Annotated in this window: 43 protein-coding genes (1 of these 43 running past the window's edge); 27 read left to right on the top strand and 16 right to left on the bottom strand. The window is 37.5% G+C overall.

Features of this window, described 5'->3' with window-relative positions:
- Both G7Y56_RS06300 and G7Y56_RS06295 read left to right on the top strand, forming a co-directional pair.
- Positions 1-604, top strand: partial view of a S41 family peptidase gene (locus tag G7Y56_RS06300; protein ID WP_255498658.1) — the 3' portion only. Its footprint begins 395 nt before the window's first position; the window shows 604 of its 999 coding nt (coding positions 396-999); its start codon lies off the left edge, out of view; its stop codon occupies positions 602-604.
- Positions 605-681: 77 nt separating this feature from the next.
- Positions 682-2,964: an NADP-dependent malic enzyme gene (locus G7Y56_RS06295; protein WP_165041995.1), complete on the top strand. Its 2,283-nt coding sequence runs from the start codon at positions 682-684 to the stop codon at positions 2,962-2,964.
- Between the two features lie 199 nt (positions 2,965-3,163).
- On the opposite strand, the gene G7Y56_RS06290 is transcribed toward G7Y56_RS06295, so the two are convergent.
- From G7Y56_RS06290 to G7Y56_RS06265, 6 genes are all read right to left on the bottom strand, one after another.
- Positions 3,164-4,387: a DUF58 domain-containing protein gene (locus G7Y56_RS06290; RefSeq protein WP_255498656.1), complete on the bottom strand. Its 1,224-nt coding sequence runs from the start codon at positions 4,385-4,387 to the stop codon at positions 3,164-3,166.
- 107 nt (positions 4,388-4,494) lie between these two features.
- Positions 4,495-5,469, bottom strand: coding sequence for a MoxR family ATPase (locus G7Y56_RS06285; protein WP_165021388.1), 975 nt, complete (start codon positions 5,467-5,469; stop codon positions 4,495-4,497).
- A gap of 13 nt (positions 5,470-5,482) precedes the next feature.
- Positions 5,483-6,877 carry a DUF4350 domain-containing protein gene (locus G7Y56_RS06280; RefSeq protein WP_165041990.1) on the bottom strand — a complete coding sequence of 465 codons (1,395 nt, stop codon included), beginning with the start codon at positions 6,875-6,877 and terminating at the stop codon, positions 5,483-5,485.
- Complete coding sequence (locus G7Y56_RS06275; RefSeq protein ID WP_165041988.1) at positions 6,867-7,565, bottom strand: hypothetical protein; 699 nt, start codon at positions 7,563-7,565, stop codon at positions 6,867-6,869. Before G7Y56_RS06275 ends, G7Y56_RS06280 begins: the two co-directional genes overlap by 11 nt.
- 66 nt (positions 7,566-7,631) lie before the next feature.
- Positions 7,632-8,486, bottom strand: coding sequence for a hypothetical protein (locus tag G7Y56_RS06270; protein ID WP_165041986.1), 855 nt, complete (start codon positions 8,484-8,486; stop codon positions 7,632-7,634).
- Positions 8,464-9,435 carry a stage II sporulation protein M gene (locus G7Y56_RS06265; protein WP_165021384.1) on the bottom strand — a complete coding sequence of 324 codons (972 nt, stop codon included), beginning with the start codon at positions 9,433-9,435 and terminating at the stop codon, positions 8,464-8,466. The genes G7Y56_RS06270 and G7Y56_RS06265 overlap by 23 nt, the downstream gene beginning before the upstream one ends.
- Before the next feature lie 143 nt (positions 9,436-9,578).
- Here G7Y56_RS06265 and G7Y56_RS06260 point away from each other — a divergent pair, with 143 nt between their 5' ends.
- On the top strand, positions 9,579-10,322 hold the full coding sequence (locus G7Y56_RS06260) for an RDD family protein (RefSeq protein ID WP_165041984.1): 744 nt from the start codon (positions 9,579-9,581) through the stop codon (positions 10,320-10,322).
- A 71-nt stretch (positions 10,323-10,393) separates the two neighbouring features.
- Here G7Y56_RS06260 and G7Y56_RS06255 read toward each other — a convergent pair whose 3' ends face one another.
- The 3 genes from G7Y56_RS06255 to G7Y56_RS06245 all read right to left on the bottom strand — a co-directional run bounded on the left by G7Y56_RS06255 (position 10,394) and on the right by G7Y56_RS06245 (position 15,139).
- On the bottom strand, positions 10,394-11,839 hold the full coding sequence (locus tag G7Y56_RS06255; protein WP_165041982.1) for a glycoside hydrolase family 57 protein: 1,446 nt from the start codon (positions 11,837-11,839) through the stop codon (positions 10,394-10,396).
- Positions 11,840-11,855: 16 nt separating this feature from the next.
- Positions 11,856-13,115 (bottom strand): glycosyltransferase, encoded by a 1,260-nt coding sequence (locus G7Y56_RS06250; RefSeq protein WP_165021381.1) that lies wholly within the window; start codon positions 13,113-13,115, stop codon positions 11,856-11,858.
- Between the two features lie 62 nt (positions 13,116-13,177).
- Positions 13,178-15,139: a glycogen debranching enzyme N-terminal domain-containing protein gene (locus G7Y56_RS06245; RefSeq protein ID WP_165041980.1), complete on the bottom strand. Its 1,962-nt coding sequence runs from the start codon at positions 15,137-15,139 to the stop codon at positions 13,178-13,180.
- Between the two features lie 366 nt (positions 15,140-15,505).
- Here G7Y56_RS06245 and lgt point away from each other — a divergent pair, with 366 nt between their 5' ends.
- The 4 genes from lgt to G7Y56_RS06225 all read left to right on the top strand — a co-directional run bounded on the left by lgt (position 15,506) and on the right by G7Y56_RS06225 (position 19,484).
- Positions 15,506-16,363 carry a prolipoprotein diacylglyceryl transferase gene (lgt, locus tag G7Y56_RS06240; protein WP_165021379.1) on the top strand — a complete coding sequence of 286 codons (858 nt, stop codon included), beginning with the start codon at positions 15,506-15,508 and terminating at the stop codon, positions 16,361-16,363.
- Position 16,364: 1 nt separating this feature from the next.
- On the top strand, positions 16,365-17,570 hold the full coding sequence (locus tag G7Y56_RS06235; RefSeq protein ID WP_165021378.1) for an FprA family A-type flavoprotein: 1,206 nt from the start codon (positions 16,365-16,367) through the stop codon (positions 17,568-17,570).
- 133 nt (positions 17,571-17,703) lie between these two features.
- The gene (locus G7Y56_RS06230) at positions 17,704-18,906 is read left to right on the top strand and encodes a pyridoxal phosphate-dependent aminotransferase (protein WP_165021377.1); all 1,203 of its coding nucleotides are present in this window, start codon (positions 17,704-17,706) and stop codon (positions 18,904-18,906) included.
- A complete protein-coding gene (locus G7Y56_RS06225) occupies positions 18,903-19,484 on the top strand; it encodes a non-canonical purine NTP diphosphatase (protein WP_165041978.1) in 582 nt (193 codons plus the stop codon). Before G7Y56_RS06230 ends, G7Y56_RS06225 begins: the two co-directional genes overlap by 4 nt.
- A 72-nt stretch (positions 19,485-19,556) precedes the next feature.
- Here G7Y56_RS06225 and G7Y56_RS06220 read toward each other — a convergent pair whose 3' ends face one another.
- Positions 19,557-19,958 (bottom strand): VOC family protein, encoded by a 402-nt coding sequence (locus G7Y56_RS06220; protein ID WP_165021375.1) that lies wholly within the window; start codon positions 19,956-19,958, stop codon positions 19,557-19,559.
- Between the two features lie 30 nt (positions 19,959-19,988).
- Entirely contained in the window at positions 19,989-20,759 is a 771-nt protein-coding gene (locus tag G7Y56_RS06215) for a DUF6597 domain-containing transcriptional factor (RefSeq protein WP_165041976.1), read from the bottom strand.
- 303 nt (positions 20,760-21,062) lie between these two features.
- On the opposite strand from G7Y56_RS06215, the gene G7Y56_RS06210 reads away from it, so the two are divergent.
- From G7Y56_RS06210 to G7Y56_RS06200, 3 genes are all read left to right on the top strand, one after another.
- On the top strand, positions 21,063-22,559 hold the full coding sequence (locus G7Y56_RS06210; RefSeq protein ID WP_165041974.1) for an acetyl-CoA hydrolase/transferase family protein: 1,497 nt from the start codon (positions 21,063-21,065) through the stop codon (positions 22,557-22,559).
- Positions 22,560-22,638: 79 nt separating this feature from the next.
- Positions 22,639-23,316, top strand: coding sequence for an RluA family pseudouridine synthase (locus tag G7Y56_RS06205; protein ID WP_165041972.1), 678 nt, complete (start codon positions 22,639-22,641; stop codon positions 23,314-23,316).
- Between the two features lie 40 nt (positions 23,317-23,356).
- Positions 23,357-24,163, top strand: a complete 807-nt coding sequence (locus G7Y56_RS06200; RefSeq protein WP_165021371.1) for a GNAT family N-acetyltransferase — start codon at positions 23,357-23,359, stop codon at positions 24,161-24,163.
- On the opposite strand, the gene G7Y56_RS06195 is transcribed toward G7Y56_RS06200, so the two are convergent.
- Both G7Y56_RS06195 and corA read right to left on the bottom strand, forming a co-directional pair.
- On the bottom strand, positions 24,147-25,274 hold the full coding sequence (locus tag G7Y56_RS06195; RefSeq protein ID WP_165041970.1) for a tetratricopeptide repeat protein: 1,128 nt from the start codon (positions 25,272-25,274) through the stop codon (positions 24,147-24,149). The two genes, G7Y56_RS06200 and G7Y56_RS06195, sit on opposite strands and share 17 nt — an antisense overlap.
- A 9-nt stretch (positions 25,275-25,283) precedes the next feature.
- Positions 25,284-26,357: a magnesium/cobalt transporter CorA gene (gene corA / locus G7Y56_RS06190; protein ID WP_165041968.1), complete on the bottom strand. Its 1,074-nt coding sequence runs from the start codon at positions 26,355-26,357 to the stop codon at positions 25,284-25,286.
- 139 nt (positions 26,358-26,496) lie between these two features.
- Here corA and G7Y56_RS06185 point away from each other — a divergent pair, with 139 nt between their 5' ends.
- Positions 26,497-28,134 carry a sulfatase-like hydrolase/transferase gene (locus G7Y56_RS06185; protein ID WP_165041966.1) on the top strand — a complete coding sequence of 546 codons (1,638 nt, stop codon included), beginning with the start codon at positions 26,497-26,499 and terminating at the stop codon, positions 28,132-28,134.
- Between the two features lie 6 nt (positions 28,135-28,140).
- Here the strand turns inward: G7Y56_RS06185 and G7Y56_RS06180 are convergent, their stop codons facing one another.
- A complete protein-coding gene (locus tag G7Y56_RS06180; protein WP_165041965.1) occupies positions 28,141-29,133 on the bottom strand; it encodes a DUF4421 family protein in 993 nt (330 codons plus the stop codon).
- A gap of 49 nt (positions 29,134-29,182) precedes the next feature.
- Positions 29,183-30,445 carry a threonine ammonia-lyase gene (ilvA, locus tag G7Y56_RS06175; protein WP_165041963.1) on the bottom strand — a complete coding sequence of 421 codons (1,263 nt, stop codon included), beginning with the start codon at positions 30,443-30,445 and terminating at the stop codon, positions 29,183-29,185.
- A 212-nt stretch (positions 30,446-30,657) separates the two neighbouring features.
- Between ilvA and G7Y56_RS06170 the strand changes: the two genes are divergently transcribed.
- From G7Y56_RS06170 to G7Y56_RS06095, 16 genes are all read left to right on the top strand, one after another.
- A complete protein-coding gene (locus tag G7Y56_RS06170; protein WP_165041961.1) occupies positions 30,658-31,542 on the top strand; it encodes an alkaline phosphatase in 885 nt (294 codons plus the stop codon).
- Positions 31,543-31,632: 90 nt separating this feature from the next.
- On the top strand, positions 31,633-34,518 hold the full coding sequence (locus G7Y56_RS06165) for a PD-(D/E)XK nuclease family protein (protein WP_165041960.1): 2,886 nt from the start codon (positions 31,633-31,635) through the stop codon (positions 34,516-34,518).
- A gap of 436 nt (positions 34,519-34,954) precedes the next feature.
- Entirely contained in the window at positions 34,955-36,001 is a 1,047-nt protein-coding gene (pstS, locus tag G7Y56_RS06160; protein ID WP_165041959.1) for a phosphate ABC transporter substrate-binding protein PstS, read from the top strand.
- Positions 36,002-36,064: 63 nt separating this feature from the next.
- Positions 36,065-36,913 carry a phosphate ABC transporter permease subunit PstC gene (pstC, locus tag G7Y56_RS06155; protein ID WP_165021362.1) on the top strand — a complete coding sequence of 283 codons (849 nt, stop codon included), beginning with the start codon at positions 36,065-36,067 and terminating at the stop codon, positions 36,911-36,913.
- A complete protein-coding gene (gene pstA / locus G7Y56_RS06150; RefSeq protein ID WP_165041958.1) occupies positions 36,910-37,788 on the top strand; it encodes a phosphate ABC transporter permease PstA in 879 nt (292 codons plus the stop codon). The genes pstC and pstA overlap by 4 nt, the downstream gene beginning before the upstream one ends.
- Positions 37,773-38,555: a phosphate ABC transporter ATP-binding protein PstB gene (gene pstB / locus G7Y56_RS06145; protein ID WP_165041957.1), complete on the top strand. Its 783-nt coding sequence runs from the start codon at positions 37,773-37,775 to the stop codon at positions 38,553-38,555. Before pstA ends, pstB begins: the two co-directional genes overlap by 16 nt.
- 76 nt (positions 38,556-38,631) lie before the next feature.
- Positions 38,632-39,312, top strand: coding sequence for a PhoU domain-containing protein (locus G7Y56_RS06140; RefSeq protein ID WP_165021359.1), 681 nt, complete (start codon positions 38,632-38,634; stop codon positions 39,310-39,312).
- On the top strand, positions 39,296-39,997 hold the full coding sequence (locus tag G7Y56_RS06135) for a response regulator transcription factor (protein ID WP_165041956.1): 702 nt from the start codon (positions 39,296-39,298) through the stop codon (positions 39,995-39,997). The genes G7Y56_RS06140 and G7Y56_RS06135 overlap by 17 nt, the downstream gene beginning before the upstream one ends.
- A gap of 71 nt (positions 39,998-40,068) precedes the next feature.
- Positions 40,069-41,796: a cell wall metabolism sensor histidine kinase WalK gene (locus G7Y56_RS06130; protein ID WP_165041955.1), complete on the top strand. Its 1,728-nt coding sequence runs from the start codon at positions 40,069-40,071 to the stop codon at positions 41,794-41,796.
- Positions 41,797-42,268: 472 nt separating this feature from the next.
- Positions 42,269-43,900 (top strand): DUF6377 domain-containing protein, encoded by a 1,632-nt coding sequence (locus tag G7Y56_RS06125; protein WP_185153925.1) that lies wholly within the window; start codon positions 42,269-42,271, stop codon positions 43,898-43,900.
- A gap of 273 nt (positions 43,901-44,173) precedes the next feature.
- The gene (locus tag G7Y56_RS06120) at positions 44,174-47,116 is read left to right on the top strand and encodes a SusC/RagA family TonB-linked outer membrane protein (RefSeq protein ID WP_370457674.1); all 2,943 of its coding nucleotides are present in this window, start codon (positions 44,174-44,176) and stop codon (positions 47,114-47,116) included.
- Between the two features lie 11 nt (positions 47,117-47,127).
- Complete coding sequence (locus G7Y56_RS06115; protein ID WP_165041951.1) at positions 47,128-48,654, top strand: RagB/SusD family nutrient uptake outer membrane protein; 1,527 nt, start codon at positions 47,128-47,130, stop codon at positions 48,652-48,654.
- Between the two features lie 30 nt (positions 48,655-48,684).
- Positions 48,685-50,175: a glycoside hydrolase family 30 beta sandwich domain-containing protein gene (locus G7Y56_RS06110; RefSeq protein ID WP_221412542.1), complete on the top strand. Its 1,491-nt coding sequence runs from the start codon at positions 48,685-48,687 to the stop codon at positions 50,173-50,175.
- Positions 50,176-50,190: 15 nt separating this feature from the next.
- Positions 50,191-51,519 carry a DUF5125 domain-containing protein gene (locus G7Y56_RS06105; RefSeq protein ID WP_165041949.1) on the top strand — a complete coding sequence of 443 codons (1,329 nt, stop codon included), beginning with the start codon at positions 50,191-50,193 and terminating at the stop codon, positions 51,517-51,519.
- A 171-nt stretch (positions 51,520-51,690) separates the two neighbouring features.
- On the top strand, positions 51,691-53,910 hold the full coding sequence (locus G7Y56_RS06100) for a glycoside hydrolase family 3 C-terminal domain-containing protein (protein ID WP_165041947.1): 2,220 nt from the start codon (positions 51,691-51,693) through the stop codon (positions 53,908-53,910).
- A 205-nt stretch (positions 53,911-54,115) separates the two neighbouring features.
- Positions 54,116-56,308: an alpha-galactosidase gene (locus G7Y56_RS06095; RefSeq protein WP_185153984.1), complete on the top strand. Its 2,193-nt coding sequence runs from the start codon at positions 54,116-54,118 to the stop codon at positions 56,306-56,308.
- A gap of 4 nt (positions 56,309-56,312) precedes the next feature.
- Here the strand turns inward: G7Y56_RS06095 and G7Y56_RS06090 are convergent, their stop codons facing one another.
- Positions 56,313-57,446 (bottom strand): ABC transporter substrate-binding protein, encoded by a 1,134-nt coding sequence (locus G7Y56_RS06090; protein WP_165041946.1) that lies wholly within the window; start codon positions 57,444-57,446, stop codon positions 56,313-56,315.
- Positions 57,447-57,671 lie beyond the last annotated feature (225 nt).

Below are 57,671 nucleotides of genomic sequence, written 5' to 3'. Positions count from 1 at the left end.
TAAAATATTTGAGGATAATATCGGCTACATCTATTACGAAAGTTTTTCCAGTGGCATAGGTGAAGGTAATCTCGATCAGGTGATAGGCCGTATGGCTTCGTGTGACGGAATTATCCTTGACATTAGAAATAACAAAGGTGGTTTCCTTACCAATAGTGACAAATTAGCATCACGTTTCTTCAACAAAAAAACATTGGTAGGTCATATACAGCACAAAACAGGTAAAGGGCATAACGATTTCTCAAAACCATATGAAACATACATAGAACCTTCGGACGGAATTCGCTATCAGAAGAAGGTAATAGTCCTTACAAATCGTAGCTGTTACAGTTCTGCAAATGATTTCGTCAATGCAATGACCTATGCCCCTAACGCAATCATTGTGGGCGATAAAACAGGAGGAGGTAGCGGAATGCCTTTCTCTTCCGAAATTCCTAATGGATGGTCTGTGCGTTTCTCTGCTTCGCCGATGCTTAATGCCGAAATGGAACAGATAGAATTCGGGATCGATCCTGATGTCAAAATAGATATGTCAGAGGCTGATATTGCTGAAGGTATCGATACTATTATTGAAGAAGCCCGGAAGATAATCAAGAATAATTAAGAATTTAAACAAGGCTCCTTAGCTTCTTTTTTCGTAACTTTAGATACTCTAATAATCTAAAATTACCGATCAACATTATGCCTAAAATTACTAAAGAAGCAGCCTTGCTTTACCACTCATCCGACAAACCGGGTAAAATCGAAGTTATACCTACTAAACCCCATACAACCCAAACCGACTTATCTCTAGCTTACTCTCCGGGAGTAGCCGAACCATGTCTGGAAATAGAAAAAGATCCTCAAAAAGCATACGATTATACAATAAAAGGCAATCTCGTTGCTGTAATATCTAATGGTACTGCCGTATTAGGATTGGGAGATATCGGTGCTTTAGCCGGTAAACCTGTTATGGAAGGCAAAGGATTACTTTTTAAGATATTTGCCGGAATCGATGTGTTCGATATTGAAGTGGATGAAAAAGACCCTGAAAAATTTATACAAACAGTAAAAGCCATATCCCCTACTTTCGGTGGGATCAATCTTGAAGATATAAAAGCTCCCGAGTGTTTCGAAATCGAGAGACGATTGAAAGAAGAGCTTAATATCCCTGTTATGCACGACGACCAGCATGGTACAGCCATTATATCGTCAGCGGCATTATTAGGAGCACTCGACATATCGAAAAAGAATATAGGCAAAGTCAAACTCGTAGTGAATGGAGCAGGTGCATCAGCCATTGCGTGTACAAAACTATATATGAGGCTCGGAGTCAAGAAAGAAAACATAGTAATGTGTGACAGTAAGGGTGTCATTTCCTTAAAACGAGATAACCTGAATGAGACAAAGAAAATATTTGCTACCAAGCGTGATATAACAACATTGGAGGAAGCTATGGTGGGTGCTGACGTATTTTTAGGGTTATCTGCTGCCGATGTACTCACAAAAGATATGATACGCTCTATGGCAAGCTATCCGATTGTATTTGCGCTTGCGAATCCTAATCCGGAGATAGCATACGATGATGCAATAGCTTCGCGCGAAGATCTTATATTTGCGACAGGGCGCTCCGATTACCCTAATCAGGTAAATAACGTATTAGGGTTCCCTTATATATTCAGAGGGGCGTTGGATGTACAAGCAACAGGTATTAACGAAGATATGGAATTGGCTGCAGTACATGCCTTAGCTGCTTTAGCAAAAGAGCCTGTCCTCGACGTTGTCAATTCGGCTTATGGTCTTAATAAATTATCATTTGGCAATGGATATATTATACCAAAACCTCTCGATCCGCGATTAATGACTAAAGTATCTATGGCTGTAGCAAAAGCTGCTATGGATAGCGGTATTGCACGAAAACCGATCAAAGACTGGGTAGCTTATGAAAATAAGCTGTCTGAAATGATGGGATATAGCAATAAACTTATCCGAGAACTGAATGCTCTAGCTAAAAGTAGCGAAAACAGACGCGTTGTTTATTGCGAAGGTAACCATATCAATATGATTAAGGCCGCAATAGTATCTTCCAGAGAAGGATTCTGCGACCCTATCTTACTAGGTAGCGAAGAACGCATACGAAAAATAGCGAATGAGAACGGATTAGATTTGAACGGTATAGAAATTATCAATCACAGACATATATCAGAAGATACTCGCCGTAGTAAATATGCAACAATACTAAGTGACAGAAATTATAGAAAAGGTATCCGCTTTCAAGAAGCTTTCGAAAAGTTGAACGATCGTAATTACTTTGGAATGATGATGGTCGAAACAGGGGATGCCGATGCCCTCATTACGGGTGTTTACAGCCATTATCAGGAATTTGCAGAAACGGCTATTGAAGTTATCGGCTTGAAACCGGGCTGTAATCATTTTGCTGCTATGCATATTGTACAAACTAAAAAAGGTCCGTATTTCCTTGCCGACACGTTAATCAATCGCTGGCCATCAGAAGAAGTATTAAAGGAGATCACCAAACTGACCTACGACGCTGTTAAATATTTTTCAGTCGAACCTGTTATGGCAATGCTATCATTCTCAAACTTCGGTGCAGATGATAATGGTAGTCCTAAAAGTATATCGAATGCTGTTGAGTATTTCCATGAGAATCATCCTGAAATGATAATAGACGGCGAAATGCAGTTGAATTTTGCCATGAATAAAGAACTAAGAGATAAGACATTCCCATTCAATACATTGAAAGGAAAAGATGTGAATACACTTATTTTTCCGAATCTGAGTTCAGCTAATATCTCAAGCAAACTCTTAATGGAATTGGGCATTGCAGGCGAAAGCATAGGCCCAATCCAAATAGGATTGCGCAAACCTGTACATTTTACAGATATAGAAAGTTCGGTTCGCGATATTGTAACTCTGACGGCTGTAGCTGTTGTAGATGCAATTGCGAATAGAAAAAACGAATAACTTAAATTTGAATAATGAAAAAGTAGATGTGTCATAAGTAAAATACCCTGCAAAAGTATTACTCTCTTTTGTCATTCTGAACGAAGTGAAGAATCCCGGCTCTCCATAAGAGATCCTTCTCTTCGTTCAAAATGACAGAATGATACGGAAAACTACTTATGACACATCCGTTTTTTTACTACGATAATCGCTGATTAAATCAGATTAATCCTCTCGATTTAAATTCAAGATATTTATTTATTGAATCAATTGTCAGATTTTCAGGCTTAGACAAAATAGTGTGTATACCATGCCTATTAAGTTCTTTCACTATCAACAATTTATCATTCGACAACTTCTCTGCCATTCCTCGGCGAAAAGTCTCTTCCATATTAGTTGGAGAAGTTTCCAGAATATCATTGAACTCCGAATTGAGAAAGAATGCCACCAATACTAAATGGTCTTTAGCCAAATGGCTCAGATATTTCAGTTGACGGCGCATACCATTCACTGTTTCAAAATTAGTATAGAGAATTACGAGGCTGCGTTGTGTCAACTTACGACGCACTGTAACAAATAGACGTTCATAGTCTGATTCTTTAAAATCAGTCTGTTGAGCGTATAACATTTCTAAAATACTATTTCGTTGACGACGACGCTTGTCGGCCGGAAGTATTTCATCGATATTCTTCGAAAATGTTATAACACCTGCTTTATCACCTTTATTCAAGGCTGTACTACAAACCATCAGTGTCGAATTGATTGCATAATCGAGAAGCGTCATTTCATTAAATGGCATCTTCATTGTACGTCCTTTATCAATAAGACAATATACCGGTTGCGATTTCTCTTCCTGATACGTATTTACCATAAGCTGGCTGATTCGTGCCGTAGCCTTATAGTTAATAGTGCGAGGATCATCACCTAATACATAATGCTTAATGTGATCAAATTCCGTCGCATGACCAATCCGTCGTATCTTTTTAACCCCATAGTCTGTCAATCGATTCGACGCAGCAAGCAGTTCATATTTATGCATTTCTAAAAAAGATGGGTATACGGCTACATATTTTTGTTGATCGAAAACATAACGACGGGTTACCAACCCAAAGACGCCTGTCACAAAAATATTTATTGCACCGAATAAATACACACCTCTTTCGGTAGGGCGCAGATTATAGTGAAATACCTCACTCCTATCTACTCCTAATGATGTTTTAAATATAAGATCACGTTTCTGAAACTGAAAAGGAACTTCTTCGACAATTTTGATACCTATCTTAAACGGATAATCATTTCTAATCGATATCGATATAGGATTCTGATCTCCATTAGATAACCGGTCGGGGCAATCTCTCGATGCTTTCACCCCATCCTTCTGACGATAGACTGCTACAGCATCTACAATGAACAAGATACCCAACACACCTATAAATACCAACATGAAAAGGAAAAAGGCTTGAAAAATAAAGCACAAAATAAGCCCTAACACTATTAAAGCAAGTGTCAGAAAGAATCGATTGGAAAGATACAAGCTCTTAAAGAATCGAATTATCGGGGAACCTCCGTTTTGTCTATTAGTTGACATATTATTGTGTCGGTAGAAGTACCGTCCATTTCTTTTTCGGGTGTTAATAATATCCTGTGGCGAAGTACAGGTACTGCCATTTCTTTAATATCGTCGGGAGTAATAAAATCACGGCCTCTTATCGCAGCCAAAGCCTTAGATGCGTTCAATATCGCTAACGATGCACGCGGTGATGCTCCTAATGTTATCCATGGACTCTGACGCGTAGAACTAACTATTTGTGCTATATACTCGAGTAGATGGCGCTCTACCAATACTTTCTCGATAGACTGACGTAGAGATTGTAATTTAGAAGCTGTTAATACCGGATTGATGCCAACCTCTGCCGATAACTCTCCCTTATTTTGTCTATCTAGTATTGTTATTTCATCAACAATATTGGGGTAATCAACTGATATCTTAAATAGGAAACGATCTAGCTGAGCTTCCGGCAAACGGTATGTGCCTTCTTGTTCTATAGGGTTCTGAGTAGCAATAACAAGAAATGGGTAATCCATTTTGTAAGTTGTACCATCATTTGTTATCTGGCGTTCTTCCATCACTTCAAAAAGTGCAGCCTGCGTTTTAGCCGGTGAACGGTTTATCTCATCAATAAGAACTATATTAGAAAAAATAGGCCCTTGTTTAAATTCAAATTTCGAGGCTCCCGGCATAAATATACTAGTGCCTAATACATCCGAAGGCATTAGATCGGGAGTAAACTGAATACGGCTAAAACCGACATCAATCGTTTTTGCCAACAATTTTGCAGACAGTGTTTTTGCTACTCCCGGAACACCTTCTACCAACACATGTCCGTTTGCCAAAATAGCAACTATCATCTGTTCTATTAGCTGATGCTGCCCTACAACTACACGCCCTATCTCACTCTTTATTCCTTGAACACTCTGGCTCAATTCGGAGAAATCTATTCTCGACTGAAAATCTAAATCTGACATATATTATTCTATTTTATTTATTCTTTACTGTTCTATAAAAATCTTCCAAGAGGCTATTATATTTCAAAAACATATCGTTAGGAACATCGTATAAAGTCGATATATCTTTGTAATAAGCAAATATATCATTAAGCGTGTCTTTTTCTGCTCCCGATTTAGTACTTAGCAATTGAATAAATTCACTATCGATATATTCAGTTGACATATAATAGTTCTTACGTATATAGTCCAAGAAATAAGCCTGTCGTTTCTCGGCTATAGCATGGAAATCTTTTTTTCGATAATACAGATTACTTATAGTATCCAAAAACTCGATAGAAGAATTAACCGGAGGATTTATTATAGGAATTATTCGTTGTGTACGCTTCGCTCTGAATATCATAAAAAGCAAAAAGCCGAGTAACGAAATACAGAGTGCAATAGTTAGCGGAATACTAGAGAATATTACTCTAAACATACTCTGTTCTCCCAATGCTCCCTGCTTTTGATATTCGTCCCAAATAACTTTGCTGCTGCGCGGCATGTAGGATAAACTGCGGAATGCAAAATCGTATTTATCTAGATTAAGTATATTCAGATTTGTAAATGCCATAGGAACCGAATGCAGGTAAAAGTATCCATTGCCATATTTCACTTGAAGAAATACAGATTGTCCCTTTTTATTTTGCCCCAACGCACGCACCGCCAGTTTACAGCTATCGGTATTAAAATAAGTATCTGAATAAGCATTTGTGAATGCATATTCCTCATTGGGATAATCGATTAAAGTATAAATACTGTCGCTATCAAAATATGTTTTCTCTTCTTTAATCGTCAACGTATCCATCAATAAACGAGAGAAGCCTTCGGACGATATAAATACATTATTACCCATACCTACAAAATCGAGTAAGTACTCCAAATCCACTTTATCAAGGGTGAAATCTTTATTTACAAATATATAAGCAGTTGTATCCGGAATTTCGATACCGTCATACATACTCATGGGATCATAAGTAGTATTATCCGTTATATTAGAAGTAGTTGTTACTATAACATCATCTATAGCGATATTTCCCGAATCCGAATAGCTTGTTTCGTTATTATCGTCGTATATATACTCATTATTGTTATATGAGGAATCATTTTCTTCAAACTCATAGTCAGAATAATCATCATAGAAGAAGTACGAATTGAGCGTATCTTTTAAGTTATTATATATAGGCTTCCTTGTAGACCGGATCTTATTATCAGGAAAAACAGTTTTCAATAATTCATAACTAATGTATGTTCCATAGGGATTTGTATCAGTATTGTAAAATGTAGGCACCCAGCTAATTTCCTTCTTTTTAGACGAGTTTAAATAAATCAGTCCGACCAACATGATAACAATCACAGCAATTAATGCTATCCATTTCTTATCTTTCATCGGCTAGCATTTTATTAAAATCGTTCATCTGAGAATTTACTGTAAAGAAAGCAGACTCATCCAACGAAAATTCGCCATACCATACATAATCGAATATAAAGGTTATTTCCAAAAACTTAGAACGTAATGTGTTATTCGATATTTCGTATTGATAATTATAATTCGTCTTATTCACATTCCACTTTATAATCGATTTATCTGATAGTGACTTCAAATTCCTAAGGTATAAAAAGCGAACTGCTAAACGATAATCGTTATTTCGCAAGGCATTAGCTATAAGAGTTTCAAACTCCATCTCATGAACATTCTCCGTATATATCTCGATTTCGGGTGTATCCATTTTCTTTTTACCTAATATGGCTTTAAAGTTGACACCCATCAATTTCAAAATAATAACAATGATAAGAATAACGAGAGCTACAATACCAATCCAGCCAATCAATCCCGATGATATCAAATCGCCTGCACCACCAAAAAGTTTATTGACCAGCCAAGAGAATAGTTTAGTATACCACGGTATATCAACCTCACTTTTCTCATCCAGATATTGAAAACGTTCGTCTTTCTGATACTCCTCTATAGTTGCCTTAGAAGGTATCCGAAAATCTACAGCTTCAACTTTCGACGACACTGACAATGTATCTACTTGAGATAGCAGAGGTAAGCTAAAACAGATTAAGAGTATCATTACAATACCCTTAAACAACGTCTTATTTATTTTTATTTGAATCACTTATATTATATCAGCTAGACTTTAATAATTCGTATTATTATCTTGATTAATACCAATATCATCTATTTTTGTATCCATATTAATACCTTCTTTTTCATCGCGAAGGCTATAGTAAAGCATGCCCAACGTTATAGTAACAAGGGGAGCTACAAAGAAATCTCCAACATACGCTATTAGTGTTGTAATAAAAATATAGGTATCACTGGCAAAGGCATCCAAACCAAAAACAGCACCTATACTCGCAAATAGCAATGGAATAGAGAATATCCCACTAATAATGGCAACGACTATTACCACTAGAAGCACATACAAGAATACAGACCACCAATTACCCTGCACAAGATAATAGCTACGCTTAAGGCTACCAATAACAGTTTCGCCTTCGTTGATATACACATATGCATAAAACATACACGATACAGCAATAAAAACACCCGGTATAAGACAAAGCATTGTTCCTACTGAAACACATATCATATATACAAGCTGGCATACGAATACAGGAAAAATAACTTTTGAGAATCTCGACCAAACAGCAGCCGAATCTACTTTTCCATCCACAGCATCGATATATTCCGTCATATAACTGATTACATAGGTCATCGAGAATAGAGAACTCAAACCAACAGCCAAATAGGCAAGCAGCGTATCCGATCCATAGGCACCCAACATCTCTAATGGAGAAACTCCACTTAGCCGCCTCTGCAACTCAAACGTATCAGGCATTATATAAGCGGCAATTAATAACAGAGGTATAAAGAAACTGATTCCTTTACATATTGCACCATAATTCTGCTTCGCAAAGGCTAGAGCAGCTTCAATATTACGACCAAGATCTCTTGTTTCGAAAAGATTAATTTTCTGTGATTGTTTCATTCAATTTTCTATTTAGATAATAAGGGTAATAAAAAAAATACCATATAATAAATAATGCTGATAATATTATTATAGTAAGATTAAAATATACAGGCATGTGAGTCAAACGAGTAAGAAAACTCTCGATAAATCCGGCAACAAGAAATACGGGTATTAACCCAACTACTATTTTAAGAGCGTCTTTAGCTGCCCGACGTAGTGAATCTACACGCTTATAACTTCCGGGGAATAGTAAGCTGTTACCTAATGCAATACCAGCACCTCCTGCTATTACAATTGCAGATATTTCGAGTGTTCCATGCAACCAAACGGACAAAAGTGATGTTCCTAGCAGACCGTGTTCGAAAAAGAAATATTGAAATGTACCAAGCATTACTCCGTTAGAAAAAAGAACAAAAACTGTTCCGACTGAGAATAATATTCCATATATAAAGGCATAGAATGATACCATTATATTATTCGTCGAAATCATAAAAAACATTGGTGTCTCCTCCTGGCTTTTATATATAGCCATCGGATCGCCACTCTCTATATTTTCTATAGTCTGATTTACATAAGCTTCGCCAAGAATAAGGTTTGCAAAATCTGAATCTTGCTGCTGCGAAAAAATTCCGAGCAGAACACCAGCAAACATGAACAGAAATGAATAAAGCATATATTTTCTGTATCGATACATAATAAGAGGCAGTTCGATTTTCCAAAAACGGGCAAAGCGACCTTTCTCTCTCTTACGATGTTTATAGATATCAATGAAATAGCGAGCGGCAAGCTGATTCAAATATTTGACAGTTTGCGACTTCGGATAGAAAGTACGTGCATAAGACAAATCGTCTGTAAGCTCTATAAAGTTATCTGCTAAAGTTTCGGCCGGAATATCTTTATCCTCATTCTGGCTATCTATTTGCTGCCACTTCTCTCTATTTTCTTTAATGAATGCGGCTTCTCTCATCTAATATAAGTGTCGTTTTTTTTAAATGATTGCTCCACAAATATAACCCTTTGTCCAAAAAGAATAAAGAAATACTCGAATAATCGTATAAAAAATATAAATTTGCCCTATGATTAAGTTTTTGGGCTTTTTAATTTATCTGTATGCCAATTGAAGTACAAACGACACAAAATGTAACGATAGACTACGAACCCGCAGGTATTGGATACCGGTTATTAGCATATATGGTCGACTGGCTTGTGATCATTACCTGGTTTGGAGTTTGGTTTGGAATACTTTACAATATATTCGATTTTAATTCTGGAAATCTATTCGGTTCCGAACTCTTCTGGTTATTCCTTTCTATAATAGTTATTGGCCCTGCATTCTTTTACGATCTATTATTCGAAACAATGAATAATGGACAAAGTCCCGGTAAAATGTTGTTTAAAATCAGAGTAGTCAATATCGATGGCACGCCCCCTTCACTCGGAGCATACCTGATAAGATGGTTGTTCAGACCTATAGACTTTTCGATGACAGAAGGTATTCTCGGACTAATAATGATTGTTGCCACAAAACGTTCACAACGCTTGGGAGACTATTTAGCCGGTACAACAGTTATAGACCTGAAAGTAAACTCAAAAAACAGAGAATTGAAAATATCCGATCTCGATTTCCACGAAGACTATAAAGTTAGTTACACGAATATTCTGGATAGATTGTCAGACAAAGATGTGCAAACTATAATTGCGATAACGGAAGATGATAAGATGAAAGATAACGATTACTTCAATAAACGTCTTGCTGATAGAATAAAAGCCATAACAGGCTATACTTACGATGGACCTGATAAAGTTTTCTTGAAAAAAGTAGTTAGTGACTATAACTACCTTTCTTTACAATAGCCAATCTCTTTTCTGATATACAATAACAAAGCCTGCGATTTCTTCGCAGGCTTTGTTATTATTTAAGAAGTTTATTTTGCTTTCTTTTTGCTCGTAGTAGTTTTTTTATCTGGAACAACTTCTGTTTTAGTATTGGCAGCTTTTGCCTCCACCGGAGCAGGCTTTGCATTCTTAGACTTTGCAGGAGCAGTTGTTTTTTCAGACGAAGCCGCTTTCTTTGCAGGAGTAACTTTCTCTTTTTCTACCGACGGTTTCAGTTTAGTTAACTGACTTTGAAGTTTCTCTATTTCATCTGCCTGATTGTGAATAGTAGTCAATAAAGCATTCAATTCTTCATTATCGATCGTGCTAGGAAATTCGGCTTCCATACGTTCAATCAGATCACTCAATACATTCATATAGTTATTGAATGCCTCGTAAGGCGATGTGTATGGACTGAAAGGCAGGGCTTCTTTAGTTCCCATGTAATAAAAATGGTCACTCGATTGGAGGTAAGTCCAGTCTTGTATCAATCGCTTCGATTCAGATAAATGAATACGATCTGCTATCTCATACAATTTGTTGAATGCCTCTTGCTGCAATGTATTGCCTAACCAAGGAGAAATATCCCTCTCCTCTCCCACCCATGAAATAGGGTTTAATGAAGATATGCGATCCACCGGCTTTAGCTTCTCTAATACATCGGATGGTGTAGAAAATGTTATGTTTTTATCAGCTGCAAATCTTGGCAAAGCCTTCATAAAATCGAATATACCAGAACTCCTCTTTTGGAAGTTTCCAAGAACTTCATAATTCATAAACAGATTAACTACCTGCTCTTCTTTTGGCGTATCTGCGATCCAATTGATGAACTTATCGGCAGTCAAAGGATATTCGTTCCAGCTATAATTAGAAAATCGCACGGCAATATCATCGCTAAAACGTGAATTACGAAGCAATAATTTCAATTTAGGTTGCTCAGCCGACTGATAAAGATAGTTAGGACTTTTCCATCCTAGCGTGCGTTTCGCACCTTCGGTTATCATACCAGCAAAACCCATTTCATGAACCATTCTAGCTATTTCGTCTGAAAAGATAAGTTCAGAGTTCCGAAACACTTTAGGTCGTTGTCCGAACAGCATTTCTATCTTATCATCATGAAGTTTTACTTGCTGCTGGAAGCCAAGTGGATCGATCAGAGAGACTAACGAATGTCCATAGGTTTCAGATAAAAACTCTACACACCCTGTCTCAGCCAATTCTTTAAAACCATCTATTACCTCGGGAGCATATATCTCTAATTGATCTAATGCCACACCCGATATAGAAAATGCCACCTTAAATTTACCCTTATACTCCTTTATCATATCCAGCATCAATCTGTTGGCCGGCACGAAAGATGTTTCCGCTACACGCTGCATAAAATCCTCATTAGCAAAGTCATCGTAGTAATAATGATCTCCACCTATATTGAAGAATCTATAACGTTTCAATCTATGAGGCTGGTGTATCTGAAAATAAAAACAAATCGTCTTCATATCTATTATAATTGAATTATTGACATAAGTTATTATATATATCCCGCACTTTCTGTCCGGCATATTCCCATTTTATTTCATCCACTTCGGCTTTCCCTTCTTTACTCAGAAAATCAGCCATGGCTGGATATGTACAAATTGAATAGATTGCATCCGCCATTGCTTCTATATCCCAATAATCTGTCTTTATAGCCATATTGAGGATTTCAGCACATCCCGATTGTTTCGAAATTATAGTCGGTATGCCACACTGCATAGCTTCTAGCGGAGAAATACCAAATGGTTCCGAGACCGAAGGCATTACATACACATCGCTTCGCTTCAACATCTCATAAACCTGTTTTCCTTTGAGGAAACCCGTAAAGTGAAAACGATCCGATATTCCCTTCTGAGCGGCTAGATAGATCATTTTTTCCATCATATCACCGCTACCAGCCATTACAAAGCGCACATTATTTGCCCTTTCTAAAACACTGGCGGCAGCTTCGACAAAATATTCAGGTCCTTTTTGCATCGTAATACGTCCAAGGAAGGTGACTATTTTATCATTAGAACCTCTGGTCGGATTTATCAACTGAATCTCAGTACTTAAAGGTTCTACCGCATTATGTACAGTAGTTACTTTAGCCGGATCCTGATGATATTTATCTATCACTGTGCGACGTGTTAGTTCGCTTACACAAAGAATATGATCGGCATTGTCCATACCGTCTTTCTCTATCTGATAAACCTGTGGGTTCACATTTCCCCTACTTCGGTCGAAATCGGTAGCATGCACATGAATAACAAGAGGTTTACCCAAAACATTCTTAGCATGCAATCCTGCCGGATAAGTCAACCAATCATGAGAATGAATAATATCGAAATCATAAGTACGGGCTATCACACCTGCTACTATAGAGTAATTATTTATTTCCTGTAAAAGATTATCGGGATATTTACCCGAAAATTCGATACATCCTAAATCATTCGTTCCTATATAGTTGAAATCAGCATAGATATTATCACGCAAATTATAATACTCCTGGGGATCCATGTATTTTGATAAGTGTTCGTTTACAAAATCCCATTGTACATCGCGCCAAGCAACAGGAGTATTGCATGCGCCTATAATCTTAAGAAAACTCTGATCTTCATCACCCCAAGGTTTTGGTATAACGAATGTAATATCCATATCCGGTTGCATAGCCATCCCTCTGGTCAACCCAAAGCTGGCAGTACCCAAGCCTCCTAGAATATGTGGTGGAAACTCCCAACCAAACATTAATGCCTTCATATATTTTTAGTTTTTAAGCAATCACAAATTGAGGAATAATAAGCTCTTATCATAACTGTTTTTCAATATTCGTCTTCAAATGCTTTCTGCAAGGTGAGTGCGCGCAGCACCCCCGCTACATTGGTGGCATACGATATAGCCCCATGACCCGAGTAAGGTACACTACCATCATACAAAGCCGACAAAGAACCGATACAATCATTAGACATTTCATCCTCTACACCTATCAATAACCTATCCAGAAATGATAATCCGCTACGTTGGAATATCCTCAGATACCCTTCCATATAAGCACCTAACAACCAAGGCCATGCAGCCCCATTATAGGCACTATACACCTTATCCATTGCAGAGCCTTCGCAACGCGGGCGGAACCCAACACTTTTAGGGCTCAAGGTCCGAACACCTTTTGAGGTTAATAACTCTTTCGTAACAATGTCCAGAATAGATTTACTCTGTCGCTTATCGAGCAGCTGATAGTCACCGGATATTGCCAGAAGCATATTAGGACGAACACTCCAATCTACATAATTACCATCTACATAATCGTATAGATAACCTCCCTCATTAAGGAATGTATCGACAAATGCAGATTTAACTTTCCCTGCCAAAAGACTCATATCTTTCTCCAGCTTTGTATTACTCAATGCGTTGGCAATCTCCTGATTAAATGCTATTGCATTATACCAAGCCGAATTAACTTCGACTAAAAGCCCTGTACGGGAAGTCGGTTGCCCTCCTGATTGGTTATTCATCCAACTGGGAAAACCAATATTAGCATCTGTATATAACAACTTGTTATCCGACAACTTCAAATTCGGATGTTTTCCTTTTTGTATAAAATGAACGATCTTATTTACAAGTAGTGCATACTTGGCATAAAATCGTTCATTATCAACATCTGCAAATTTTTTCAATGCCCGTACTACCCATAGTAATACATCGGCATTATCTATATCTTTCAAGAATCCGGATAGTGGCTTACCTTCCAAAAAGTTATTTATTGTAGGAATCGCCGTATCCATTACCTCTTCAAAGGCTTCATTCTTATCAATTGATAAAGTTAAACCCGGCAAAGCCATAAATTGTTCACGGGCTCTGACCTCTCCCCATGGGTAACTATTTCTGATATATAGCTCGTCTTTTGACGGACGAAAATAGAATTGATGTCCTGAATTCTTCAGGCAGTTAAAAAATGAGGAACGTGGTGTACGAGCCTTAATACCATCCTCGAACACCGAAAGAAGATTATCTGTCTTTGCAGGCTCATCGCTTGCCGAGAAGATAATAGATTCCCCTTTAGCGATAGGCAGCTCGAAGTAGCCCGGCACATAAAGGTCTTCTTTATGTGGCAAACCATCTTGCATGTCTTTTTGATATTCGATCCCTTTATACCAACTTGGGTCAAAAATAAAATTCGCCGCTTTGTTGAATTGCATAAACAAATCCGGATATCCGCTATACATACACATACTAATACCTTTTTCGACCTCTTTGTAGCCATGGTTTGCTGCTGAATTCTCGACTGCAAGGTTATTTATTTCTCGGAATGCCAGAAATGGCTTGAAGCGGATTGTTGTAGGTGAGTGTGCATCTAATAATGTATACCGTATATAAATAGTATTATTCTTGAGCGAAAACATCTTTTCTTTAGACAAGATAACACCTCCCACGCGATATACCGTTCGGGGTAAGCAGTCGCAATTAAACTCCCTTATGTACTTATGCCCCATCGGACTATAATTATCCCCATCGTATTTATGGATACCGAGATTAAACTCCGCACCATGCTGTATTACAGTCTCATCAAGCGACGAAAGTAAAACATGATTCGAATTATCCAAACTGGGCACAGGCACTACTAGAAGCCCATGTTGCTTCCTGGTATTGCATTCCACGAGCGTTGTACAATGATACGCCCCTCTCCGGTTAGTCCTGAGTATCTCTCTATTCAAAGAATACTCCAGATTGACCATCCGAGACATATCAAACTTCAAGTAACTATCAGATTTTTTACCTTTCATAGCTATCATTCCAATTTTATATATTTAAAGTCCAGAGGTAAGCCCTTTATTAATGAGGGTCTCCTATTTATGTTTATAAAGATAATAAAAAATGTTAATGAAAAATAGCTTCAAAAGATGTTTATTAACATAAAATAAAATAGTTTAAAAAAGCAGCCTTAATCATCCTTATTTAGAATTGTTTTACATTACGCAAACACACTGCTATCGCAATCAAACAGCTATTGTATAAGGTATTTTATTACAAATATGTTAAACAAACCATCACAACTTAAGTTTAAAATAGATGTCTATTCATTAGTATTTTATTATATTTGCAGTCGTAAAAACTAAAAAGTACCAAAAACTAAAAAGAACAGACCAAATATGCTATCATTCATCACTTGGGATATAGATCCCGAAGCTTTTAATCTGCTGGGTAGAGAAGTACGCTGGTATGGAATATGCTGGGCAATAGGTGTTTTATGCACAAGCATGGTGGTTCAGAAGATATTCCAAAAAGAGAAACATCCTGAAAAATGGTTCGATTCATTATTCCTTTATGTAGTAATAGGTCTTCTTGTAGGCGCTCGTCTAGGGCACTGCCTGGCTTATTCTCCCGAATACTATTTAAGTAATCCGCTGGAGATATTCAAAGTATGGGAAGGCGGACTGGCAAGCCACGGAGGAGCTGCCGGAATGGCTTTAGCCGTTTGGATACATTCTCGCCGAATAACAAAAATGGGCATAATATGGTCTTTAGACAGGCTAATAGTGGGTATTGGCATCGGAGCAGCATTTATACGCGTTGGCAATCTTATGAATTCGGAAGTATACGGAGCTCCCACCACGCTACCTTGGGGATTCAACTTTGTAAGAGACAGAGCATGGCACATGCCTTTAGATATGGGAGGATCGGGCGAATTACCTTGTCACCCTACTCAAATATATGAAGCATTAATATATCTGGCTATTTTCGGACTCACTTTATATATGTTCTGGAAGACGAATGCCAAAGAGAAGAAAGGGCTTATACTTGGCGTTGCATTAATTGGCATATTCCTTTCCCGAATATTCATCGAAATGATAAAGAATGTACAAGAGCCATTCGAAGTGCAAATGCGAGCAACCTACGGACTCGATATGGGTCAAATACTAAGTATACCTTTTGTGTTATGGGGGATATGGCTGGTATGGAATGCACTGAGAAAAAAAGATGTAACTATTATAAACAACAAAAAATAATATGCTTAAACCAATTCAAATAAAGAAAGATCTTTATTATATCGGACTAAACGACCGCACTAAGCACCTTTTCGAGAATCTATGGCCTCTGCCTAAAGGTGTCTCTTACAATTCTTATCTGATCACCGACGACAAAAACGTATTATTCGACACTGTTGATATTTGCTATTCAGATATCTTTTTCCAAAAATTAGAGACTGCTCTTGATGGAAAACAGCTCGATTATGTGGTTATCAACCATATGGAACCAGATCACTCCGGATCGCTAGGTCTCTTAAGAAGCAAATACCCAAACGTACAAATCGTTGGAAATAAGCGTACTGCCGATATGGTAGAGGGATTTTTCGGTATTACAGATAATGTGATGGTGATCGAAGATGGTGACCAGCTATCACTCGGCAAACACAATCTTGCTTTCTACCTTACGCCAATGGTGCACTGGCCTGAAACAATGATAACATACGAAACAACTGAAAAAATCATTTTCTCAGGTGATGCTTTCGGAACTTTTGGAACATTAGATGGTGGTATCACAGATTCACAATTACACCCCGAAAGATATTACGATGAAATGATTCGTTACTATTCGAATGTAGTAGGCAAGTTTGGTTCTCCTGTTCAAAAAGCATTGGAAAAACTAAGCACTATCGATATTAAATACATCTGCTCTACCCATGGTCCGGTATGGACACAGCCGGAGCAAATAAATAAAGTAATTTCTATCTATGACAAGCTTAGCCGCTATGAAGGAGACGAAGGTGTAGTTATTGCCTATGGCAGCATGTATGGAAATACAGAACAAATGGCTGAAACAATAGCTTATGAGTTGGCTCAACAAGGTATAAAAGAAGTCATAATACATAGCGTATCAAAACGATCTCATTCATATATTATACGTGACATTTTCAAGTATAAAGGATTAATCGTTGGTTCACCGACATACAATAATAAATTGTTTCCGGATGTTGAATACCTATTATCGAAAGTAGAAGGACGCGATATGAAAAATCGCTATTTCGGATACTTCGGCTCATATACATGGTCAGGAGCGGCAGTAAAACGTCTTACAGAATTTGCCGACTCTACCAAATTTGAGATTATAGGTTCACCCGTAGAAATGAAACAATCTATGAGCCTTGATACATACGACTCATGTATAGCCCTCGGGAAAGCGATGGCGGATAGATTAATATTAGACCGAAAATAAAGATACGTTTCCTCTTGAATAAAGCGCCGAAATAGTATTTTCGGCGTTTTTATTTTATATACTATTATATTTACAATGCTCTTTTCGTATATTTGCGACTTATTGTTTTTAAAATTAAAATAATATATTTATCATGCCAGTAATCTCAGAACGAGGAATCGAAATGCCAAATTCTCCTATCAGGAAATTGGCTCCGTTATCAGACTCAGCCAAAGCTAGAGGATTGAAAGTATATCACCTTAACATAGGTCAACCCGACATAGCCACTCCTGAAGCGGGACTCGACGCCATTCGCAATCTCGATAGAAAAATACTGGAATATAGCCCCAGCGATGGATACAGATCTTACAGAGAAAAACTGGTAGGCTATTATGCGAAATACAATATTAATGTTTCGGCAGATGATATTATCATAACTACCGGAGGATCGGAAGCTGTATTATTCGCATTCCTTGCTTGCTTGGATCCCGGTGATGAAATAATTGTACCTGAACCGGCTTATGCCAATTATATGGCTTTCGCTGTATCGGCAGGAGCTGTTATCAGAGGTGTATCTTCAACTATAGAAGAGGGCTTTTCGTTGCCTTCTATCGATAAGTTCGAAGAGCTCATCAATGAGCGCACCAAAGGGATTATGATTTGCAACCCTAATAATCCGACAGGCTATCTATATACTCGTGCAGAAATGAATCAGATAAAGAGTCTGGTTCAGAAACATGATTTATTTTTATTTTCTGACGAAGTTTATCGTGAATTCATATATACAGGCTCACCCTATATATCTGCATGTCATCTGGTAGGAATAGAGGACAATGTTGTATTAATCGATTCCGTATCGAAACGTTACAGCGAATGCGGTATCCGAATAGGTGCTCTAATCACCAAAAACAAAGAACTACGAAACACCGTAATGAAATTCTGTCAGGCACGACTTAGTCCACCCCTCATCGGGCAGATAATTGCAGAAGCATCCCTTGACGCCGATCCCGATTATTTCAGAGATACGTATGACGAATATGTAGAACGTCGTAAATTTTTAATAGATGGGCTCAACCGCATCCCGGGCGTATATTCTCCTATACCAATGGGCGCATTTTATACAGTAGCCCGTTTGCCGGTAGATGATGCCGATAAATTTTGCGCATGGTGTCTTTCCGATTTTGAATACGATGGTCAGACTATTTTTATGGCTCCGGCATCAGGTTTTTACACAACAGCAGGATTAGGTAAAGATGAAGTTCGGATAGCCTATGTACTTAATAAAGAAGATTTAGGAAATGCTTTGATCGTTCTCGAGAAAGCATTAGAAACATATAACAGCTTGCCCCGTAAATGAAGAATAAATTAGTTTTTGCAACCAATAATGCTCATAAACTTGAAGAAGTAAGTGAGATTGTAAAAGATACTATCGACATACTTAGTCTTAAAGATATTGGTTGCTTCGAAGATATAGCCGAAACAGGCACTACGCTTGAAGAGAATGCATTGATAAAAGCACGCCATATTAAAGAAAAATATGGATATGACTGCTTTGGCGACGACACAGGACTCGAAGTAGATGCTTTAGATGGTGCGCCGGGTGTTTATTCTGCACGTTATGCAGGCGAAGGGCACGACTTCAAAGCAAATATAAATAAGTTGCTTAAAGAGCTTGAGGGAAAAGAAAACAGAACCGCCCGATTCAGAAGCGTTATTGCACTTATCTTAAATGGAAAGGAATACCTTTTTGACGGAAAGATAGAAGGTGTTATTACAAAAGATGAACGAGGAACAACCGGTTTTGGATATGACCCTGTATTTCAACCAAATGGCTACAATGAGACTTTTGCTGAATTAGGCGCTGACGTGAAGAACGAAATAAGCCATCGGGCGTTGGCCGTTAAGGCTTTGTGTGACTTTTTGAATAAGCGGTAACATATTATCCCCCATATATGTTTAAGCGGGCGAGACTCATCATAGTCTCGCCCGCTTATTATTTGTATTTCTTTACTGCTTTACCGCCTCTTTATATTCATCCGACATTTCTCGGTCAGAATAGATATATAATGTATTCCCCAGAGGATCAAATATCGTAAACGACCGATCTCCCCACGGTTGATCCTGCAAATCGCGTTGAACCGGAAGTTTATTCTCCACAATCAATCGCTGATACTCCGCATCTACATCTTTAACACCCAAATTAAGAGTAACACCTTTTTCTCCATAAACAGGAGTATCGTCTTGTGGTATCATAAACTGTAACGTCAAACACCTCTCTTTATTAAAAACGATACTTACGTACCAACCACAATCGAAAATAATCTCACCAGAGAAATATTTCACATAAAATTCTTTACACTCTTCTACTTTCGTAGTATGGAAACAAATTGACAGACCTTCTAATTTCATTTCTTTTATTTTTTTGATTTAAATACAAAATTAGATATTATCAAAATCATAGTATTGTAAAAATCGGACATCAGCTCCCAAATCAATTTCTTTAGGGGTAAACCCTGTATATTTTTTGAAATCTTTGATAAAATGAGACTGATCGAAATAACCTATAAAATCAGATTTGTCTTTCTTAATCCTTGCTAAAGAATCCTTGAAACGAACTATTTTAGCATAATCCTTTGTACTGATACCAATCAGCTCATTCATTTTACGATTAATATGCCTTGCACTTAGCCCGACAGAATTCGAAATAGATTGAATAGATGTTATACCGGAAGATTCACCTATTTGCTTGAAAAGATATTTGAGCTTGATATCTTCTTTCTCGTTCTTAATTAATAACAATAGACTTTCATCGATGTACTTAATAACTTCAAGAACCGACTTATCGCTCTTTGTTTCTATTATTTCATCATTAAATCCCCATGCCTTCAAAGGCAAAGAACAGTAATTATTCAATATATCTTTGATACGAATATCCAATAAAGAATATAAAGCCAGTGGTTTAAACCGAATTCCGATTATCTGCCCCTGAAGATAATCGAGCGACACCATCTTACTCCAGATTCCGGTTAATTGCGTATCCACGATATTACCTGATTTAAAAGATATGAGCAAATCGAAATAACCATCGGGCATAATATCAAAAGAATGAACAGTATCCGATTCATTACTGAAATACCAATACGACTTCACATAATCAGCCAATAAAGGATGGGGCGTAAATTCACGATATGTTATACAATCTTCAGTCATTGGTCATAAATAAGTCTTTCAAAATGTAAAAATAGAGAAAACCGGACAAGTATCATCATTCGTTAAGAAGATTGCTAAAAATAGGATATAGTATCTAATTTTTAATCAATTAAAATAGTTCTTCATCTAATAATTTTGTACTTTTGCGTCGGTTTTGCTAGACTAATTAAACTGCAAACCTATTTATTATTTTCTGACGTACAAAAGAGGCAATCTGTTATGATTTTAGATATACACCATCAACTGTTTTGCTCCGGTTATTATAGAATTTATTGATACTAAACAAAATATACTACAACAAAAATGGCTTTAAAATTTGTAACTGCTGAAGAAGCAGCATCTCTTATCAATGACAATGATAATGTGGGATTTAGTGGCTTTACACATGCCGGATGTCCCAAAGTAGTACCCGTAGCATTGGCTAAAAGAGCCGAAGAAGAACATGCGAAAGGTAACCCGTTTAAAATCGGTATGTTCACAGGAGCATCTACAGGCGACAGTTTGGATGGTAATCTTGCCAGAGCGCACGCTATTAAATTCCGTACACCTTATCAAACAAACAAAGATCTAAGAAATGCTATCAACAGTGGAGAAGTTAAATATTTCGATTTACACCTTTCTACTATGGCTCAAGATATCCGTTACGGATTTTTCGGCTCTGTTGATGTTGCAGTTATCGAAGCATGCGATGTTACTGAAGATGGCGAAATAGTACCAACTTGTGGTGTAGGTATCTCCCCGACAGTAGCTCGTTTAGCTAAAATTGTGATTGTAGAGCTTAACAAATGGAATCCTAAAGAAATGAGAGGAATGCACGACTTAACTGAATTGCAAGACCCTCCTACACGTAGCGAAATAGGTATCCATGCAGTACGTGACCGTATTGGTAAAGACCACATAAAAGTAGACCCAAGTAAAATTGTAGTTGTTGAATGCAATACACCTAACGAAGGTGGTGGTTTTGCTCCTGTTGACGAAATAACTGCAAAAATAGGTGAGAACGTAGCTAATTTCTTCGTGAAAGAAATGGCCGAAGGACGTATGCCGAAAACATTCCTACCCGTACAATCGGGTGTGGGTAATATTGCCAACGCAGTACTAGCTGCAATGGGTGATAGCAAAGAAATCCCTGATTTTGAAGTTTATACGGAAGTTATACAAGATGCTGTTATAGATTTGATGGAAACAGGTCGTGTTAAATTTGCCAGTGGATGTTCATTGACTGTAAGTAATCCTTGCATCGAAAAAATATATAAAAACCTGCCTTTCTTTAAAGAAAGAGTAGTACTTCGTCCATCTGAAATTTCGAATAACCCCGAAATAGTTCGCCGACTAGGTGTTATTGCTATCAATACGGCAATAGAAGCCGACATTTTCGGAAACGTAAATTCAACCCACGTTATGGGAACTAAGATGATGAATGGTATTGGTGGATCGGGCGACTTTACCCGTGGAGCTTACGTTTCTATATTCGTAACACCTTCAATTGCTAAAGACGGAAAGATCAGTTCTTTTGTTCCAATGGTGGCACATCAGGATCACAGCGAACATTCGGTAAAAATATTCATCTCGGAATACGGAGTTGCCGATCTACGTGGCAAATGCCCTAAAGATCGTGCTGAATGCATTATCGAAAACTGTGTACACCCTGACTATCGTCCGTTGTTAAGAGAATATCTTGCACGTGGCGAAAAGGGACAGACTCCTGTCAATTTGTACGATGCGTTTGCATTCCATGAAGCATTTATGGAAACAGGCAATATGCAAAACATAAAATGGAGAAAAGAGAAAAAAGCTTAACCTATAGCTAAATATTATAGTGAAAACCTTTCGATTATCTGATCGAAAGGTTTTTCTTTGTATTATAAACAGATAAAGCATGACAGTTCTCTACGAAGACAATCATATTATAATCGTCAATAAAACAGTTTCCGAGATTGTGCAAGGAGACAAAACAGGCGATAAACCACTCTCTGAGATTGTAAAAGAGTGGTTAAAGGTAAAATACAATAAACCCGGGAATGTATTCTGTGGTGTGACTCATCGTCTGGACAGACCGGTAAGCGGTATCGTAGTCTTTGCTAAAACGAGTAAAGTATTGCCCCGACTGAACGAGATGTTTAAAAATAAAGATGTAAAGAAAACCTATTGGGCTATCGTTAAGAATCAACCTAAAGAACCAATAGGTACTTTAAGGAATTATCTTATAAAGAACGAGAAACAAAACAAATCGTATGCTTACGATTCTGAAAGGCCAAATTCGAAACTGGCAATATTACACTATAAACTCATTGCCCGTTCGGATAAATACAATTTGCTTGAAATAGATCTTGAAACCGGCCGACATCATCAAATTCGCTGCCAGTTAGCAAAAATGGGATGCCCGATAAAAGGTGACCTGAAATATGGAGCAGACCGCTCGAACCCCGATGCAGGAATTAGTTTGCATGCACGCAGTATATCATTTATACATCCTGTATCGAAAACACAGATCGATATAACAGCGCCCCTCCCTGATGACAATTTGTGGAGTGCTCTAGAGAAAAGCATAGTATAGAAGGATTAAGATTACAGTATTATTTAACCTGCCTTACAAAGTGAAACAATTTGAAAAAGTTAATTTAGATTCTTTAAAAGAATTTAGAGAAGGGTATTTTAATAGTATCGTTTTTGCTCAGGAGCTATTTATAGAATGGATGGTTGCAAAGGGCGAATGTTATCTGATAATAGATAATCAGGAAATGATAAGAAAAGTAATAGGTTACTATATAATATCAGAAGATCACATCCTTATAGAATTCTATTTAGTACCCAATTCGCTGACTCAGAAAGAAAAGATTTTCAAACAAATAATTATAGAAAAATCCATATCTAAAGCATATTGCAAATCATTCGATCCTATTTTATTAGCTTGCTGCCATACTTTTTCCGAATCAAATAATGTAATTGGCACTCTATTTCGGGACTATTTACTCAATACATACATTAAACTGGATAGTAATATAAGTGTCCGCTTGGCGAAAGAAGGTGATATCAATTTCTTGCTTACCTTCGACAGCGACTTATATGAAACACCGGAGGAACTTCGTTTCACCGTATCGAATAAAGCTCTTTATATGTTTGAGAAGGAAAAGGAACTTATCGGTTGCGGATACCTTATTCGGATATTACCCGATAAAAAAGATTACGATATAGGTATGTGGGTCAATCCCGAATTCAGAAAACAGGGCTATGCTACACAGATAATAGCATACCTCAAAGAATATTGCCTCTTGCATGGGTACAGATCAATCTGTGGATGTGCCGTAGAGAACATCGCTTCGCGAAGAACATTAGAGAAGAATGGTTTTGTTAGCAAATACTGCTTACTAGAATTTGATTTTCAGACTATTCTTTTAAAGTAACCGCAGTTGGTTTCAGCACTCCATTTATTATATCTTTGGCAAAACTTTTCAGAGTACTATAACTAACAATCGAATCGAAGAAAATACCATAAGTATAAATCTTTCCATCTTCTATTTTTGCTAATCCATAGTTATTTGTTTCGGGACTGTATTGAAGTTGCACCTCACAGATCACTTTCCCGTCGGGATTCAATACATAAAACATATTTTTAAGGTAAAAATAAGGGCGATCACCCGTCTGATAACGCTCGTAGGCATGAATGGAATTACCTGCAATTATAAAATTGTCAATACATATTTTGTCGTCCAACTCTGTATCATTCAACATCCCACCCTCATGTGCTTTATATAATTTCGATTTATAACTATCTCCCGCTTTATAATCTCCTAAAGCATAATAACATTGTATAAGTTTTTCAAATGATCGGTAATCGTCGGGAAAATGCTCTATCAAATCTTTAAATGCCGGTATTGCTTTCTGATATTCGCCTTTCGTGTATTCTATGAATCCAATATTATATATTACTGTAACATATAATTCCTTGTCTTTTACAACTTTCGATTTAGCGACGTTAAAAGCCTTAAGCGCAGACTCATAATCATCTAATGAGGTATAAGCAACACCTAACATGTAATACGCCCTTTCGGATGGTTTGATCTGCTGAGTTGCTTTTTTATAAATCTCAATAGCCTCGCTTATTTGCTCCAACCCGAGATAAGAGTCACCTAAATTAGTATAATACTCGGCTTCGCGAGGTGATAATGCAATCGCCTTTTTAAACATATTAACAGCATCCTTAAAGTTACCCGTTGCAGAATATACCAAACCTTTTAAATTGTAAGCCAACGAATTATTTGCATCTTTTTGAAGAGCTAAGCCTGCGTATCTATTGCAGTTATCGAAGTCGGACAATTTGAAATATGCAGATGCGACATAACCCAACTCTTGTGCAGATAATGTGCGGGGTTTACCTGCATACTGGTCTACAAGCTCTTGATACTGCTCATCATCGAATAATACCTTTATATCTTTTATTGGTTGTACTGCCTGAGAAAAGCTCATCAAGATAGAAACCGATATAAATAAAACTATAGCTATAATCCTTCTCATAATAGTATCTTAAAACCAATTCCTTTTTTTCAAAAAATAACCTGCCAGAAAACCAACAACAATAAACGTAATCCAAGCAAAAACATAACCATACGGGGATTCGATCTCAGGCATAAATTTAAAATTCATACCCCATACACCAGCAAGGAAAGTCAATGGAATAAAAATTGTAGAAACAATTGTCAATCGCTTCATTATCTCATTCATCCGCATATTACTATTGCTATAGTGAAGATCAATGAGTGAAACCAGTAACTCATGACAAGCCTCCAAATCACTCAAAACAGTACGTAATTTATCGTCATAATCGTTTATATAGACTATATTTTCATCTTTTATCAACTTATTGGAATTACGTAATAGGTTACTGTATTCCTCTCTGAAAGAAACTATAGACCTTTTCATCTTGATATATTCCATTCTACGTGCACGCAAGAAATTCATTATGTCCAACGAATTACGTTGGGCTATCAGTTGATCTTCTGCATCTAACAATTGATCCTCTATCCTAATTGAAGCATTCATATACAATGAATTAACGCTATTCAAAAGCACATACAATAGAAAATCAGCCCCATTGCGACGAAGAGGAATATGATTATCATTAAATGCTTTCTTCACATCATCGAAAACCGGCATCGGCGATTCCTGGAAACTTATAACAAAATTATCACCCAATATAAATCCTATCTGAAAAGATTCGAATTCACCATTTGTGTTGAAAAAGAAACCGGGCATTAAAACAAATGATACTTTATCATATACAACTGCCTTAACTACATCCTGATCTGACAACAAATCTTTAATATCGAAGCCATGTAATCCACAACCACGACAAATTTGATTGATGCGAGTAACATCGGAAACGCCTACTGTCTTAAACCAATTTATTTTATTCAGTTTTATCTCGTTCATTATATCAGTATCAGGCGGAATATTTTTTACATCAATCTCTGATTCGTCGTATTGAATAAGCTCTATCTGAGTAGGAATATCATTCTCTCCTTGATAGATGGGTGTTGACAAGAATTGACTTTCCCGACTTTGCTTATGCCTGCGTTTTTTCAATGTTCGTTTAGCCATACTCGTATCTAAATGTTACACAAAAGTAAATTATACCAAAAGTAAGAATAAAATACTATATTTGTTCCCTGTAGATAGGTTATTTACAGCCTATGTTCTTTAAATCAAAAGAGTTAAAAAGTAAACCTTTACACTATTAATGAATCAATTACTCGACATTCTGAAGCATAAAAAGCTTCAATTTTTCTTCTTATTTTACATATTACTCCTATTACCAATACTTAGCCCTTTGGCCGAGAATATATCAATATTGGACAAACTAGCCATTTTTTTAGTCTGTGGATTGTTATTTATGTCGATTTCGATATTATCAGTTTTTATAAGTTCTAAATCGGAAAAAATCATATATTCGGTTCTACTGACCATATCCATTATACCGGGAGCTATCTTCTTAAGTTATCTTCTGTTTGCACATGTATTATTAGAGCAAAACAGTGTTACGAGCCTATTCGAAACCAATCCGGAAGAAAGTAAAGAATTTGTTGCCTATTACCTCAGTATATGGGTGATTGTCGGTGTATTGGTCTATACTGCGATCCCAATTGTAATGATATGCAAGATGAAATCTTTTAAACGGCTAAAAGTGAAAGATCATAAAGCCATTTTTATTCTTAGTATAATAGTACTGGTATCGATCGTTAGCATAAACAGGGTATCACGCTCTGTCTATTTTATCAATTTCTATAAAACATTTGTAAGCTATAAATTAAGAGTAAGCTACGAGATAAAGACTATTAAAGAAAGGCAGAACCAACCATTCGAAGTAAAGGTAACTCATCAGGACTCGCTTCCTCAAACAATCGTTATTGTTATCGGTGAATCTTTGACCAAGCGCCACATGTCTCTCTATGGCTATGCACGAAATACAAACCCGCTATTATCGAATTTAGTAAAAAGCAATCAGCTCCATGTTTATACAGATGTAGTATCGCCTCAGGTACACACTATTCCTGTAATGCGCTCTTTGCTCACCATGTCAGACTTAGAGCACCCCGAATATTTCACGAAATATCCTTCTCTATTCGAATTATTCAATCGGGCCGATTATGATACATACCTCATAAGTAATCAAGAATTCAGTGAGAAATATAGATCCAGCTATGATGTATTACTCACGTTAGCTAAAAATAAATATAATGTTGCCCAACACAAACAGCACGATGATGTTGTTCTGGATACTTTTCACGAAATATTAGACAACCAAACAATCAAAAATAGATTTATTGTTATCCATCTGATAGGCAACCACATGGCTTATGAATTCAGATATCCCAAAGAGTATATTGTATTTAATAATGCCAACGACAATCTTGTCGACACTGCCATTTTCAGGGACAAACAAGCAAAGAAGACAATAGATAAATACGACAATTCGGTTCTATACAACGACTTCATTATAAATAGTGTGATAAAATCACTCGAAGGGCTACAAAATCAGAAAACTGCAATGATCTATCTTTCCGATCATGGAGAAGAGCTATATGATTACCGTGAATTTGCAGGTCATGCTTACGAAAAGGTATCGCCTCCAATGTGCGAAATACCATTTATGGTATGGATGTCCGACAATTATAAGAAGAATCGCTCAGACCTAGTGCTTGACATCAATCGCCCCTACTCTACTCAAGATTTCATTTATACCATATCCGATATGAGTGGACTGGAATATGAGGGCTATGATGATTCACGAAGCCTATTTTCTACTCATTTCGAGCCTAAAGAAAGATTTGTAGGAGAGAAAAAATACACTAAGATTAAAGAGAAATTCGACAAATAAGTTTTCTTAGCGGAACCTCTTAGGTAATTTATCGATTATTTTGCTGGGAGCCGAATTGAATCGTCGAATGAAGTTTATTTGCATACTGCCCGAATCGACATTCAGGCTTCGGCTATCTTGAGTCATGAGCACCATCCTGTTATTTACAAACGAAACACTCAGAGACCAAATTTTCCCGTTATATCCGGCAGCAGCCCGAGGAAACATAGAGGGAAAAAAGTTTACCTTGCTGTTGTAAAAATTATTGATGTCGTCTGTCGCCACATTTAAGCCCAGAGAAAATGAACCTGTTACGTAGAAATTCTTTTTTATAACAAATGTATGTGCATAGCCGCCACTTATCCCTATCTGCAAATTCTTCTGGTTGTAACGCCCTAAAGACACAAGCGAAGAGTCGGACCTTATATCATTATAAAAGACACCTCCGCCGATCTGAAAACTACCTACAGACCTCATTTGCCGTTCAGATTGATCGAATGCAGCTTTGTATGAAAATTTTTTGTTATTAAAAAAGTACTGACCATAAGCACCATATTGAATCAGCTTTATATCAGGACAAAATGCAATCATTTTATCCGAAGCGTCTTCCTGATAGAAACCTTTATAGTTTTGAAAAAATAGATCGAACACATATTTTCGCTTATAATAATGGTACTGAAAAGCAAAAGATTTTGTATTTCCTTTCTTCTTATCCCGCATGAAACCAAAACCATAGGAGCCACTTAACGAAGAATTTTTCCACGATACACCCAAGCCCAGACTAATTGGATTATTAGGACGGTATGTGTATTCAGTATCGTAGTCATAATCTTGCGATAATGCACTATAAGAATCCATAACGTAGGCCCGGATTGCCAATTTCTGATCAAACGGACGGATATAGGAGCTGTCAACTTGAGCTAAACAATAAGCTTGGGAAAGTAGAAATAATGAAAATAGAACTATATAGCGGAAACGAAATTTATTTGCCAATATCATAATAACGTAGTAATAGTACATTCTAAAACATATGTAATGTAGAACGTACTAAAATGAATTTTAGTCTTTCTTAAAGTATATATCGCCCTAAATCGCTATCGGGATCAAGAATTGTAAAGTCGAGACCATAGTCACGCATGCGAGCTAATAATCCTTCATATTCGTCAATAGAATCGAGTTCTATACCGACAAGAGTAGGCCCTGATTCTTTCTCATTCTTTTTCATATACTCGAAACGTACAATATCGTCACTATCGCCTAACACTTTATTTACAAAATCTTTTAAGGCATTCGGGCGCTGAGCAAAACGTATAATAAAATAATGTCTCAACCCCTCGAAAATCAAAGATCGCTCTTTAATTTCCTGCATACGATCTATATCGTTATTACTGCCACTAACAATGCAAACTACATTTTTACCTCTTATCTCCGATGCATAATGATTCAGTGCCGCAATACTCAATGCTCCCGCAGGTTCTACTACAATAGCGTTCTCATTGTACAATTTGAGAATAGCCGTACAAGCTTCCCCTTCGGGAACCAAACAAATATCATCGACTACTTTTGCACAAATTGGATAAGTAAGATCTCCCGCCCGTTTTACAGCTGCGCCATCTACAAATTTATCTATGCGATTAAGTGTGACCGGATGCCCTGCTTTAAAAGCTGCATTCATACTTGCTGCTCCCGTAGGTTCTACACCTATAACCTTAGTCGCCGGCGAATAATCCTTAACATAAGCACCAACTCCGGCACATAATCCACCACCACCGATAGGGATAAAAATATAATCTAATGGCATTTCCCCCATTTCGTTCAAAACTTCCAGACCAACAGTCCCTTGTCCTTCAATAATCCGGGGTTCGTCAAAAGGAGGAATAAATGTCATATTATGATTATGCGAATAATCTTTTGCAGCATCTGCACAATCGTCGAATGTATCACCTTCCAATACAATCTCGATATGACCATTGCCAAACATTTTGGTCTGCTTTATTTTTTGTTTTGGTGTTATTTTAGGCATATAAACAACACCCTTTATGCCTAAGCGATTACAACTATATGCAAATCCTTGAGCATGATTACCTGCACTGGCACAAACCACACCTTTTTTCAGAAGTTCGGGGTCGAGACTACTTATCATATTATAAGCTCCTCGCAGCTTGTATGAGCGAACAACCTGTAAATCTTCGCGCTTCAGATAAATATTAGCTTCAAAATATTGAGATAATGAATTCAGATACTGCAAAGGAGTCTCTTTAGCAATGCCTTTCAATCGGTCTAACGCCTCCTCTATATGAAGACCAAATTCATCTGTTAATCGTGTTTGCATATGTCGTTATAGTATTTTTAGAATAAGCGAAACAAAGATACAAAATTGAAAACTATCTTACAGCTACTTTACATTTTATTCAAATGATTTATTTAAGTAAATATACGAAATGAACAAATACGTCTACATAAAGGGGTAAAAAGGGATATAAACCTATAATCCTTGATTAATTTTTGTAAATTTGTATAGCTAACTTTAAATAATCGACACTAATGAAAAACCGACTGATCTTACTTATTTTCTGTTTAAGTATTGTATTACATACAAATGCTACCAATGTCAAACATGTAGTGCTAATCGGCTGCGACGGATTCGGCGCATACGCTTACAACAAAGCAAATATGCCTAATCTGAAGAAATTAGCGGCAGATGGATCCTGGTCTCTAAAAGCCCGATCAGTTCTGCCTTCATCCAGCGCTGTCAATTGGGCCTCTATGCTTATGAGTGCCAGTCCTACCCTACATGGCTACACCGAATGGGGAAGCCAAACACCCGAAATACCATCTGCTGCAACTAGCCAATATGGTAAATTCCCCTCCATTTATACTATAATAAAAGAACAATTACCTCAAGCCAAGACTGCTGTTGTATACAGTTGGGGAGGTATAGAATATCTTGTGGAAAAAGAAATTATAGACTTCGTTATACCGACCAACGACAATGATAACCTTTGTGTAGACGAAGCAGTAACCATTATCAAAAAAGAGAAGCCACTATTTACATTTATTCATCTGGACGAACCTGATCATATTGGTCATAGTGCCGGACATAATACTCCCGAATATTATGCTGAACTCGAAAATGTCGATGCAAGAATTGGCAGAATAGTGCAAGCCGTAAAAGATGCAGGGATAGAAGATGAGACCATTATTATGGTTGTATCCGATCATGGAGGAATAGAAAAAGGTCATGGAGGAAAAACACTCTACGAAGTAGAAGTCCCTATCGTAATATGTGGCCCGGGAATTAAAAAAGGGCATGAAATAAAAGATGTTATTATTGATTACGACTATGGCGCGACCATTGCCGAAATATTCGGACTTAAACGTCCGCAAGCATGGAGAGGCATTCCCATTTCGGATGCTTTCATAAAATAAGACTTACAAATTCTGAAAATAAGTCCTTGTAAACATTTACAGGGACTTGTTTTTTTATTACTTTGTATCTGAATCCCATTAAATGAAAAAATGATACCATTTCTCTATAATGTTGCCCAAACATATTATAAAACCTACGATAAGGAAATCAGTCGGTTTACCTTTGTTTTTCCTAATCGGCGGGCAAGTATCTTTTTTCAGCACTACTTATCACAAATAGCGAAAAAGCCGATCTTTTCGCCCGAAGTATTGACTGTTACCGATCTGTTTGAAAAACTAAGTCCGTATAAAAAAGCCGATCGTATCGAAATGCTTTTTATGCTGTATGATATTTACATTCAGATAAGTAAATCGACAGAGACATTCGACGAGTTTTTATATTGGGGAGAGATGCTGCTTAACGATTTCGACGATGTAGATAAATATCTGGTAGATGCCGAACAGCTTTTCCGCAACATCTACGATCTGAAAGAGATAGATGCCGGATTCGATTTTCTGACCGACGATCAGATAGAAGCTATAAAAAGATTCTGGTCTAATTTTCTACCCATCGGCGATAATGACAAGAAGAAAGACTTCCTCGAAATGTGGCAGGTACTTTTTCGACTTTATACAACCTTAAGAGAACAATTAAGGGAAAAGGGACAAGCATACGAAGGAATGATTTTTCGTGATGTGACCGAAAAAGCCTTACGCAAAGAAGAGATAGAATTACCTTTCGAAAAAATCATATTTGTAGGGCTTAACGGTCATAGTAAGTCGGAGGAGAAATTCCTCAGCTATCTTCAAAAAAGAGGCATTGCCGATTTTTATTGGGATTATTCATCTCCATTAGTAAAAGATGCACAAAATAAAGCATCATTCTTTATTGATAAAAACCGTCTGCTATTTCCCTCGCAACTTATTCTCGAAGCCGAAGAGCTGACAATGGATTTGCCTGTTATCGAAGCTATCGGTATACCGTCGGCAGTAGGTCAGGCAAAATATGTTCATACTATTATAAAATCGTTGTTGAACGAGAAACAGATAGTCTCGTCTGATAAAGCAATGAATACAGCCTTAGTATTACCCGATGAAAATCTATTATTGCCCACCCTCTATTCCATTCCCGAAGAGATAGATAAAATAAACGTAACGATGGGATATAATCTCAACAATACGTCCGTATCGGGATTGATGGAGCATATATTTAACATCCAGCGTAATATTAAGAAATCGGGTGGACAGATAAGCTTTTACTACCGTCCTGTACTCGCTATCCTCAACCATCGGTACATTACCAATGTACTAGAAGATGAAGCCAAACGATTGAAACAAAATATCATTCAATACAATAAAGTAGTGGTTTCGGTTGGTGAACTGCAAACTCATCCGTTACTTAAACTGATATTTGCTCCTATCGAGCGATGGCAGGATATTCCCGAATATCTTAAGAACATCTTAGCTGCACTGAAAACGTTGTTGTCGGTGAACACTGAAAACGAAGATGAAGATATAAATGCCCGATCGATAGACATAGAGTGTGAATTTATTGTAGAATACTACAAGACTATCAACAAGATGGAAGATGCATTGAAAGATGCTGCGCCCGATATGACAGTCGAAACTTACTTCAAGCTACTGAAAAAACTGATAGTAAGTATCAGTGTACCATTCAGCGGTGAACCATTATCTGGATTACAAATAATGGGGGTCCTCGAAACACGTGCATTAGACTTCGACAATCTGATCATTATGTCGATGAACGAAGGCATATTCCCGTTAAAAAAAGCAACAAATTCATTTATTCCTTACAACCTGCGCAGAGGGTTTGAACTACCGACATACGAGCATCAGGACAGCATATTCGCATACCATTTCTACCGTATGATAAACAGGGCTAAGCGCATATATCTACTTTACGATACTCGTACCGAAGGTTTACAAATGGGCGAAGTCAGCCGCTACTACAAACAAATAAAACACCTGTACGCCGACAAATTCGATATACAAGAGAAGCTTGCTACCTATAAAGTATCATCGAACGAAAGTTTATCCATCTCCATCAGGAAAACACCTCAGATAATGGATAAAATGAAGGCTTTCGGACAAGGTGGAGACAGAAGCCTGTCGGCCAGTTCGATAAACACTTATCTGAACTGTCCGCTACAATTCTATTTGTCCATTATCGAAAAAATGGATGAAGAGGACGAAATTACGGAGACAATAGAAGCCAGCACTTTCGGTACGATCTTTCACTCCTCAATAGAATGGTTATACAAACCGTTCGAGGGTAAAATGGTTACAGCCGATCTGCTTCACAAAATAGCTAAAGACGAGAAGCTTTTGACCGAAACAATAGAAAGATCGTTTGCCGAAAACTATTTCAAAACAGAAAAAATAAAAAAACTCACAGGACAAAACTTCCTGACAGGTGAGGTGCTGCGTAAATATATAAAACGTGTATTAGCTACCGATGCTAAACTGACGCCATTTATATACATCGAATCTGAAAAACGAATCAAGATAGATTATCCTTTACCTTCGGGCGAAACAGTATCTCTTAAAAGTTTCATCGACCGTGTGGACGAGGTGAAAGGACACACCCGAATTATCGATTATAAGACAGGCAAAGGTGTTCTTCGATATCGGGCAATGAAAGACTTGTTCGACAAAGAACTGAAAGACCGCCCGAAAGCCGTTATGCAGGTTTTTATGTATGCCCATTTGTATATGATGGAGCAACCCGAAAAAATTATAGAACCGGGTATATACTATTTACGCAATCTGTTTGATAACAGATTCGATCCCGATGTCATCTATAAACCCGAGCGTGAAGACAAACGAATCATTGATTTCACACCGTACCGAAAAGATTTCAAAGAACATTTCGATACCTGCCTCGAAGAAATATTCAATCCCGAAATACCATTCAACCAAACCCCTACGGGCGAAGCTTGCAAATGGTGCACTTTTACCAATATTTGTAAAAAGTAAAAGCATTGTCGGCCTTAACCGAAAGCCAACAATATCCTAACATAATCTAAACTTCATATACTTTTCTTTACAATTTATCTGCATTTAGTACAACGATCATATAATTATGTGTTATGAGCTAGTATCTATCGTCCATTCTGTCATCCCGATACGCAGTGAGGGATCTGTTATCTCTTGAGTTTATTAGTCAACATGCTTATTTTATATAGATCCCTCACTACATATCGGGATGACAAATTCGAATGAAGATGTTATTAGTTATTGTTCCTTTTATAATATTAAACTCATATTGAACTACCTATTTGTCTATCTGCCAATTAACCTTTTACAAAATAATCTTAACCATCACGTAACAATTGCGTAGCAGAAGTGTTATAATAATGAAATAATATTGCATCAGAATTAATAAGGTCACGATATATAAATAAGAAAAAATATGAAAAAGATACTATTTTTCGCTTTCGCAGCTTTACTTCTAGTTTCTTGTAGTTCATCTAACAAAAACGGAGCAAAATTATCGGGAGCAGGAGCTACATTTCCCGCACCATTCTACAATATCGTTTTTAAAAGTTACTCTCAAACAGCAGGAAACAATGTTACTTACGGAGCAGTAGGTAGTGGCGGAGGTATTCGCAGCCTGAAAGACAAAACAGTTGACTTCGGCGCTACTGATGTATTTTTATCTGATGCCGAACTAAAAGATATGGGTGCAGATATAGTACATATTCCTACTGCAGTTGGAGCCGTAGTGCTGGCATACAACTTACCTAATGTTACAGATTTGAGGCTGACTGCCGAAGTTATCTCAGATATATACAGAGGTAAAATCACCAAATGGAATGACGAAAAAATTAAAACATTAAATCCGGGTATAACTTTCCCCGACAAAGCAATAACTGCCGTGTATCGTTCGGATGGCAGTGGAACAACATTTGTGTTCTCTGACTATATGAGCAAAGTGAATGACAATTGGAAAAATGAAATAGGTAGTGGAAAATCGCTTAAGTTTCCTGCCGGAATTGCAGCTAAAGGAAATCCGGGAGTAGCAGGTATTGTTGCCGAAACAGAAGGTTCGATCGGGTATATCGGTTCTGAATACGCATTAGCTCTGAATATTACAGCAGCATCGCTACAAAACAGTGCAGGTCATTTTATCAAAGCCGATACCAAAAGTATATCTGCTGCTGCAAACGTAGATATGCCAGCTGATACCCGCCTGATGATTACCAATTCGCCTAACCCTGAAGCCTACCCTATCAGCACTTTCACATGGATAATTGCTTACAAAGAACAAGGATATAATAACAGAAGTGAAAACACAGCCAAATCACTCAGCAACCTGCTTAGTTTTGTTATAAGCAAAGAAGGACAAGATATTGCAGCAAAAACTCACTATGCTCCACTATCGCCCGCTGCTCTTGAAAAAACGCAGGCAATTATTAAGTCAATGACTTTTAACGGAAATCCGATTGTTACAGAATAAGTAAGAACTCATATTCTTTTACTTAAATTTTAAATTACACAAAGGGTTTATATACTCGTTAAGATGAAAGACAAAATATTTAAGATAATACTTTTTATAGCCTCTTGTTTGATATTACTTCTGACAGCAGGTATAGTCTATGGCTTAATAAGCAAAAGCATAGACGCCTTCTCATCCTTCGGATTCATCGGATTCATATCTTCTTCGGAATGGGATTCGGTCAACAACCAGTTTGGAGCCTTATCATTCATTACAGGTACACTTATCACATCTATTCTTGCCTTACTGTTCTGTATACCCTTTTCACTGTCGATTGCCTTGTTTAACGGCGAATACTTCAGAGGTAAAAAAATAGCAACAGTAGTTAGTTCTATTGTAGATTTACTAGCCGGCATACCATCGATCGTTTACGGTTTATGGGGATTTTATGTACTACGCCCCATTCTTGTTGATATGGGACTCAGTGCACAAGGATTCGGCGTATTATTATCGTCCATTATCTTGGCGATTATGATTATCCCTTACGCTTCATCATTAAGCACCGAATTTATATCGATGGTGCCCAACGAATTGAAGGAAGCAGCATATAGCTTAGGAGCAACTAATCTTGAAGTAATACGAACAGTAAGCCTCCCCGTAGCAGGATCGGGAATTTTCGCCTCATATATATTAGCTTTCGGGCGTGCATTAGGCGAAACAATGGCTGTAACCATGCTGATAGGAAATACAAATAATATACCTCAAAGCATATCCGATACAGGAAATACAATGGCAAGTATCATAGCCAATCAATTCGGAGAGGCCGACGGCTTAAAACTAAGTTCGCTAATGGCTATCGGATTGCTGTTATTCCTTATAACGGCTTCGATCAATTTTATAGCCAAGTATATCATGAAAATTGTAAATAGATGAAAAAGAATATATTTTCAAGTTCCAGATATAGATTAGCCAAGAATAGGGCATTCTTCTTTAGTGTCTGCTTTTTTTCGGCTATTACAATGATTCCTCTTTTTCTCATCTTGTGGGAATTGGTGAAGAAAGGATACAGACAATTTAATGTAAGCTTGTTTACAGAGGTTGCACCCACATCGATGGAAGCCATGCTTGCACGTATAAGCGGTGATCTTATTCCGGGCGGTATATTAAACGGATTAGCAGGTACTTTATTTATTCTGGTTATGGCAATTGTGATAGCGATACCAGTCGGCATAATGACCGGCATTTATCTTGCAGAAAATCAAAATACACGGTTCAGCAAATTAATCAGAAGCCTTACCGATCTCTTACAAGGTATTCCATCTATCGTAATAGGTATAATCGTTTATATCTGGGTGGTAAAACCCATGTTCAGTTACTCTGCGCTGGCTGGTAGCGTAGCATTGGCGATAATGATGTTACCGATGATTATACGCTCCACAGAAGAGAGTCTTAAGATGTTACCCACTTCGCTCAAAGAAGCAGGGCTGGCATTAGGTGGTTCTTATAGTTCTGTAGTACTCAGAATATTACTACCTTCAGCATTCGGAGGGTTATTTACAGGATCGCTACTTGCCGTATCGCGTGTAATGGGTGAAACAGCACCATTACTGGTTACAGCATTGGGCGCATCGGTTGTCAACTGGGATGCCGCACAACCGACAAGTGCTATTTCGCTATTGATATGGGAATTTTATAACGATCCCAACTTGGCGGATTTAGTTTGGTCATCATCATTATTTTTACTTCTTATCGTATTAGGAATTAATATATTTGCAAAAAGCATAGCTAAAAAATGGAAAATACAATAACGACAGACAATAAATATATACTTGAGTTGAAAGATGTATCTGTATCTTACACTCCGGGAAAAAATGCAGTAAATGCAGTAAGTGCAGGGATAAAGCCAAATACAGTTACTGCCATAATGGGCCCTTCGGGCTGTGGTAAGAGTACTCTGTTACGTGCTATCAACCGCATGCACGAACTATATCCGGACATTGTAACCACAGGTGAGATCTTATTGAAAGGTGAAAATATCTTCGATATGAATCCGATGAAAGTTCGCCGATTGGCAGGTATGGTATTTCAGCGACCGAATCCATTCCCTACGATGAGCATATCTGATAATGTACTTGCCGGCTATAAACTGAATAATATAAAACTAAGTAAATCCGATAAAGAAGAAATTGTAGAGCAAAGCCTGCGTAGTGTGGCTTTGTGGGACGAAGTAAAAGATGCGATAGGGAAAAAAGGAACATTCCTTTCTGGCGGTCAGCAACAGCGGCTATGTATCGCCCGTGCTTTGGCTCTTAAGCCCGAACTGCTATTAATGGATGAACCGACATCGGCACTCGACCCCATTTCTACAAACAGAATAGAAGAACTGATATTAGAATTAAAAAAGCAATATACAATCGTGATTGTAACACATAATATGTCGCAGGCAGCTCGCCTGTCCGACAATTCTATGTTTATGTATCTGGGCGAACTGGTAGAGTACGGTACAACCAAGCAAATGTTTACCAAGCCTAAGGATAAACGTACAGAAGATTATCTGACAGGGGTATTTAGTTAAGGTCACAGACCTTTTTATTACTTTAGAGTTATAACAAGCAATAGTTACCATGTAGCTATCTAAAATAGAAAAAACGATGACAACAAATATGAAATTGAAGCAACTCGAAATTCTACTTAACGATTTTGAGTTATTATCAAAAACCGCTTTGGTTCAGATGCAGATTGTAAACAGGCTGTCCGAAGACAATAGTATCAAAGCGCTTTATGAAGAAGCAGAATCGAACGAAATAATAATGGACAGGCTGGAAATAAAAATCAGAGAAGAAGTTGTTTTTACCATTTTCCAGTTCAACCCCATAGCTGCCGATCTAAGAAAAATAATTACTTATCAAGATATTACTACTAATCTGGAGCGTGTCGGTGACATGCTTTTAAATATTATCCATTTCCTCAAAGTAACAGATATACATCACGCTGATTTTGATGTAATACGGAAATTGATACATAAAATGTTAGGAGCTGTAAATGAAATGTTGCGTAATGCTATATTTTCATTTTCGAACCGAGATAGTCATACTGCATACAAAATAATTAAAGACGATGATAAAGTAGACAGCCTGTTTGATCAAATTGGAATATCTTTACAAGAAACATTCGCCACTAAAGAGTTAAGCAAAGATCAGATACGAAACATTATCAATGTAAATGCAATATCTCACAATCTCGAACGCATCGGAGACAGTGCTACTAATATTGCCGAGGCAACTATTTATTTGACCGAAGGAAAAGATATAAGACATGGAAATGAAGAATAACGACACATCGATACTAATAGTAGACGATGAGGCCGACATACGCGAAATCCTCCAATTTAACCTCGAACACGAAGGATATATCATCGATCAGGCTGAGTCGGCCGAACAAGCTCTCGAAAAGCTATCACCTAAGCATCAGCTGATTCTTCTTGATGTTATGATGGGGGGTATATCGGGATTTAAACTTGCCGACCAATTGAGAAAGCTGGGAAACAATATTCCAATTATATTCTTAACGGCAAAAGATACTGAAAATGATATGCTGACCGGATTTTCGATCGGAGGAGACGACTATATATCTAAACCCTTCTCGATAAAAGAAGTAATTGCCCGTGTAAAAAGTGTAGTGAAAAGAGCGAGCTTAACAGAGAAGGCCGAGAAAGCTAAGGTTCTGGATATAAACAATCTGAAAATTGATTTAGATTCTAAAGTTGTTTCTATCAGTGATGAGACTATTGATCTTACAAAAACCGAATATAATATACTTGTCTTACTTGTTCAGAACGAAGGGCGGACTTTCTCCCGTTCCGATATTTTAGAAAAAGCATGGGATGGAAACGGCATTGTATTAGACAGGACGGTAGATGTACACATCACCCGCCTTCGGAAAAAGATAGGACAATATGGCGATTATATTGTCAATCGTACAGGATACGGATACAGCTTTAATATGCACAACAAATAAAGGTCGTAAACCTTTGTAATATAAAACAGGTCAATAATTATTTCTTAATACATCATAAACTCAATATAGTTATGAAACTGACATATAAACAACGCATCTTTTGTTACTTCCTCGTCATCTTTGTGTTATTTGCAGGGAGCATAATTATATTTGAACAAAGCGAAGAAAAAAAGTATCGCACAGATGATCTGATAGCACGTTTGGATCGTTATTCCGAAATTGTACACAAGTATATTGAGCAAAATCAGTTGAATGATACAACCATACCTAAACTTCATAATCTGGCAGACATTTTGCCAGACGATATCCGTATCACAGTAATAGGTACAGAAGGGAAAGTAAAATACGACAAAGATGTAACTAACTTAAATACATTAGAAAACCATCTGGATCGCCCCGAAATAAGAAACGCACAATATCAGTCGCATGGCTGGAATATCCGTATGTCGGCATCAACAAAGCACGAATATATCTATTATGCAAGACATTATCCATCATACTATGTACGTGTAGCATTACCCTACAATATCGAAACAAAAAATATGCTTCAAGCGGACAAAATGTTTATCTATATTGTCGGTATAATGTTTATTATTGTATTAGTATTACTGAATTATGCCGCAGGAAGGTTCAGCAGTTCCATTGCCAGATTGAAAACCTTTACATCGCTGATAAAAGGAGATAAACCACTTCCAAAAGATATACATTTCCCCGATGATGAATTAGGGGAGATTGGATATGAGTTAGTGGATATATTCGACCAAAAAGAAAAAATAAAGCACAATATAGAATTAGAGCGTGAGAAAATTATACGCCATTTTCAATTTTCGGAAGAGGGTTTATGCATATTCTCGTCCGATCGCAAAAAGGTCTATGCCAATACGCACTTCATCCACTTTATGAACTTCATAGCCGATAAGCCAATGTTCAACGTCGATATGATTTTTAAGGAAGATGCATTCAGTCCTATCATGGAGTTTCTGGATGATACAAATAAAGTACAAAACCACTCTATATTCGAACTTAACAGAAATGGTAAAGTATTCCTGATAAAGACAATCGTATTCGAAGATAAAAGCTTTGAGATCACAATAAAAGATATCACCAAAGTAGAGAAAAATCGTCTTTTAAAACAAGAAATGACTAATAACATAGCGCACGAATTGCGCACACCTGTTACAAGCCTACGTGGATACCTCGAAACACTGAATGAGCAAAGTTTACCTGCTGATAAACAAAAACAATTTATCGACAGAGCATACCAACAATCGATTCGCTTATCTAATCTGATAGACGACGTAAGCCTTATCAGTAAAATGGAGGAATCGACAAAACAATTTACGACCGAAAACATCAATCTGTCGCAGGTAATAAATGATGTTCGTATTGATCTTACAGACAAGTTGGTAGAAAACGATATAAAACTCGACATTTCGCTAAAAGACGATTTACATCTGACAGGTAACTATACTTTACTCTATTCCATCTTCCGTAACCTGATAGATAACTCGATAAGTTATGCTGGGCCACATACCGAGATACATATAAACAACTACATGGAAGATGAAAAATTCCTATACCTATCATTCTATGATACAGGAAAAGGTGTCGGCGAAGAACATCTGAACCGCTTATTCGAACGTTTCTACCGTGTATCTGAAGGACGCACACGAGATACTGGTGGTTCTGGTTTGGGATTATCTATTGTCAGAAATGCTGTGTTGTTTCACAAAGGAGAAATACAGGTAAAAAATAGGATAGATGGAGGGCTCGAATTTCTGTTCACATTAAAAAAATAGATCATAAATGCTAATATCGGTTTCTGTTTAGCAAACCCCTATTTCAAATACAAATATCTGAACTACGAAATATATTTGAATATTTTATAGTTCAGATATTTGTATTTACTTTGTAGCAGAATATAAATCTCGCTCATTTTTAATTTAATGACAGCTTACCCTCAATATATATCAGCTTTTCCTATCATTTTTTCTGCTGAAAATTTGGAGGTTAACCATGTTTTATTAGAGAGAGAGAGAGAGAGAGAGAGAGAGAGAGAGAGAGAGAGAGAGAGAGAGAGAGAATATATAGTAATATTATTCCGTCCAAACAAGAGTTCCCTTAATTTTAATAAATTATCTGCTCGGCTTCTATGAGGTCCGGGTTTTCTTTGTTTATGCAACTCGTTAACGAAACGATATAACCTCTTGAGATAACAATACGATTTTCTACTACTAACCCATAAATGGTCTGCATATCCAAACAACTACTATGATAAGATACATTATTATACTAATTCTACTATTTACTGCACTTGGCAATATTTCATCTAAGAATGAGACTGATTCTATAGCCAAGGAACTAAATAATGCGCTGAATAACATCGAGTCTTATGATGCTGTTAAAGAAAAGAACATACAGAATCTAAAGCAAATGTTGACTATAAAGAACTTATATCCTGAGCAAATATATGAGATCAATAGTAAGCTGTGCAACGAGTATAGAAAATACATATCGGATTCTGCCGTCACCTATGTCTTAGATAATATTAAAATTGCAAATCAGATTGGGAATCTCGATCTTAAGAATGAAGCTAATCTGGAACTGGCATGGCTATATTCGACAGAAGGTCTATATATAGAAGCCAAGAATATACTCGACAATATAGATCGGTCTACATTGATAAAAGAGCAACTTCCCGACTATTACGAAATATACAATGCATTTTGCAGCCATTATGGGCAAAGCAACAATAACGCCAATTATTATAAGAAAAGCGAGTTATACCGCGATTCTTTACTAATGGTTCTTGATACTCAATCGACTCTATACCAAATAACTTATGCTACCAAAATATTTTATAAAGGGCAAAGAGATGAGGCCGAAACAATTCTGTTATCTCTTTTAGATAAAACATCCGATAAAGATGCCGATCGTGCGGTAATTGCTTACATGCTCGGATTGAAATATAAAGAAGACGGTAATATAGAATTACAAAAAAAGTATCTATCCATGTCTGCTATTACCGATATCAAAAACTCGATAAAAGACAATGCTTCATTACAGGGATTAGCATTAATGTATTATGGCATGGGTGATATAGATCTCGCATATAAATTTATAGAAATGGCCATAAACGATGCTGTATTTTGTAATGTTCGGTGCAGAACTTTCGAAACATCATCCTTCTATCCGTTAATAAATGCAGCATACCAAGCTAAAGAGAATAAACAAAAATCAGAACTTCAATCATATTTAATACTCATCAGCATCTTATCGGTATTTCTTATCATTGGTATTATCTATGTGTACAGGCAGATGAAAAGACTGTCGCGCATCAGAAAAGAGCTATATCATACAAATGTAAAACTAAGCAAACTGAACGAAGATTTAAATAGTGCTAACAGTAGTTTGAGTGAAGCAAATCATATTAAAGAAGAATATATAGCACATTTTTTCGATCTGTGCTCAACGTACATAGATAAGTTTGAAGATTATCGCAAATCATTGAGCAAACTTGCAGCAAACAATAAGATCGAAGATTTGTTCAAAGCCCTTAAATCGACCATACTGATCGAAAACGAATTGGAAGATTTATACAAAAACTTCGATTCCATCTTCTTAAATATATACCCAACCTTCGTAGAAGAGTTCAATGCCCTGCTTCTCCCCGATGAACAGATACTGCCCAAGCAAGGCGAATTTTTGAATACCGAATTGCGGATATTCGCACTAATTCGTCTAGGTATTACCGACAGTGTTAAGATTGCCAGCTTCCTTCGATATTCTTTAAGAACTGTTTACAATTACCGCACAAAAGTCAGAAACAAAGCTGCCGATTCTCGTGACGAATTTGAGGAAAGAGTGAAAGAAATTGGAGCGGTAAGCAAAAAATACAAGTAATAAGTCAGTACTTTTTACACCACCGAATAAATGCTAATTACCTATAAAACAGTAGTTAGCATTTTCAGTTTAGTACTTTTTCTCCGCACAAAAAAAAGACAAGGCTCTATATAGGTAGTTTCACTATATCAAAAACATTTTTAAACGATGCTTAACCTTATTTATGTTTTTGGACAACCGTATCTTATATACTAATTTTAATATCATGAATCTATGAATCTAATTGTACTAAAAAAACAATTTTTCTACACTTTATGCCTATTATTTGCATGCATGGTCTCAGTACCTATTTATGCCCAAAATAATATGCAGGTTGAAGGAACTGTAACCGACGCCGCTTCCGGGGAAACCCTTATTGGAGTCTCAATCGTTCAGAAAGGGACAACCAATGGTACTGTAACCGACATGGATGGTAATTTCACTCTAACCAACGTACCTCAAGGTGCACTTATCGCTATCTCCTACGTGGGATTCGACCCCGTTGAAATTCGTGCAACTTCAGAGAAAATGAATGTAAAACTTAACGAATCAAACAGACTGTTAGATGAAGTAGTTGTAATCGGATATGGAACAGTTAAACGTAAAGATGTTACGACTGCCATATCGAGTGTTACGACTCAAGACCTCGACCAACGCCCTATTGTATCTACGGCTCAAGTAATACAAGGTCGAGCAGCGGGTGTTTCAGTCATACAACCCAATGGTGCTCCCGGCGGCGAAATGTCGATCCGTGTTCGTGGTACTACCTCATTCAACGGAAGTAATGACCCGTTATATGTAGTAGACGGAGTACCTGTTGACAATCTGAATTTTCTATCTCCAAATGACATAGCAAGCCTACAAATACTAAAAGATGCATCTTCTGCCGCAATCTATGGTTCACGTGCAGCGAACGGGGTTATAGTAATTACAACTAAGGCAGGATCTGCTGCCGATGGCGCTAAAATAACAGTTAATACACAATTCAGTGCAAGTAAAGTAACAAACAAGATAAAGCCTCTCAATACCTCTCAATATAGAGAATTACAAAACGAAATAGGACTGATATCTTTACCTGAAGACTTGACTGACCAAACAAACTGGTTCGACGAAGCTTACTCGACAGGTAGAATGGAAAACTACCAAGTTTCCATTTCTGATGGAACCGAAAGATTAAAATACTTCATATCAGGTGGCTACCTCAATGAAAAAGGAGTATTGAATACAGCTTACTATAAACGTTATAGTTTTAGAGCAAACATCGACAGTAAGGTTCGCAAATGGCTTACCCTCAACGCAAACATTTCTTATTCGGATAATATAAGTAATGGATTAACAACAGGCCTTGGCGCAAATCGTGGTGGAGTTGTTCTATCAGTAATCAATACACCGGCTTATGCTCCGGTTTGGGATCCTGAGAATCCAAATCAATATTACAATAATTTCTATGGTATTGGCAACATTACCAATCCATTGGAAAACATGGAAAGGAGTAAAAATAATAAAAACAAAGAAAATAGATTATTAGCTTCCGGTAATACGATAATAACATTCATGCCCGAATTGACCCTGAAATCATCGTTTACTCTTGACCGTCGAAATGCTATAAATACAACGTTCTTAGATCCGATCTCTACCGCTTGGGGACGAAATCAATACGGAGAAGCTTCTGACAAGCGAAACATGAATACTGTACTGACTTTTGAAAATGTAGCAACATATAACAAAACAATCAATAAGCACGGATTCGAGGTAATGGCTGGTACATCGTGGACCGACTCTGATTATAGTAATAGCTGGATTAACGGCTCTCACTTCCGTAACGATCAAATCCAAACATTGAATGCTGCAAACAAAATAGCTTGGGGAAATGATGATAATAGTGGTACAGGTTCTGGTGCTTCCAAATGGGGGATTATGTCTTACTTAGGACGTATATCGTACAATTACGATAGCAAATACCTCATTACAGCAAATGTAAGAACAGATGGTTCTTCAAAATTGCACCCCGATTATCGCTGGGGAACATTCCCATCTGTATCGGCAGCATGGCGTATATCTTCCGAAGATTTTATGCAAGGACTTGACTGGCTCGACGATTTGAAGATTCGCGGAGGCTGGGGTAAAACAGGTAACCAATCGGGTATAGACGATTATGCTTATTTGCAACGCTACAACATAACCCGAGTAGAGTGGTTTGTTACAGGACAAGAAAATTCTCTTCCAACCATTAGCCAAGCTAACTTGAGAACTCCCGACTTAAGGTGGGAAACAACAACACAAACCAATCTGGGTATCGACTTTACAGCATTCAGAAACCGACTTACAATAAATCTTGACTATTATTATAAATTGACAAGTGATATGTTGATGAGTGTATCATTACCATCGGGTGCAGCAGCAGCCAACAATATTACTCGTAATGAAGGGGAAATGACAAATCGAGGTTTCGAGCTTACTGTAAGTAGTCGAAATTTGGAAGGCGTATTTTCATGGAATACTGATTTTAATATTTCATTCAACAAGAATAAATTGAAGAGTCTCGAATTACAGCAAATATATAACGATGCCAGAACAAGCGATGTTATAAATGAAACAGTAGTACGCAACGAACCGGGAAGATCTCTGGGTGGTTTTTACGGTTACATCAGCGATGGTGTAAATCCGGAAAATGGAGAATTGATGTATCGGGATTTGAACGGAGATGGTAAAATATCTTCAACAGACAGAACATACATTGGAGATCCTAATCCTGATTTTACCTATGGTATTACAAACACTTTCTCATGGAAAAACTTCAACCTGAGTATATTCATCCAAGGATCGTATGGCAACGATGTCTTCAATGCTTCAAGAATTGAAACAGAAGGTATGTATGATGGTAAAAACCAATCTACACGCGTACTGGACCGTTGGAAAATACCTGGTCAAATAACCGATGTACCTAAAGCGGGCTTCGATATGAAAAACTCGACTTATTTCATCGAAGACGGTAGTTATCTACGCCTTAAAGACATCTCGTTCTCTTACAATTTCACAGGAGGAGTTCTTAAAAAGATCGGAATAAACCGTCTACAGCCATACTTTACATTAAGCAATCTGGCAACATGGACTAATTATTCGGGAATGGATCCGGAGGTGAACCAATGGGGAAATAATGGAGCAGTACAAGGCATAGACTGGGGTACTTATCCTCATAGTAAATCGTATGTGTTTGGTATTAATTTCGAATTTTAAAATAAACCTATATGAAACTAAAATATATATTTCTAGGACTGGCATGTAGTTCGTGCCTGATACTCACTAATACTTCATGCTCATTGGACTACGACCCTATTGATACATACTCGGACGTAACTGAAGGTGTGACTGAAAGTGGAGAAAAAGTGGCCTTTAAAGATAAAGCCGCAGTAGAAAGCCATCTTGTAACAATATATCAGCGAATGCGTGATCGCCAAGAGCATTGGTATAACGACTTTCTCATTATATCGGACTCTCACGCGGACAATGCGTATGCAGGAGTAACCGGTGCTGAAGTTATGCCTTTCGAAACCAATAGTATAGAAGGCTCTAATTCTATAATCGAACGCGACTGGAACAGATATTTGGAAGATATAGCCCGTGCAAATAAGCTAATATGTAACATTGATGATGTTCAGGATAATTCACTGACATCCTCGGAAAGAGCACAATACAAAGCAGAAGCTAGGATTTTCAGAGCAATGATTCTCTTCGATATGGTACGACTATGGGGCAGTATTCCCGTTATCATAACAGAGGCGGAAGATATTACTTCAGAATCAATAGAAGGTGTTTATCCACAATATTTCCCGTCGCAGAGTACAGAAGATGAGGCCTACAAACAAATAGAAACAGATTTATTAGAATCTATTGCGGCAGCCCCCGATTACAATGCTGCAGATAAAACTATCTTCACCAAAACTGTAGCACGCACAATATTAGCTAAAGTTTATGCCGAAAAACCACTTAGAGATTATACCAAAGTGATTCAATATTGCGATCAGGTTGCAGCGGATGGTGTAGATTTAGTAACTGATTTTAGTGATCTGTTTGGCATGAACGAAACCAATACCGATGCCAAAGCCAGAAATACAAAAGAGTCTATTTTAGAAGCACAATTCTTCTCCGGAAGTGGAAACTGGTGTACATGGATGTTCGGTAGAGACCTTGTAAATTGGAATAATAATTTTACGTGGGCTAAATGGGTAACCCCTTCGCGCGATCTTATCAAGGCATTCGAGAACGAGGGAGACTTAATACGCTATAAAGAGTCTATTGTATATTATAAGTGTACATGGAGTAACTATTATCCGTCAGACAACTATCCTTTTATGTATAAATGTCGTTCGGCATATAGCAGTATTATCAAATACAGGTATGCAGATGTTCTGCTACTAAAAGCCGAAGCTTTAATTATGAAAGACGGTCCGGACTTAGCCGGTGCAGCAACTATTATAGATAGAATCCGCACACGTGCAGGGATAGCTAAACTTTCTTCATCTGATAAAAGCAGCAAAAGCTCAATGGAAAATGCCCTGCTAAAAGAACGTCGTTTAGAATTGGCATTCGAAGGTCAACGCTGGTACGACTTAGTTAGACTAGGTAAGGTTGAAGAAGTGATGAATGCTGTATATGCAAAAGATTCGGGTCGAAAACCTCAAATGTATCCTTTCGATCAGAATTCGTACAGACTACCGATTCCACAAGGCTCAATCGACCAAAATCCTAATCTAGTTCAAAACCCTGGTTATTAAGCCTAAATAATTTATATAATGAGAAATAACATGAAATTAAAAACGATATTACCCATTCTTATGTGCTGGGCATGTGTAGCGACAGCTTGCGGTAAAGAATCTCCAACAGAAGCGCCAGTAGTCACACCCGAAGTACCAGGCAAAGGAGATGTAACAATCTATGTTACAACAAACAACAGATCTCTCGATTTTGCCAAAAAGACTGCAAGTTTCAATAGCAAACCAAGCATGTCTCCATCAATAATAACACTAGACCCAACAAAGCGCTATCAAACAATGGATGGTTTTGGTGCGGCAATAACAGGTTCTACATGTTTCAATTTATTGAAAATGGCTCAGGCTGACAGAACTAAATTTCTGAAAGAGACATTTTCCGAAACAGAAGGTATGGGACAAAGCTATATACGTATTGCAATCGGATGCTCCGATTTCTCGTTAAGTGAATACACTTGCTGTGATACTAAAGGAATAGAAAACTTCGCTTTACAAAATGAGGAGAATGAATACGTTATTCCTATTCTGAAAGAAATATTGGCGATTAATCCGAATTTGAAGATAATAGGCTCTCCCTGGACTCCACCTCGTTGGATGAAGGTAAATAATCTGACAGATCTTCAACCATATAACTCGTGGACAAGCGGACAACTCAATCCTCAATATTATCAGGACTATGGTACATATTTTGTGAAATGGATACAAGCTATGGCTGCAAACGGAATCAATGTAGATGCTGTCACTCCTCAGAATGAGCCTTTAAACAGGGGAAACTCTGCCTCTCTTTTCATGGGATGGGAAGAACAAAAAGCTTTTGTCAGAGATGCCCTAGGCCCTAAATTAGTAGCTGCAGGTCTTGATACAAAAATATATGTATTCGATCATAATTATAATTATGATAACATGGCAGATCAAAACGATTATCCCATCAAAATTTATGACGATGCAGCAGCAGCCAAATTTATAACAGGTGCAGCATTCCATAACTACGGTGGTGATAAAGCTGAGCTTCTAGATGTTTACAATAAACGCCCTGACAAAGAATTAATCTTTACAGAAACATCCATTGGCACATGGAATGATGGACATAATCTGACAAAACGATTAATGGATGATATGGAAGAGGTAGCATTAGGCACTATCAACAACTGGTGTAAAGCTGTAATAGTATGGAACCTAATGCTGGATAGTGAGCGAGGACCTAATCGTGACGGCGGTTGCCAGACATGTTACGGTGCTGTCGATATAGACAGATCGGATTATAAGACAATCACCCGAAATTCTCATTATTATATTGTTGGTCACCTTTCTTCAGTAGTAAAACCCGGAGCGACACGTATCGGCACTAGTGGCTTTACAGCTTCCGGCATAACATATACTGCTTTCGAAAATACAGACGGAACCTACGCTTTTGTTTTACTCAACAATACGAATGAATCGAAAGCGATAGTCTTGAACGACGGTACAAATAATTTCAGCTATGATGTGCCGGCTAAAGCTGTAGCCTCTTACCAATGGAAAAAATAATTTAATATCCGTATTATGAAAAAATATTTATATATCATATTAATCCTATCAGCCATTATCACGTTTAATTCGTGTAGTGACGATGATGATAATCCAGGCAACCCTGTTCTGAATACTAAAACACAATTTGGTAGCGCCATGTTTGGCGACAGTCTGGAATTCACTATTGATGTCTCAGATGCAGAAATCCCGTTATCAACAGTAAAAGCCCAATTGTTTTTTGATGAAGAGAAAGTTTCTGAAACAGTTATCCGCACAAAAACAAACGGAGAATATTCAGGCAAGATATATATACCATATAATGCCAATACTCCAAATGGGACAGCTACATTGAAACTAATTTTGCAAAATATTAATTTTACCATTACGGAAGAATCGTATGACTTGCCTCTTTCTCGTCCAGATTATCCATATCTAACACTTGTTACTGCAAATGGAAATTACCGTATGGAAAGGATTGGACTGTACCAATATAAAGTAACCGACAATTTTCCTCAAAAAGTTAATGGTTATATCAAAACCCCTAAAGTAGGTACATATGGTAATGAACTTACTTTTGGATGGGAAAGCGATGCTATAGCATTGAGATCAACAACAGATATTACATTTTCTAATTATAATGCAGGTGAATATTCGATCGTTTTCAATACGCTTAATTATCAAGCATCTCCATTCATAATTGCTTATACAATCAACAATGAAGTGATGCAGCGAATAGATGACAATAATTTCAAAATCGACTTATCTCTGACACAAGGACAGGAAATTACAATAGGTGGTTTCGATGACTTAGATAGTTGGTGGATCGATCCATCTTTTTTCAACAAAGATGCAGATGGTAATCTTACATTCGCAGCCATGAGCGGTAATTATAGAATAACTGCAAACTTTAGCAACCAATACTTCCTCATTGAAGCACTCAGCGGTAGCAATTTAGCTACTCTTGGAGCTGATGGCACAGGAGCAATCTGGATAATCGGCGACGGTATAGGTAAACCATCAGTAAGTAGTAATGTTGTGGGATGGAATCCTGATGGAGCCTTATGTTTCGCACCAATGGGCAATAAAAAATATCAGGTCGTTCTTGAAGCAGGTAAGACTGTGAACGCCGACGATATTAATTTCAAGTTCTTCCATCAAAAAGGATGGGGTGGTGAGTTTTCAAATACGACACTTACCACAACCAGCGATATTATATTTATCGGAGATGGAGATAATGGAAGAGACTCCGGCAATTTAGGTATTGTAGAAGGTAAATCTCTTGAAAGTGGCGCTATCTATGTTTTCACGGTAGACTTAAGTCAAGGAAACGACCAAGCAGTATTAACTGTTGTGAAAAAATAATATGCAGTAGAGTTTGAGTATAAATACTGTTCGACGTGAGTTCGATTGTAGCAATTATTTGGATAAATCTCATCAAATAAAGCTAATTTTGAACTCACGTTATTTTCTATAAAACATGGAAAATAGTTATATCACAAACACTTCGGCAATTAAATAATCAAATAATAAATTATGCTTAAACCAATTAAATCACTTCTGGTTCTATTTTCAATAGGCATCTGTGTCAATACTACGGCACAAAATAAACTGCCTATTTATTTAGATGATAAAAAACCGATAGAACAGCGAATAGAAGATGCTCTTTCTCGTATGACATTGGAAGAAAAGGTCGCTCTATGCCATGCTCAATCAAAATTCAGCTCTGCAGGCGTAGCCCGTTTAGGAATTCCCGAAAATTGGATGACCGACGGACCTCACGGCATCCGTGCCGAGGTGCTTTGGGACGAATGGGATCAGGCCGGATGGACCAATGACTCATGTATTGCATTTCCTGCACTAACATGCCTTGCAGCCTCGTGGAGTACAGATATGTCGGCTCTTTATGGAAAAGTAATAGGAGAAGAGGCGCGTTATCGCAATAAAAATGTATTACTAGGCCCTGGCGTTAATATCTACCGCACACCGTTAAATGGTCGCAACTTCGAATATATGGGTGAAGACCCTCTATTGGCTTCGCGCATGGTTGTACCCTATATACAAGGCGTACAATCAAATGGTGTAGCTGCATGTGTAAAACATTTCGCACTGAACAATCAGGAAATAGATCGTCATACTGTAAATGTAAATGTAGATGACCGCACTTTGTACGAAATATATCTGCCTGCTTTCAAAGCATCAGTTCAGGAAGGTAAAGCATGGGCTATAATGGGTGCTTATAACAAGTACAAAGATCAATGGGCATGCCAAAACGAATATCTTTTGAATGATATTCTTCGTGGTGAGTGGGGTTTCGACGGAGTAGTTGTATCAGACTGGGGCGGCGTAAACGACACCAAACAGGCAATCTATCATGGACTGGATATGGAATTCGGTTCGTGGACAGATGGGTTGACAATGGGCGCTTCGAATGCCTACGACAATTATTTCTTAGCAAAACCATTCCTTAAGCTGCTACAATCGGGCGAAGTGAAGGAGGAAGAAGTAGATAAGAAAGTACGCAATATCCTTCGCATGGTATTCCGCACTACGATGGATACAAAACGTCCTTGGGGATCGTTCGCAACAGAAGAACACGCATTAGCCGGACGTAAAATTGCACAAGATGGTATTGTCTTATTGCAAAATAAGAATAATATTTTGCCTATCGATTTGAGTAAGACTAAAAAAATAGCTGTAATAGGTGAGAATGCAATTAAGATAATGACTGTTGGAGGAGGTAGTTCTTCACTAAAAGCTAAATATGAAGTTTCGCCTTTGGACGGAATTAAAAAACGCATAGGAAATGAGGCTGAAATAATATATGCCCGCGGATATGTAGGTGAAACATCAGGTGGACAAGATGGATTAGGTACAGGTCAAAATATTACAGACAATCGTTCTGCCGATGAATTAATTACTGAAGCATGCGAAGTAGCTAAAGATGCTGATGTAGTTATTTTTATTGGAGGCTTAAACAAAAATGACGGGCAAGACTGCGAAGGTAATGACCGCGCATCGTTGGGACTACCTTATGGTCAGGACAAAGTGATAGCTGAATTGGTTAAAGTTAATAAGAACCTTGTTTTTGTAAACATTTCGGGTAACGCAGTGGCAATGCCTTGGGTTAATGAAGTACCTTCAATTGTTCAAGCTTGGTATTTAGGGACAGAAGCAGGAAATGCAATTACCTCTGTATTAGTAGGCGATGTAAACCCTTCGGGCAAACTTCCGTTTACATTCCCTGTCAGCTTAAAAGACAATGGAGCTCACACATTAGGTGAGTACCCGGGCAATGGCGAAATAACATACAACGAAGGTCTCTTCGTCGGTTATCGTTGGGTGGATAAAGAGAAGATCAAACCTCTGTTCAGTTTCGGACACGGTCTAAGCTATACCACTTTCCAATATGGCAAGGTAACAGCAGACAAAAAAGAAATGGCAGAAAGCGATAAGATTACTTTCTCTGTGAAGGTAAAAAACACTGGAAACAGAGACGGGCAAGAAATCGTCCAACTATACATCAGTGATCTGAAATCATCACTGCCCCGCCCTGTAAAAGAACTGAAAGCTTTTGATAAGATCAGTTTAAAAGCTGGTGAAGAAAAGACAGTGACATTCACTATCGACAAAGCTGCTCTTAGCTTCTTCGATGCCGACAAACACGATTGGGTTGCCGAATCAGGTAAATTTGAGGCTTTAGTAGGTGCTTCGTCTACAGATATTAAGAGTAAAGTCGCTTTTGACTTGAAATAATATATAAAGATTGTTTTAAACAAGTTATTCGTTCTCTTTATGCTGCAATTGAAGCATAAGAAAAGTAAATTCGGACAGGACTAATAGTGTTATATTGGTCCTGTCTTTTTATTAGTTCACCATTCTCCAAACTTTTTACAATAATAAATAATTTACAAATTGTATATTTGTAAACTGCTAGTACTAAAAAAAAACCGGATTTACTATGAAAAACTTAATTCTTTTACCACTATTATGTTTATTTTTCACTCATTCTTCTGCACAACAATTACCTCGTTGGAATACAGAAAATGATAACAATAATACCACCACCGATTGGCTACTAAATAATAAAAGTGCCAAAGCCGAGATCTATCAAAGTCATAATGGTAAAGATATTATTCTATATAACGGACTTGTAAAACGTTCTTTTCGCATTGCCCCCGATGTAGCATGTATAGATTATAAAAACCTCATCAACGGGCAACAATTGCTAAGGGCTGTAAAACCTGAAGCGATGGTAAATATAAATGGTAAAGACTATTATGTAGGTGGTCTATATGGGCAAACAGAAAATGCTTATCTTCTACCCCAATGGATCGAAAGCTTCAAAAAAGGTGATTCTGTCTTCAATTATGTATCTTATAACATTGACGATATTAAGTTGATCCTCGATTGGAAAACCGACTTTTGGACAGCAAATAAACAAGCCCCGACAGGCAAAGTTCTATCTTTTAAATATCAATCATCATTAAATGAATTAAAAGGTATAGATGTATATGTTCGATACGAACTGTATGATGGCATCCCCCTTATTAATAAATCTGTCGAAATAAAAAATAATACCACCGGATCTGTAACTATTAATAGAGTAATTAACGAAATTCTAGCCGTTGTCGAAGAAGAAAGTGCAGTAGTAGGCAAACCCGAACAAATGAAGAAGCCTGCAGGTATTTATATCGAGACAAATTACGCATACAACAACTCGATGCAATATCCTCTTAGCGATCAGACAACGCATTGGAAAATAGACAAAAGTTATACATCGCAGGTTAACTACGATTTCAATACACCCTGCCTGCTTGAAGTATACCCTGAAAAAGTAAGTGATGTCACTTTATTACCTAACGAAACATTTAAATCCGTTCGTACGAATGAGTTACTAATGGATAGCTACGACAGAGAACGCAGAGGATTAGCTATTAAAAAGATGTATCGGACTATTGCTCCATGGACCACAAGCAACCCAATATTTATGCACCTTGTGAGTAAAGACGACAAACAAGTATATACTGCCATCGATCAATGTGCAGCGACAGGATACGAAGCTCTTATTTTGAGTTTCGGAAGCAATCTGAACATCGAAGAAAATACCACTGAAAATCATAATCGTTGGAAAGCGATAGCGGATTATGCACATAGCAAGGGTGTGAAAATCGGAGGATATACGCTCTTCAGTTCAAGAACCATAGCGCCTGAGACCGACGTTATCAGCGCAGAGACAGGAAAACCGGGCGGCGCATTTTTCGGTAATGCACCTTGCTTTGCCAGCGAATGGGGTCAAAAATACTATCAGGCAATTATCGACTTCTTCAAAAATACAGGCTTCGATATACTCGAAATGGACGGACCTTATCCGGGCGATGTATGCGCTTCTACAACACATCCCGGTCACAAGGGCTTAGATGATTCGCAGTGGGCTCAGATGAATATGCAAAAAAGCCTTTTCCACTGGATGAACGAGAATGGTGTATATGTAAATGCACCCGACTGGTATTTCCTCGATGGGGCAAACAAAATAGCACTAGGATACAGAGAGGTTAATTTCGCTTTATCCCGTGAACAGCAACGAATACTCAACCGCCAGAATATATTTGATGGTACTTGGGACAAAACACCTTCGATGGGATGGGGATTTGTTCCTCTCACTGCTTATCACGGAGGGAAATCAGATGCAGTTTTAGAGCCACTGAATGACCATCTGAAAGATTATGAAGCTTTAATGCTTCAATATTATGGCGCAGGCATACAGGCATGTTACAGAGGCCCTCGCCTATATGATACCGAAGAAACAAAACAGACCGTAATCGGTGTAATAGATTGGTATAAGAAATACAGGGATATACTCAATGCCGATATTATACACTTACGCAGAGCCGACGGTCGCGACTGGGATGGAATATTGCATGCTGACCCGAATCTGAAAGAAAGAGGATTCGTTATGCTTTACAATCCGAATAAAGAAAAGATAACCCGAACGATTAAACTTCCTCTTTACTATACAGGTTTAACCGATAACGCAACTATAAGTGAGAAAGATAGCAGCCCGAGGAATTATAAATTGAATCGTGACTTTTCTGCCGATTTAACCTTTAGCATAGAACCGGATTCTTATACATGGTTTGTAATTAGAGAGTGACTTATTACTCTCTAACCTTACTGTAATATTTCGGCTGATAGTCAGGAAACAAACCGGTATGAAACACATAAGCCATATCCTTCAATATCCAATCGGGATGTATAGGTAGATCTTCGTAGTAAGGAGAGAACTGTGTATTACAAGCAAATACATTTCGTGTCTTGAAAGCGTTGAAATACGAATACGACTTAAATTCATTCTTCAAACTCTCATATGTCATGGTTTCGGGTGCAAAGTATTTTATAAGCCAAAGATCTGCCTCTCCCGCTTTATCTAATACGGCTTCAAACGATAATGGCAGAAATCCGGTCGAACTATCGTCTTTCCATACATAATCGGCCCCTGCATCAGCCAGCATATTAGCCATATAACTTTTACCTCCCGGCTGATTCCAGTTGCTTTGATATTTCATATCGGTAAATACAGTCGGACGTGTCGTCACATTTGCAACGATGGCTTTTACTTCATTATAATTCTTTACTGTTATATCAAATAGCGAATCTGCAAGACTTTCTGTTCCTGTGAAAAGAGAATAAAATCGAATCCATTCGGCACGCCCCAGAGGATCTGGTTCTGTATAATCAATTGTTTCGATAAGGGGAGCTTTCGCCTTCTCTATATTTCCATAGCTCTGACCACTGATTGGTGAAGTGAAAATGACTTCGGGTTGCAGCATGATTATCGTTTCGATATCTACTTTATTGACCAAGCCTAAGTCCTTTATCGCTCCGTTCTTTACTCCGTTTTGTATCTCATCGAGCTTGATATATTGCAACTCGCAAACACCTCTTACTATATCCAGAGCGCCAATTTCTTTTAGAGTCGAACAATGTATAGTCGAACTGGTTATAGCACTTTGCACCGGAATTTTAATAAGAGTTCCTTGCGGAAGATTAGCCGGGATTTCCTTATCTCTATCTACCAAAATATATTTCTGCAAGAGAAGCGTTGTATCCCATGGATTACGTACCTCAATGATAGTATAGTCCTGCATCTTATTTACTGTGAAGCCCTTTGCATATTTCACATCATAATCAGCTATCCGCTTGTTGTCTATAACAGTAGACGATTGCTTCTTACAAGCACCAAGCATTAGAGAAAGGAAAAGTAGTGTGAATAATATTTTATTGATTCTCATATATTTATTGATTACTAATTGTTAAAAGGTAACAAAGGTAACACATTTCGCCTTGTTTTTGCTTGTCACCTTTCTGTAACCTTTATCAATTAACTTTAACCCGTGGTGCATTTAAGCAATACAGGTTTTTAAATTGTTGATATTCTTATTGTTTAGTTTGTTTATTAGTTGTATAACCGTCAGAGCCATAATCTTAGAAAGTATCCGATTCTTGAACCCATCAAA

The organism is Dysgonomonas sp. ZJ709 (assembly GCF_011039195.1).
In the GTDB taxonomy this organism is placed as follows: Bacteria; Bacteroidota; Bacteroidia; order Bacteroidales; family Dysgonomonadaceae; genus Dysgonomonas.
The sequence above is the reverse complement of the archived record's forward strand: the minus strand, read 5'-3'. Positions and strand labels throughout refer to the sequence as shown.

Bases quoted from the DNA above. Each gene is read 5' to 3' on its own strand.
- corA (WP_165041968.1), bottom strand. From the start codon at position 26,357: ATGGCTAAACGAACATTGAAAAAACGCAGGCATAAGCAAAGTCGGGAA.
- G7Y56_RS06230 (WP_165021377.1), top strand. From the start codon at position 17,704: ATGCCAGTAATCTCAGAACGAGGAATCGAAATGCCAAATTCTCCTATC.
- G7Y56_RS06125 (WP_185153925.1), top strand. From the start codon at position 42,269: ATGATAAGATACATTATTATACTAATTCTACTATTTACTGCACTTGGC.
- G7Y56_RS06170 (WP_165041961.1), top strand. From the start codon at position 30,658: ATGAAAAACCGACTGATCTTACTTATTTTCTGTTTAAGTATTGTATTA.
- G7Y56_RS06140 (WP_165021359.1), top strand. From the start codon at position 38,632: ATGACAACAAATATGAAATTGAAGCAACTCGAAATTCTACTTAACGAT.
- pstB (WP_165041957.1), top strand. From the start codon at position 37,773: ATGGAAAATACAATAACGACAGACAATAAATATATACTTGAGTTGAAA.
- G7Y56_RS06205 (WP_165041972.1), top strand. From the start codon at position 22,639: ATGACAGTTCTCTACGAAGACAATCATATTATAATCGTCAATAAAACA.
- G7Y56_RS06130 (WP_165041955.1), top strand. From the start codon at position 40,069: ATGAAACTGACATATAAACAACGCATCTTTTGTTACTTCCTCGTCATC.
- G7Y56_RS06265 (WP_165021384.1), bottom strand. From the start codon at position 9,435: ATGAGAGAAGCCGCATTCATTAAAGAAAATAGAGAGAAGTGGCAGCAA.
- G7Y56_RS06280 (WP_165041990.1), bottom strand. From the start codon at position 6,877: ATGAAAGATAAGAAATGGATAGCATTAATTGCTGTGATTGTTATCATG.
- pstA (WP_165041958.1), top strand. From the start codon at position 36,910: ATGAAAAAGAATATATTTTCAAGTTCCAGATATAGATTAGCCAAGAAT.
- G7Y56_RS06195 (WP_165041970.1), bottom strand. From the start codon at position 25,274: ATGAGAAGGATTATAGCTATAGTTTTATTTATATCGGTTTCTATCTTG.
- G7Y56_RS06250 (WP_165021381.1), bottom strand. From the start codon at position 13,115: ATGAAGGCATTAATGTTTGGTTGGGAGTTTCCACCACATATTCTAGGA.
- G7Y56_RS06220 (WP_165021375.1), bottom strand. From the start codon at position 19,958: ATGAAATTAGAAGGTCTGTCAATTTGTTTCCATACTACGAAAGTAGAA.
- G7Y56_RS06295 (WP_165041995.1), top strand. From the start codon at position 682: ATGCCTAAAATTACTAAAGAAGCAGCCTTGCTTTACCACTCATCCGAC.
- G7Y56_RS06110 (WP_221412542.1), top strand. From the start codon at position 48,685: ATGAAATTAAAAACGATATTACCCATTCTTATGTGCTGGGCATGTGTA.
- G7Y56_RS06180 (WP_165041965.1), bottom strand. From the start codon at position 29,133: ATGTACTATTACTACGTTATTATGATATTGGCAAATAAATTTCGTTTC.
- G7Y56_RS06185 (WP_165041966.1), top strand. From the start codon at position 26,497: ATGAATCAATTACTCGACATTCTGAAGCATAAAAAGCTTCAATTTTTC.
- lgt (WP_165021379.1), top strand. From the start codon at position 15,506: ATGCTATCATTCATCACTTGGGATATAGATCCCGAAGCTTTTAATCTG.
- G7Y56_RS06245 (WP_165041980.1), bottom strand. From the start codon at position 15,139: ATGAAAGGTAAAAAATCTGATAGTTACTTGAAGTTTGATATGTCTCGG.
- G7Y56_RS06290 (WP_255498656.1), bottom strand. From the start codon at position 4,387: ATGTTGGTATTTATAGGTGTGTTGGGTATCTTGTTCATTGTAGATGCT.
- G7Y56_RS06270 (WP_165041986.1), bottom strand. From the start codon at position 8,486: ATGAAACAATCACAGAAAATTAATCTTTTCGAAACAAGAGATCTTGGT.
- G7Y56_RS06260 (WP_165041984.1), top strand. From the start codon at position 9,579: ATGCCAATTGAAGTACAAACGACACAAAATGTAACGATAGACTACGAA.
- G7Y56_RS06165 (WP_165041960.1), top strand. From the start codon at position 31,633: ATGATACCATTTCTCTATAATGTTGCCCAAACATATTATAAAACCTAC.
- pstS (WP_165041959.1), top strand. From the start codon at position 34,955: ATGAAAAAGATACTATTTTTCGCTTTCGCAGCTTTACTTCTAGTTTCT.
- G7Y56_RS06090 (WP_165041946.1), bottom strand. From the start codon at position 57,446: ATGAGAATCAATAAAATATTATTCACACTACTTTTCCTTTCTCTAATG.
- G7Y56_RS06120 (WP_370457674.1), top strand. From the start codon at position 44,174: ATGGTCTCAGTACCTATTTATGCCCAAAATAATATGCAGGTTGAAGGA.
- G7Y56_RS06275 (WP_165041988.1), bottom strand. From the start codon at position 7,565: ATGATACTCTTAATCTGTTTTAGCTTACCTCTGCTATCTCAAGTAGAT.
- G7Y56_RS06215 (WP_165041976.1), bottom strand. From the start codon at position 20,759: ATGACTGAAGATTGTATAACATATCGTGAATTTACGCCCCATCCTTTA.
- G7Y56_RS06135 (WP_165041956.1), top strand. From the start codon at position 39,296: ATGGAAATGAAGAATAACGACACATCGATACTAATAGTAGACGATGAG.
- G7Y56_RS06225 (WP_165041978.1), top strand. From the start codon at position 18,903: ATGAAGAATAAATTAGTTTTTGCAACCAATAATGCTCATAAACTTGAA.
- pstC (WP_165021362.1), top strand. From the start codon at position 36,065: ATGAAAGACAAAATATTTAAGATAATACTTTTTATAGCCTCTTGTTTG.
- G7Y56_RS06210 (WP_165041974.1), top strand. From the start codon at position 21,063: ATGGCTTTAAAATTTGTAACTGCTGAAGAAGCAGCATCTCTTATCAAT.
- G7Y56_RS06255 (WP_165041982.1), bottom strand. From the start codon at position 11,839: ATGAAGACGATTTGTTTTTATTTTCAGATACACCAGCCTCATAGATTG.
- G7Y56_RS06285 (WP_165021388.1), bottom strand. From the start codon at position 5,469: ATGTCAGATTTAGATTTTCAGTCGAGAATAGATTTCTCCGAATTGAGC.
- G7Y56_RS06095 (WP_185153984.1), top strand. From the start codon at position 54,116: ATGAAAAACTTAATTCTTTTACCACTATTATGTTTATTTTTCACTCAT.
- G7Y56_RS06235 (WP_165021378.1), top strand. From the start codon at position 16,365: ATGCTTAAACCAATTCAAATAAAGAAAGATCTTTATTATATCGGACTA.
- G7Y56_RS06115 (WP_165041951.1), top strand. From the start codon at position 47,128: ATGAAACTAAAATATATATTTCTAGGACTGGCATGTAGTTCGTGCCTG.
- G7Y56_RS06100 (WP_165041947.1), top strand. From the start codon at position 51,691: ATGCTTAAACCAATTAAATCACTTCTGGTTCTATTTTCAATAGGCATC.
- ilvA (WP_165041963.1), bottom strand. From the start codon at position 30,445: ATGCAAACACGATTAACAGATGAATTTGGTCTTCATATAGAGGAGGCG.
- G7Y56_RS06105 (WP_165041949.1), top strand. From the start codon at position 50,191: ATGAAAAAATATTTATATATCATATTAATCCTATCAGCCATTATCACG.